The following is a 56261-nucleotide window of genomic DNA, read 5'->3' as shown; positions in this document are numbered from 1 at the left end:
CTCGGCAGACCAGTGAGCCAGACGGTGGCTCCGGTCGTCACGTGTTCTCGCTCCTCAGTCCGGTCGGTCGTCATCCGTGCAGCCCGCATTCGGTCTTGCCCCGCCCGGCCCAGCGGCCGGCCCGCGCGTCCTCGCCCTGAAGCACCCGCCGGGTGCACGGGGCGCAGCCCACGGAGGCGTAGCCGTCCATCAGCAACGGGTTGGTCAGCACGCCGTGTTCGGCGACGTAGGCGTCCACGTCGTCCTGGGTCCAGCGGGCGATGGGGGAGACCTTGACCTTGCGGCGCCGGGCGTCCCAGCCGACGACCGGGGTGCTGGCCCGCGTCGGCGACTCGTCCCGGCGCAGCCCGGTGGCCCACGCCTGGTACTCCGTCAGGCCCGCTTCCAGCGGCTGGACCTTGCGCAGGGCGCAGCACAGGTCGGGGTCGCGGTCGTGCAGCCGGGGCCCGTGCTCCGCGTCCTGCTCGGCCACGGTCCGCTCGGGGGTGAGCGTGACGACGTTGACGTCCATCACGGCGTCGACGGCGTCACGGGTGCCGATGGTCTCCGGGAAGTGGTAGCCGGTGTCGAGGAACACCACGTCCACGCCGGGCCGCACCCGGGCGGCCAGGTGGGCCACCACGGCGTCCTCCATCGAGGAGGTCACGCAGAACCGGTCGCCGAAGGTGTCCACCGCCCAGCGCAGCACCTCCAGCGCGGGCGCGTCCTCCAGCTCACGGCCCGCACGCTCGGCCAGGTCCCGCAACTCGTCCTCGGTGCGCTCTTTCTGAGCGGCCGTCATATCCGGTCGTCCCCTCCGTCGTCGCCCCGCTTCAGACCTCGGGCCAGCAGCCCGAGGAACTTCAGCTGGAAGGCGCGATTGCAGGCTCCGCATTCCCAGGCGCCATGGCCCTCTTCGCTCGGACGCAGGTCCTCGTCACCGCAGTAGGGGCAGTGGAACGGTGCGGCACGCTCGCTCACGACAGTGCCTCCTCGCTGGCCCGCGCGGCCCAGACGGCGAACCGCTCGCCGTCGGTGCGCTCGGCCTCGTAGCGGCGCAGGACGCGCTCGACGTAGTCGGGCAGCTCCCGCGAAGTCACCTTCAGGCCGCGCACCTTGCGGCCGAAGCCGGCCTCCAGGCCGAGCGCGCCGCCCAGGTGCACCTGGTAGCCCTCGACCTGCCGGCCGTCCTCGTCCACCACCAACTGGCCCTTGAGGCCGATGTCCGCCACCTGGATGCGGGCGCAGGCGTTCGGGCAGCCGTTGAGGTTGATGGTGATCGGCTCGTCGAACTCCGGCAGGCGGCGCTCCAGTTCGTCGATGAGGGCGCTGCCGCGCGCCTTGGTCTCGACGATGGCCAGCTTGCAGAACTCGATACCGGTGCAGGCCATCGTGCCCCGCCGGAACGGCGACGGGCTGACCCGGAGGTCCAGCGCCTCGAGACCGGCGACCAGCGAGTCGACCTGGTCCGCCTCGACGTCCAGCACGATCATCTTCTGCTCGGTGGTGGTGCGGACCCGGCCGGAGCCGTGCTCCTCCGCGACACCGGAGATCTTCGCCAGCGTGGCGCCGTCGACCCGGCCGACGCGCGGCGCGAACCCGACGTAGAAACGGCCGTCGCGCTGGCGGTGCACACCGACGTGGTCGCGCCAGCGCTCCACGGGCTGCTCGGGCGCCGGGCCGTCGAGCAGCTTGCGGCCCAGGTACTCGTCCTCCAGCACCTGCCGGAACTTCTCCGCGCCCCAGTCCGCGACCAGGAACTTCAGCCGGGCGCGGTTGCGGAGCCTGCGGTAGCCGTAGTCGCGGAAGATGGAGATGACGCCCTCGTAGACGTCCGGTACCTCCTCCAGCGGCACCCAGGCGTCCAGCCGCACGCCGAGCTTGGGGTTGGTGGACAGGCCGCCGCCCACCCAGAGGTCGAACCCGGGCCCGTGCTCGGGGTGTTCGACGCCGACGAACGCGATGTCGTTGATCTCGTGCGCCACGTCCAGCAGGGGCGAGCCGGAGACCGCGGACTTGAACTTGCGCGGCAGGTTGGAGAAGTCCTTGTTGCCGATGATCCGGCGCTGGATCTCCTCGATGGCCCAGGTGCCGTCGATGATCTCGTCCTCGGCGATGCCCGCGACCGGCGAGCCGAGGATCACACGCGGGACGTCGCCGCACGCCTCGGTGGTGGACAGCCCGACATCCTCGAGGCGCCGCCAGATCTCCGGCACGTCCTCGATCCTGATCCAGTGCAGCTGGATGTTCTGCCGGTCGGTGATGTCGGCGGTGCCGCGCGCGAACTCCTGCGAGATCTCGCCGATGACGCGGAGCTGGGCGGTGGTCAGCCGGCCGCCGTCGATCCGCACCCGCAGCATGAAGTACTTGTCGTCCAGCTCCTCCGGCTCGAGGATCGCGGTCTTGCCGCCGTCGATACCGGGCTTGCGCTGGGTGTACAGACCCCACCAGCGCATGCGGCCGCGCAGGTCGTTGGGGTCGATGGAGTCGAAACCCCGCTTGGAGTAGATCGTCTCAATGCGTGTCCGCACATTGAGACCGTCGTCGTCCTTCTTGAACTGTTCGTTGCCGTTGAGCGGGGTGTGGTGTCCCACCGCCCACTGGCCCTCACCACGGTGACGACTCACCTTGCGGCGGGGCGCGGCGGCAGCGGGGTCCTGGGGACTGGGGGCCATGGTTCTACGTCCTTAGGAACAGGCGGCAAATCAGAAACAGGCGGCAAATCGGCTCTGGCCTGCGCGCATGAGCGCACGCGGGGCACACGTGCGCGGCGTTGCGCTGAACGGGGTGAAGAAAGAGGTCGGCGGTGCTGGAGTGCTCAGCTCGCCCGACACATGGCGCTGGACATGCGGCCGAGGTCGACGTGGCGTCGACTCACCAAGGCGATTCCAGTTCCAGACATGACGGCAGCGTGTCACGCGCCTCTCGGGCCAGTCCACCATTGTCCGCCATCTGGACGGATCTATTCTGAATGGCGAGACGGCTAGGAGGAGCGCCGGTACCGGTCAGTCGCCCAGGAACGCGCCCGGCCACGGTCCGGGCGTCGGCAGCTCCGGCTCCAGCTCCACCTTCGTGTCGAACAGCGTGAAGCCGCGCCGCAGATAGTTGTCCCGCGCGTACGGGCCGTCCTTGCTGCACGTGTGCAGCCACACCCGCTTGACCGGCGCGAGATCCGGCCACCGCGTCGCCAGGTCCCAGGCGCGGGCCGTGCCCACCGACAGCAGATGACCACCGATGCGGCGCCCCCGGAACGCGGGCAGCAGACCGAAGTAGGCGATCTCCACCACGCCCTCGTCCGTCGCCTCCAGCTCGACATACCCGGCGGGCGTGCCCCGCTCGTACGCCACCCAGGTCTCCACGCCCGGCCGCCCCAGGTACTCCCGCCACCGCGCGTGGGTCCAGCCCAGCCGGTCGGTCCAGCGGATGTCGCCGCCGACCGAGGCGTACAGGAAACGGCTGAACTCGGGGGACGGCACCTCGGCCCGCACGATCCGCACCGCGTCGCCCTCGGGTGCCGCGGCGGGCAGGAGGTCGGCCGGCGAGGTCTGTTCCAGGGACCAGGTGGTGACAGGGACGCTGCTCATGGGCTCAGGGAATCATCCCGCCCACCGGACTGTCGATCGTCGTCGGCGAGATCACGGCTCAGTCCAGCGAGCGTTCCAGCGCGGCCAGCGGGACCGAGAACAGCATGCGGTCCGACAGCGACCACACCTCGCCGGTCTCCTGCCAGTACGACAGCGACACCGCCGACTCCGTCCAGCAGTGGTGCGAGCCGTCCGCGCCACAGCGGGCGCCCTTCGCGCCGTCCGCGTCCTGCCGCCACAGCCCGCCCCGGCCGTCCTCGGCGCCGGGCAGCTGACCGGTGTACCAGGAGGCGCCCGCCGCCCCGGCGTGCTGGTACGACAGCACACCCCGCACGCCCCGCGCCTTCGTCCGGAACACCTCGACGGCGTCGGTGTGCCCCGCGGAGTCGGTGGCGAGCAGACCGCCGCGCGCCGGGTCGGCGCTGAACGCGTACCGCCACAGCCGGGCGCGACGCGCGCCGTCCGGAGCGGTGCGCTCGGCCGCGACCAGGCTGTCCGGGGCGGTGCTCCGGTCCAGCGCGAGCGGGCCGGGACACGGCGGCCGGCCGCCCGCGCAGCGGCCCTGGGTGTAGCGGTAGGAGCCCACGGCGGGCAGGACGTACCGGTAACCGGCGGCCGACCAGCCGTGCGGCACCCGGCCGACGGCGGGCTCGCTGGTGGTGGTGCGCTGGATGCGGTCGAGGTCGTAGACGTAGAGCGCCTCGGCGCCGCCGTCGGACGCGGTGACCAGCAGCTTGCCGTGATTCCAGTCCATGCCCGAGATGCCCGAGGTCAGGGCGCGGTAGTCCCGGCCGCCATCGACGGGCACCACCAGCAGGACCCAGCGGTAGACGGGCCGGGCGGGGTCGTCGAGATTCGTGAACGCGACGCGGGTCAGGCCGCGTTCGGCCGCGCTCCCGGTGTCGGTGGCGTGCGTCCAGCCGGTCAGCACCACCCGGTGCCGGCCCCAGACGCCGTCCTCGTCGGCGGCGCCGGAGGTGGTCACGGCGGCGGGCCGCCAGGCGCCATTGGCGGTGTCGGCCGGGTCCCAACAGTAGGAACGGGTGGCCTCGGGAGTGAGAGGCAGGGAGGAGCGGTCGCCGTCCGCGCAGTCGGCGCCCGCGCGCATCCGGCGGTCGGCGTCGCCGAGCACGGCGTCCACGCCGACCGGGCGGCCCATGGACGCGGAGAGCCGGTTCAGGACGGGGGCGGGCTCCAGGCGCTCCTGGAGCCGCAGCGGGGCGGTGTCGGCGGCGGAGGTGAGCGGTTTGAGCGCGCCGGGGTTCCCGGCCACCTCGGCCTGCGAGGTGCTGATCAGCGTGGCCGCCGCGGTGAGCGCCAGCCCGGTCCCGGTGAGGGCCGCGCGCAGGGCCGCGCCCCGTCTGCGCCTGCGGTGTCTGCCGCGTTGCTTCATGTCTCCTCCCGAGGCGGGCCAACTGCGCCCGGCGATCGTCGCGTTGATCACCCGGCACGGGGCGGACCCGCCTCGGATGCTACGGCAGCACGCCTCGCGCCGGGGCCAAGAGCCCGCAAATACGTGAAAGGTGCCCGGTGTGCGGCAGGAGGCGCCCGGCGTGAAAGGGGGCGCTCAGCGCGCCTCCTGTGCCGTACGACGCCGCGCCACCCCCGGTGCCGTCGAACGCGGCAGCAGGTCACGGGGGTTCCCCGGAAGCAGCACCTCGATCTCGGCGTCCTCCCGCAGCCGGTACGGCCGATGCAGGAGGAGCGCCCCGAGATATCGGCGTACCCGGGACATCTCCGCCCGGACGGTGACCGTGCGGGACGGGTCGCCGAACATGTCCTCGGCCAGCCCCGCCGCACTGCGCCCGGCGCGCTGTGCCGTGAGCAGGTACAGCAACTCCGCGTGTCGCTCACTCAGTTCACGCGTCCAGGTGCCGCCCGCGTCGGACACGGTGAGCAGCCGGCGCTCCGGCCGGGACAGGTCGAGCACCAGGCGCCCGGTGCCGCCCGTGCCCGGCGGCTCGGCGGAGGCCCGCAGCAACCAGCCCCCGGCCAGCGGCTCCACCGCGCAGGTGCCCAGGACCGGCAGCCAACGCCTGCCCGGCGAAAGGGGCTTGGGCAGCGCGATGCGGCGTACGTACGGCATCCCCGTCACGGCCGCCGACCAGCCGTCCCGGTCCACCGCGAGCGCCGGCCCGTCCAGCCGCGCCAGCACCGGCGCGGCCACCGAGCGCAGTCGCTCCAGGGAGTCGAGGTGCAGCTCGCGCAGCCGGGCCTCGGCGAGCCGGGCGACCGACTCCACCCAGGCGAGGGTCGCCGGATGCATGGTCTCCAGTGGGCCGCTGATGTCCACCACGCCGATGAGCCGCCCGTCCCTGGGATCGGTGACCGGCGCGCCCGCGCAGGTCCAGGAGGCGTGCGAGCGGGCGAAGTGCTCGGCGGCGAACACCTGGACGGGCCGCCGTACCACCGCCGGAGTGCCCACCCCGTTGGTGCCCACGACCTCCTCGCGCCAGTCCGCGCCGACCTCGAAGCCGAGCCCGTCCGCCCGGCGCAGTACCGAGGGCGAGCCCTCCCGCCACAGCACCCGGCTCTCGGCGTCCGCGACGACCATGATGTGCCGGGCGACGTCCGCGACCGAAAGCAGCCCCTCGCGCAGCACCGGCAGCACATGCCTGAGCGGCGACTCCTCCCGGCGCTGGCGCACCTCCTCGGCGGTCAACAGCCCCGATCTGACATCGCGGTCGGGGTCGATGCCGCCGCGCAGCATCCGCTCCCAGGACTGCCCGATCACCGGCCGGGGCGCCATCGGCGCACGTCGCCCGGCGAGCGTCGCCTCGCGCACCTGCCTGAGCATCCGTGCCGTGCGGGGCGCGTCGACGGCGGCCAGACGCGCCACGTCCATCGGCGGGTTCACCACGGGAGTCCTTCCCTGTCCGGGCAGCGCGCAACGCTCTGTCAAGCCGTCCGGACGGCGGTTTCCGGTCGGCCGACGCCCCCCATACTGCCGCCGGTCCGGGGTCCGCGAACACCCTCCGCGCACTGTCGGCGACAAGTTGCAACCCCCTGCAACCCTGGTGAACCCGGAAGCGCGACGGGAGACTTGAGCCCCGCGCCGCCCGAGGGCGGCGTTCGCGCCCGGTCGCGGGCCCGTGTCGCGGGGGCGGTGCCGAGTCGGCGCGGCACCACCCCCGCGGCGCAGAGCCGTCCGCCCGGCCCCCTGCATACGCGCCCCGCGAGGTGAGGGGCGCGCGGTGCGGCGGATACCGTTAGGACGTGCAGTCAGCAAGCGAATCCCCCCAGCGGCCCCACGGCCGCCTCCACCGGGCCAAGGCCCTCTACCAGAACGTCTCCAAACGGAGGACGGCCTGGCTGCTGCTGACGGACACCGTCAATTCCTGCATGGAGTACCGCATCCTGGGCCTCGCCGCCGAGGCCGCGTTCTTCACGCTGCTGTCCGTGCCCCCGCTGCTGCTCAGCCTCATCGGCCTGCTCGGCTACGTCGACGACTGGACCGGCGCCGACACCATTCACAGCCTGGAGACCAACCTCCTCGAAGCCTCCCGCACCGTCCTGTCCGACAAGGGCGTCAAGGAGATCGCCGAGCCGATCCTGGACGACGTGATGAAGGGCGGCCGGCCCGACGTCATCTCCATCGGCTTCCTGTTCGCCCTCTGGTCGGGCTCGCGCGCGGTGAACGTCTTCATCGACACCATCACCGTCATGTACGGCCTCGACGGCGTCCGGGGCATCGTCAAGACCCGGATCATGGCGTTCCTGCTGTTCGTCGTCGCCCTGCTGATCGGCTCGGTGGCGCTGCCGCTGATGGTGGCCGGGCCGGACGCGGTGGTCGGGGTGCTGCCCTGGTCGGAGACGGTCGTCCAGGTGCTGTACTGGCCGGTCGTCATCGTGCTGTCCATCGTCTTCCTGACGACGCTCTACCACGTCTCCGTCCCGGTCCGCTCCCCGTGGATCGAGGACGTGCCCGGCGCGCTGGTCGCCCTCGCCATGTGGGTCCTCGGCAGCCTGCTGCTGCGCGTCTACCTCACCCACACCATCGAGGGCGCCACCATCTACGGCTCCCTCGCCGCCGCCGTCGCCGTGCTGCTGTGGATCGGTGTGTCCGCGTTCGCCGTGCTGGTCGGCGCCGCCGTCAACGCCGCCATCGACCGGGTCTGGCCCGCCGCCGCGACGGCCGCCGCCCGCGAGGCCAACGAACGCCAGCGCGAGGCCCAGGTCGCCGAGTACGTCGCCTGGGCGGCCGGGCTGCGCGAGTCCGACCCGGACGACCCCGACATGCCGTCGGAGTTCCCCGAGCGCTGGTCCCGCTTCCTGCCCCCGGAGGACATCACCGGCCGGCTGCGCGGCCACACCAGGAACGGCCACCAGCCGCCCAAGGGCTCCCAGGACGGCTGACCGTACGGACGGTCGGTGCGCCGGAATACATCCGCTCGGCGCGGCGCTGCGACAGACAGATGTGGTGCGCGCCGCCACGGCGGTCGCACCGGCGACGAAGGACTGGTGGGCGATGACGGCGGACCAGGCGGGCCCGGTGGCCCGGACCCCCCACGGCGCGGTGCGCGGCCGGTACGAGCACGGGATCGCGGTGTTCCGCGGCATCCCGTACGCGGCACCCCCGTTCGGCCCCCGCCGCTTCCGTGCCCCCGAACCGCCCGAGCCCTGGGAGGGCGTGCGGGACGCCGGTGCCTTCGGGCCCACCCCGCCGAAACCGCCGTACTCCGAGGCGTTCGCCCAGTACCTCTCCGACCCCTCGATCCCCGGCGACGACTGTCTGAACCTCAACGTCTGGACCCCCGAGCCGGGCCCCGGCGCCCGCCTCCCGGTGCTGGTCTGGCTGCATGGCGGCGCGCTGACCAGGGGTTCCTCGGCGGTTCCGGTGTACGACGGCCGGGCCTTCGCCCGCGATGGCGTCGTCCTCGTCTCGGTCAACTACCGGCTCGGAGTCGAGGGCTACGGACTGTTCCCGGACGCCCCCGCCAACCTGGGCCTGCGCGACCAGCTCGCCGCGCTGCGCTGGGTGCACGAGTCCATCGCGGCCTTCGGCGGCGACCCCGGCAACGTCACCCTGGCCGGGCAGTCGGCCGGCGCGATCAGCACCGGCGTCCTGATCGCGGCCCCGCAGGCGCGCGGACTGGTCCGCCGGGCGGTGCTCCAGAGCGGGGCGCCGGAGGTCTCGGACCGGGAGAAGGTGCGGCGCATGGTGCGCCGGATGGCCACCCGGCTGAAGGTCCCCGCGACCGCCGCCGCCTTCGCGGCCGTCGACCGCGACCTGCTGCTCCGCACCCAGGCCGAGGTGAGCCGGCGCAGCAGCCCCCTCCTGGGCGGCCCCGGCTTCGGGATCGTCGTCGACGGCGACCTCGTACCCGCCGACCCGCTGCGCGCCCTCGTCGGCGGCGACGCGGCGCCCGGCATCGACCTGCTGATGGGCTGGACACGCGACGAGTACCGGCTGTGGCTGGTGCCCGGCGGCCTGGTCGAGCACGTCGACCGCCTCGGCGCGGTCGCGCTGGCCGGGGCGATGGCCCGCTGCCACGCCGGCTCCGAGGTGCCGCGCGGCTACCGCGCCCTGCACCCGTCGGCGGGCGCCGCCGAACTGGTCGGCCAGCTGGTCACCGACCACATGCTCCGCCTCCCCCTGCACCGCCTGGCCGATGCCCGCCCGTCGCATTCCCATGTGTACGAGTTCGCCTGGCCCTCCCTGCGCCCCGGCCTGGGCGCCTGCCACTCCCTGGAACTCGGCTTCGTCTTCGACACGGGGGAGGTCGAGGAAGCGGTGAAACTCGCGGGCCACGGCGGCCCCCAGTCCCTGGCCGACACCATGCACGCCTCCTGGGTCGACTTCGCCACCACCGGAGACCCAGGCTGGCCGTCCTGGACCGCCACCCACCCCACCCGCGTCTTCGACACCACCGGCCCCCACCTGGCCCAAGGCCCCCGAGACGCGGAACTCGCCCTCTGGCCCACCCGCCCCCTCCTCCCCTCCCAGCCCCCGTCCCCGCCGGCGGACCGGCTTGCGGCGGTACGGCGACTGCGGAGGTCGGCGGTGCTGCGGCGGCGTTGAGCTGGCGGTCAGACGCGGCCCAGTGACCGTGCGATCGCGGTGATCGTTTCCGGGCCCACGCGGCAGCAGCCGCCCACGAGGCGGGCGCCCGTCGCCGACCAGGTGGGGGTCAGGGTGGGGGTGTTGTCCCAGGTGCGAGTGGCCGCGTTCCAGGTCTCGCCGCTGTTCGGGTAGGCGACCACCGGCTTGCCCGTCACCCGTGCCGCTGTCTCCACCGCTCGTGGGACGTCCTCCGGGGCGCAGCAGTTCACGCCCACCGCCAGGATCTCGTCGGCGTCCGCCGCCAGGGCGAACGCCTCTTCCAGGGGCTGGCCGGCGCGGGTGTGGTCGCCGTCGATGCTGTAGGAGAGCCAGGCGGGGATGCCCAGGCCGCGTACCGCGTGGAGCAGGGCCGCCGCCTCGTCGGTGTCCGGGATCGTCTCCAGGGCCAGGATGTCGGGGGACGCCTCGGCCAGGATCTCCAGGCGGGGGCGGTGGAAGCGTTCCAGTTCGGTCCGGGTCAGGCCGTAGCGGCCCCGGTACTCGGAGCCGTCCGCGAGCATCGCGCCGTACGGGCCCGCCGAGGCCGCCACCCACAGGGGGCGGGTGACCCCGGCCCGCCGTGCGGCCTCGCGGGCCAGCTCCACGCCGGACCTCATCAGGCGTGCGGCTTCCGCCCGGTCGATGCCACGCCTGGCGAAGCCCTCGAAGGTGGCCTGGTAGCTGGCGGTGATCGCCACATCGGCACCGGCCGTGTAGTAGGCGAGGTGGGCCTCGGTGATCGCCTCCGGCGCCTCCGCGAGCAGCCGCGCCGACCACAGCTCGTCGCTCAGGTCGTGCCCGGCCGCCGCCAGCTGGTTGGAGAGGCCGCCGTCCAGTACGAGCGGCGGGCCCTCGGTGAGGGCGGTGGCCAGGTCGGTGCTCATCCCGCGACGCTAATCGACGTAAGGGCCTCGGTGAGCCGGTCCGCGAACTCCACCGGGTGCTCCAGGGTGCCCAGGTGGCCGCCGGGGAGTTCCAGCAGAGGCCCGTCAGCGAGGAAATTGGCTGTGAGATAGGGGAGTTGGCCGCGTGACTCCGCTCCTGCGGCCGGCGTCAGCCGATCCAGCCGGGACGTGGGGACGTACTCGGTGAACGGACGCAGGACGTGGGCGAGGAAGACGCCCATCGGGGTCGCCTCCGGCCCCTCGGCGGGTGGCCGCTCGGGCCCGTCCAGCGCGGCGATCAGCTCCCGCCGCCGCTCGGCCCCGTCCGGCAGCACCAGCGCGCAGGGCGGCTCGTGCGCGACCACGTGCGCCAGCCGCTCCGGATGCCGCGCGGCCAGCGCGAGCGCCGCGATCCCGCCCGAGCTGGTCCCGAAGACGTACCCCCGCTCACCGGGCGGCAGCACCGCCGCCAGTACCCGGTCCGCGCCGTCGGCCCAGTCCTCCGGCCGCTGGTCCGGCACCGGCTGCCCGAGGCGGCCGTGCGCCAGGCCCAGCGGGTCGTACGTCACCACGGTGAACCGGCGTGCCAGCCGCGAGGTCAGCGGACCCAGGCCCATGGGGTGCCCGGCGCCGCCCGGCATGAGCAGCAGGACGGGCCCGGTACCGGTGACGTCGAAGTCGGGTGTCATGCCTGGGCCTCCCTCGGCCAGTGCTCGAGCGCCCGGTGCAGCGCCTCGACCCCCTTGCCCCAGGAGGCGTCCACAGCGCGGTCGGCGCCGAAGCCGCCCGCCGACTCCAGTACGCAGTAGCCGTGGAAGGTGCTGCGCAGCAGGCGTACCGCGTCCGTGAGGTCGGGCTCCGAGAGGCCGTAGGCGCGCAGCATCCCGTAGGTGATCTCGGCGGTGCGGCGCAGGGCGGGGGAGTCCGCGATCAGGGACTGGTCGATACGGATCTGGGTGGCCGCGTACCGGCCGGGGTGCTCGCGGGCGTAGGCGCGGTAGGCGTCCGCGAACGCGGTCAGCGCGTCCCGGCCCGCGCGTCCGGCGACCGCCGCCGCGATGCGGTCGATCAGCTCGCCGCCCGCGTACAGCGCCAGCCGGGCGCGCAGGTCGGCCAGATTCCGGACATGCGAGTACAGGCTCGCGTCCTTCACCCCGAAGCGCCGGGCCAGGGCGGAGAGGGTGACGTGTTCGAAGCCGGCCTCGTCCGCGAGTTCGGCTGCGGCCGCGACCAGCCGGTCGGCCGTGATCCCCGCACGCGCCATGGACCCACCTCCTTGGATGCCCCTTGGGTGTCCAGCTCGTATCCTAGAGGCTCTAGGAAAGGATCTCCCGCACGAATTCATTGGCGAACTTGCCCGTAGGGTCCAGCTCGGCCGCCAGCGCCCGGAAGTCGGCCAGCCTCGGGAATCGCTCCCGCACCACCGCCGACGGCATCTCGAACACCTTCCCCCAGTGCGGCCGGGCGTCCAGCGCGCCGAGCGCCGCCTCCACCGCGCGCACGGCGGGCAGTACCGCCGCCGCGTCCTCGATCCAGGTGAAGTGCAGCGCCACCGAGTCCCGCCCATAGGCGGGGCTGAGCCACTGCGCGTCGGCCGCGACCGTCCGCACCTCGCAGGTCAGCACCACCCCGGCGAGCGTCGTCCGGATCGCGTCCAGAGCGTGCAGCGCGGCCATCGCGTCCGCCCTCGGCAGCAGATACTCGGACTGGAGCTCCGACCCGCTGCTGGGTGTGAACTCGGCCCGGAAATGCGGCAGTCGCTCATGCCAGGGGCCGGGTACCCCGCCCTGCTCGGTGCAGTTGACCGCGGGCATCCCCGGCACCGGATGCATCGCCCCGGCCGCCGGCCGAGCCCACGGGAAGTCCACCGGCGCCTGATCGGTACGCCGCTTCAGCCACACCTGCCGGAACCCCGGCGCCCGCCAGTCGGTGAACAGACTCACGCTGTACGCCGAGGCCGCGACCGTCTCGTACTCCAGTCCGTCCAGCGGCAGTTCGGCGAAGACATGCTGCTCGACCTCGTAGGACGGCTCCAGGTCGAGGGTGAGCGCGGTAACCACACCGAGCGCGCCCAGCGAGGTCACCGCGCCGTCGAAACGGGCGTCCCCGCGGGCGATCCGCAGCGTGCCGCCGTCCGCCGTGATCAGCTCCACCTCGCGCACCGCCGATGCCAGCGGGCCGTTGCCGACACCTGAGCCATGGGTGCCCGTAGCCACCGACCCGGCGACCGAAATGTGCGGCAGGGACGCCATGTTGGCCAGCGCCAGCCCATGCGCGTGGACCGTACGGGCCAGCTCCGCGTACCGGACCCCGCCCCCGACGCGCACCGTCCGGGCCGTCGTGTCCACGTCGATCACCGGGGGCAGCCCGGCCACCGACAGCAGCACGCCCCCGGCGCCGGGGTCCGCGATCCGGTTGAAGGAGTGCCCGCTGCCCAGCACCCGCACCCGCGCGCTGTCCGCCACCAGGGCCCGCAGGGCGTCCGGCGAGGCGGGCCGGTGGAACTCCTCGGCCGTGTAGGTGATGTTCCGCGCCCAGTTGGTGACCGCCCGCGCCGACTTGGTCATCCTTGCCGTCCCTCCCCGAGAGTGCCTGAGCCCAGACCCTCTCACCACTCGCGTGACCTGGGGAGACCCAGGCCGTGGAAGATCGCCCGGCGGCAACACGTCGCGCGGCTCACAGCCCCCCGGGAGGGCTTGCCGGGAAGTGGGGGCATACGGTGAGAGATGTACATGTGAGCCGGGAGGAGACAGGGATGGGCAGCCGCACCGCGCTGGTCGAAGATCTGATGGAGCGGTTCCCGCATGTGCCACGGGAAGCCGTTTTCAAGGAGGACCTGCTCCGGGGCGGAGTCGCCTTCGACCCCTCGGCGCTCAGCGACAACGAGGACGGCGAGGTCAAGCCGAAGTCGTACTTCATCTTCTCCTTCGACCACGGCACCCTGCCCGAGCTGGGTGAGGCCGCGCTGCGCAGGCCCCCGGAGGAGATCATCCTCACCGGCGGCCCGTACGACCTGCGCCGTACGGTCGTCTCCGTACGGGTGAACCCCGCCTCCCCCTACCGGGTCGCCGCCGACGAGCACGGCCAGCTCGGCCTCTACCTCGACGGCAAGCGGATCTCCGACGTCGGCGTGCCGCCGATGCCGGAGTACTACCGGCACAAGCTCTCCAACGGGAAGTCGGTCATGGAGGTGGCCCCGACCATCCAGTGGGGCTACCTGATCTATCTGACCGCGTTCCGCGTCTGCCAGTACTTCGGCGCCAAGGAGGAGTGCCAGTACTGCGACATCAACCACAACTGGCGCCAGCACAAGGCGGCGGGCCGACCGTACACAGGTGTGAAGGACGTCGACGAGGTCCTCGAGGCGCTGGAGATCATCGACAAGTACGACACCGCCAAGATCTCCACCGCGTACACGCTCACGGGCGGCGCGATCACGACGAAGGTCCAGGGACTGGACGAGGCCGACTTCTACGGGCGGTACGCCAAGGCCATCGAGGAGCACTTCCCGGGCCGCTGGATCGGCAAGGTCGTCGCCCAGGCGCTGCCCAAGGCGGACGTGCAGCGCTTCAAGGACTACGGCGTGCAGATCTACCACCCCAACTTCGAGGTGTGGGACGAGTACCTGTTCAAGATGTTCTGCCCCGGCAAGGAGCGGTACGTCGGCCGCGACGAGTGGCACAAGCGCATCCTGGAATCCGCCGACGTGTTCGGCGCGCGCAATGTGATCCCCAACTTCGTGGCGGGCGTGGAGATGGCCGAGCCCTTCGGCTTCACCAGCGTCGACGAGGCCATCGCCTCCACCACCGAGGGCCTGCGCTTCTTCATGTCGCACGGCATCACGCCCCGCTTCACCACCTGGTGCCCCGAGCCCACCACCCCGCTCGGCAAGGCCAACCCGCAGGGCGCGCCGCTGGAGTACCACATCCGGCTGCTGGAGGCGTACCGCAACACCATGGACGACTTCGGCCTCTCCTACCCGCCCGGCTACGGCCCGCCCGGCCCCGGCAACGCGGTCTTCTCCGTCAGCTCCTTCATGGACAGCCTCTCCGCGGAGGAGCGGGTGGAGGTCTGAACCGGCCCGTGTCACCGACGTATTGAACCGGTGGGCGCCCGCTGCCGTACCCCTGGACGGAGTGGCGGGCGCGCGGCGGTTCGACGCATGGTCATGCCGGGCGGCGAGTGGCTCACCCGATCCGCCTGACCCGCTTGTCAGCCCGGCGGCGGCGTGAAAGGCTCCTGCCCCCGCGAGGCCCCCAACTCCATCACTGTTTCGATGAGTTGCCCCTCGCTCGTGGACGCTGGAGACCGATGCCCGATCTGTCGCCCCCTCAGGACGCCGCCGAGGCCGCGTTGTTCGCAGAGTGCTGGGACGCAGTCCTCTCCTACGCGGACCTGTGCACGGCGGGAGCGGGAACGGCACACCAACTGGCCGACGAAGCCTTCACGTTGGGGATGCGTGAACTGAGGGCCGCGCGGAGCGCCGTACGCGGCCGCACCACCCGGCTGCCGGTCATCCCCCAACTCCTCACCGCCGTACGGGACACGGTGGCCGGCTGGGAGAGCGCGGGCAAGGGCCACAAGCTCGACCCCTACCTCCGCCTCTGGCTCAACTCCGAGGCCGCCGCCCGCTACACCGGCCCACCGCTGGGCCGCCCTGTCGCGCTGCGCGGCCTGAGGGACATGCCGGAGGCCGACGCCACGCTGCTCTGGCTCGCCGAGGTGGAGGCGCTCCCGCTGCCCACCGTCGCCCGCCGCCTCGGCCTGGACCCGCTGACCACGGCCGCCGAACTCGACCAGGTCCGCGCCCTGTTCCACGACCGCTGCCACCGCGCCCACCGCGACACCCCGCTGGACGCCGAGTGCCGCAGCTACGCCCGCCTGCTGGACGCCGTCACCCGCTCGCCCGGCGCCGAGACCCCCGAGGACCTCTCCCGTCACCTCGCCACCTGCGTCCCCTGCGCCGAGGCCGCGGCCTGCCTCCGCCTGCACGGCGGCGGAATCCCCGCCGCGCTCGCCGGGGGCGTCATCGGCTGGGGCGCCCTCGCCTACCTGGAACGCCGCCGCCGCGCCGCCGAGGTCCGCCTCGGCGTGGGCACGGCCTCAGGACCGGGGACGCGAGTGGACGACGAAGCGAGCCGCGGCCGCGTACTGCGCCGCAGCCTCCTGGCGGCGGCCGGCCTGCTGTCGGCGGTCGCCCTGGGCGTCTCCCTGATGCCGTTCGGCACCTCGGACGACGGCGACGTGTCCGCCCGCGACGACCAGAAGCCGATCGCCGCCCCCGACACCCCCCACCCCACCCCGGCCCCCTCCCGCTCGGCGGCCCCGGCCACCACCCGCACCCTCCCGGTCCCCGCACCCCCGAAGCCGAGCCCCACCTGGCGGAAGTCCCAGCACCCCTCCCGCAAGCCCTCCGCGACCCCCTCCCAAGCCCCCGCCACCGCCCCGAGCGCTCCCCCCACCTGCCAGGTCTCCTACCACCTGGACGACGAGTGGAGCGACGGCTTCCAGGCCAGCCTCCACATCACCACCGACGAGCCCCTGTCCGGCTGGCAGCTCGCCTGGACCTTCCCCGACGGCCAGCACATCGGCCAGACCTGGGACGCCACCCCGCACCAGAGAGGCGCGGAGGTCACGGCGGAGGCCAAGAGCTACAACCGCGAGGTCGCCGCCCACGGGACGATCGCGTTCGGGTTCGTGGGGACGCGGGACGGGGGGAACGGGACGCCGAGGGGGTTCCGGCTCAACGGGGAGGCGTGCGCGAGCGGTTGACCGAAGCCGGCCACCGGCCGTGAGGGATGATGGCCGACATGACGGGTGACCATGGTGAACTGCATGAACTGCTCCACGGCGCCGGCCTGGAGAAGGTCGGGGACGGCAGGGTCTCCGACGTGCGTCACTCGCGGGCTGCCTGGCGCCCCGTGATCGCGGCGAGTACGGAGCCCACGCTCACGGTGCCGGACGACCACCCCGACCTGGTCGCCGAGCTGAACCGGCAGTGGTACCGGCTCGCCGTCGAGCGCGGCGTGGTGAACGGGGACGGGGAGTTCCTGATCAACGTCGCCGATCAAGGCTGTACTTGCTGGACCAGGGTGCGGCTGGGGGAGCAGTGGGATCTGGCCGGTCTCCCCGGCCCCAGAGCGGGTCAGCCGGAATTCGTGACGATGTCCCTGGACGGGGAGAGCGTCCTGGGCGCCACCTGTGAGGAGTACGAGGTCTGGATCGTCGCCATAGCGCCGTTCACCGACTGGCTGGAGGCGTCGGCACGGGAGCATGCGGTGGAGATGCCGGGAAAGCGGGAGGCCGGCTGGGACTTCGTCCTGCGACGGACGGCCCCCTCGGCCCGGCTGCGGGGCGCATGGCGCGAGGGGCTGGCCGCGAACCCTGCCGCCTCCGCGGCCGTGCTGTGCCGTCTCCTCGACGTCGGTCCCGAGGAGCGGCTCTCGTCCCGGCTCCGTTATCGGGAACTGCCCGAGGACATGATCACGGCCTGGGTCGGGCATCCCGAGTGGCGGGTACGCCGGGAGTTGGCGGAGCGGCCGCTCAAACCCGAACAGAGCGCCGCACTCTTCCGCGATCCCGATCCGCGCCACCGGTGGGGGCTGCTCACCAGCGTGGTGTACCAGCACCCGGCGTTCACCGCGGAGACCTTCGCCCAGCTCGCCGCCGACCCCAGCCCGCACGTGCGTGCCGAACTGGTCGCTCATCGCGACCTGCCGGTGCGGCACCTCACCGCGCTCGCCGCCGACCTGGACCCCGTGGTACGCAAGGCGGCCGCCCCGCGCGCCTGGACTCACCTGACTCCTCCGGCGCGGACGGCCCTGCGCGCGGACCCGGACCCCGGGGTGCGAGCCGAAGCCGTGCTGCTGCACCACTGTTCCACCCCGCTCGCAGAGGTCGACTTCGCCGCACTCCCCGGTGATGCCCAGCGGGAACGCGCGGCGCGTACCTGTGTCCTCACCCGTGAGCTGGCCGAGGAGCTGGTCCACGGGGGCGAGACAGCCCTGCGCAGCGCCGCAGCCCAGAATCTTCATCTGGACACCGACCTCGTGGCCCTGCTGGGCCAGGACCCGGACCCCGGCGTCCGCTGGCTGGTGTCCATCCGCCCGGACCTCACGGAGGCGGAACGTGTACGCGTGGCCGTCGAGTTCGATCCCAGCGCCCGCTGCCACCCGCTCCCGTGGGTCCGGGACCTGGAGGACGACGAGGAGGCCATGCGGCGCTGTGCCACCTCCGCGCACGTCATGCTCCGCCGCAGCACCGCGTGCGCGTCCAACCTGCCGCCCGACGTGGTCGACCTGTTGGCACACGACGAGGACTGGGTCGTCCGGCTCTTCCTGGCCGAACACTGCGACCAGGCCCCGGCGGACCTCCTGCTGGAGATGGTGCGGACCTGGAACGGCTACTCGGCCGCAAGAATGATCGAGCACCCCAACTTCCCCCGGCAGGGGACCCTCCGCTTCGCGGACGACCCCGACCCCCGCACCCGCAAGCTCGCCCTCCTCGATCCGCGGGCGACCACCGAGCTGGTGGAACGGTTCAGCCGGGACGCGGACTCGGGCGTCCGCTGGTGCGCCCTGCGCGACCGGCGCCTGTCCATCGCGTCCGTGATCCGCATGCTCGACGACCCCCACCACGCCATACGGGACCAGGCCGCCGCCGACCCGCGCCTCCCCACCCGCGTCCTGACCACCCTCCTGCACGACGCCACGACCGCGCTCGCCTCCGCCGCCAACCCCGCGATCCCCGAGACCGTCATGCACCATCTGCTGGACCGGTAGCCACGACGCGTTGTCGGTGCCCACGGCTATGGTCGGCCTGTCCGAGGTCGTGCCGCGGCCGTCCGGCATCTCACCAGCGAAGAGGCAGTCGCGTGAACAATCCGTCCGAGCTCCTGCGGCGCGTGCGTGACCGTGCCGAGCAGCAGACAGGGGGCCTTGCCCCGTGCCTCGGCGAACAGGACGTCGCCGACGCCGAGCAGGTGCTCGGCTTCAGCCTGCCGCCGCTGCTCCGCCTTCTGTACCTCCAGGTCGCCAACGGCGGCTTCGGCCCCGACTGCACGCTGCTGCCGCTTGTCGGCGACGGGCGGACCGCCGTGGCAGAGTACGGGCCGCTCCGCGACTCTCGCCCGGCATACTGGCCGCGGGGCGTGCTGCCGATCCTGGACTGGGGCTGCGGCATGTACGCCGCTGTCGACTGCCTCGCCCCCGACGCTCCCGTCCTCCTCTTCGAGCCCAACGCCGGCCCCGACGACTGGGCCGACGCGTGGTTCCTGGACTCCCCGTCCGTGGCCCGGTGGCTGACCTCCTGGCTCGACGGGACCGGCTGGTGGGAGGAGGAGGTCATGATGGACGAGGACGGGCCGGAACCCACGCCCTGGCCCGACGCCGCCCGCCGCCTCGCAGCGGGTGCCGGCCGGTGACGACCACACAACTGCGGCTGTTCGCGGACTACTTCCAGTTGCACGTGATGGACGAGGACGCCGAGGACGATCTGGGGGAGGCGTGGACGCAGGAGGCGGTGTCGGACGGACTCGCCGTATCGCGGCGGACGCTCGGCATCGGCACCGCGGTCGACATGGACGTCACGGTGACGGTCGAACTGCTCGACCGTCCGCCGGGTGACGACAGTGACGCCTTCGACCACGTGGTGGAAGCGAGCATCGAGGTGCCTACCGGCCGCGTCGCGGTTCTGGGCTGCACGGACTACCTACCGGACGCCGCGCGCTTCGAAGTCCCCGAGGGCTTCGTACGGGTCCGTGCGTCGCGGACGAACCTTGCGAACGTCCGCCTGCCGGACGAGGAGGGGTACGACGACCCCGAGGGCATGGAGCAGGTACACCTCCGGATCTGGCCGGCCCCCCACAGCGCCCCCGCCGTGATCAAGCGATGGACGGCGACCGGCACGGCGGGTCGAGCGGGGGATTAATTCGTTGGTGCCCGCTGCCCGTTGCCTCTAGTGTCGTCCGTGTTCGCGCGGCGGCTCGTCGAGTTGTCGTGGTGGTTCGGTGTGATCCAGGAGGTGTGACCGATGGCTGTCTCTGTGGTGGGTGCTGTGCGCATCCGGACGTTCATCCTTGTCACCTCCGTGGCTTCCGGCTGACCTCTCTCCTTCCGCGCCGACGCGCGTGTGCCGGGGCCACCCTTCGAAGGGTCACCCCTTGTCTCTCTCCACCCCCATGAGTCCGTCGTCCTCCTCGCATCCGCTCGTGCCGTACGGCTGGGATGCCGACTGGGAGACGGCGTTCGCCCCCTATGCCGACCAGGGCCTCGTAGCCGGCCGCGTCGTACGCGTCGACCGCGGCCTGTGCGATGTCGTGACGCCGGGCGGCACTGTCCGTGCCGACACCGAGTTCGTCGTCCCGCGTGACCCGATGAAGGTCGTGTGCACGGGCGACTGGGCCGCCGTCGACCCCGAGGGGGCCAGCCCCCGGTACGTCCGCGCCTACCTGCCCCGCCGGACCGCGTTCGTACGGTCCACCTCGTCCAAGCGGTCCGACGGGCAGATTCTCGCCGCCAACGTCGATCACGCCGTCGTCGCCGTGTCGCTCGCCGTCGAACTCGACCTCGGGCGGGCCGAACGGTTTCTGGCGCTGGCGTGGGAGTCCGGGGCGCAGCCGGTGGTGGTGCTGTCCAAGGCCGACCTGGTGCCCGATCCGGCGACGCTCGCGCACCTCGTGCAGGACGTCGGGACCGCCGCGCCCGGTGTGCCCGTGCTGACCGTCAGCGCGCTGCACGGCGACGGGCTGGACGTGCTCCGGGCCCTGATCGGTACGGGTACCGCCGTGCTGCTCGGGCAGTCCGGTGCGGGCAAGTCCACGCTGGCCAACGCGCTCGTCGGCGCGGACGTGATGGACGTCCGGGCCGCGCGGGACGTGGACGGCAAGGGCCGGCACACCACGACCACCCGCAACCTGCTGCCGCTGACCGGCGGGGGCGTGCTCATCGACACCCCCGGACTGCGCGGCGTCGGCCTGTACGACGCCGAGAGCGGGGTCGGGCAGGTGTTCTCCGAGATCGAGGAGCTGGCGGCGCGCTGCCGGTTCCACGACTGCTCCCACGAGTCCGAGCCCGGCTGCGCGGTCGCCGCCGCCGTGGCCTTGGGCGAGCTGCCCGTCCGACGGCTGGAGAGCTACCGCAAGCTGGTCCGCGAGAACCAGTGGATCGTCGCCAAGACCGACGCCCGCCTGCGCGCCGAGATCCGCAAGGACTGGAAGCGCAAGGGAGCCGAGGGCCGGGCCGCGATGCAGGCCAAGCGGGGTCGCTGGGCCTGACCAGAAGAGGGGGCCGGGCTGCATGTCCGTTTTCCGCTGGCCCGGCCCCCCTCCGACGTCCGACACTGGACGCATGACGGACGATGACAGCAGGTACGAGGCGGTGCGCAGCCGCGACGGGCGGTTCGACGGCGTCTTCTTCTTCGCCGTCCGGACCACCGGCATCTACTGCCGCCCCAGCTGCCCCGCGGTGACCCCGAAGCGGTGCAACGTACGGTTCTTCCGCACGGCCGCCGCCGCCCAGGGCTCCGGCTTCCGGGCCTGCCGCCGCTGCCGGCCGGACGCCGTGCCGGGCTCGGCCGAGTGGAACGTCCGCGCGGACGTCGTCGGCCGGGCCATGCGGCTGATCGCGGACGGCGTCGTCGACCGGGAGGGCGTCACCGGCCTCGCCGCCCGCCTCGGCTACAGCCCCCGGCAGGTGCAGCGCCAGCTCACCGGCGAGGTCGGCGCCGGACCCGTGGCGCTCGCCCGCGCCCAGCGCGCCCACACCGCGCGGACCCTGCTGCGGACCACCGAACTCCCGGTCACCGAGATCGCGTTCGCGTCCGGTTTCCGCAGCATCCGGCAGTTCAACGACACCATCCGCGAGGTGTACGCCCACACCCCGACCGAGGTGCGCGACGCCGCCCCGCGCTCCCGCCGGAGCGCCCCCGGCACCGGCATCCCGCTGCGGCTCGCCCACCGTGGCCCCTACCAGACCGGCGCCGTCTTCGACCTGCTCGCGCGCGAGGCCGTACCCGGCGTCGAGGAGGTGACCGGCACCCCTGGCGCCCGCGTCCACCGGCGCACCCTGCGGCTGCCGTACGGCACCGGCGTCGCCGCCGTCCACGAGCGCGCCCACACCCCCGAGCCGCGCGGCGGCACCCGGCCCGGTGGCTGGCTCGACGCCCGTCTGCTGCCCACCGACCCCCGCGACCTCACCACCGCCGTGCACCGGCTGCGCCGGCTGTACGACCTCGACGCCGACCCCTACGCCGTCGACGCCCGCCTCGCCGCCGACCCCCGGCTCGCCCCGCTGGTCGCCGCCCGGCCCGGACTGCGCTCACCCGGCGCCGTCGACCCGCTGGAGATCGCCGCCCGCGTCCTGACCGGCGCGCCCGAGGCGGTGGAACGGCTCGTACGCCGGTACGGCAAGGCGCTCGACGCGCCCAGCGGCAGCCTCACGCACCTCTTCCCCGAGCCCGCCGTCCTCGCCGAGGCGGAGGCCGGGACCCCGCTCGGCACGCTCGCCGCCGCCCTCGCGGACGGCCATCTGCGCCTCGACCCCGGCGCCGACCGGGACGAGGCCCGGCGCGCCCTGAGCGAGCTGCCCGGCGTCACCCCGGCCGCCGTCGCCGCCCTGAGGGCGCGCGTGCTCGGCGACCCGGACGTCACCCCACCCGGTACGGACCTGCCCGAAGCCTGGCGGCCCTGGCGGTCCTACGCCGTACAACACCTACGGGTCGCCGAGGAGCTGACCGAGTAATGGCGATCATGGACAACCCCTACTGGACCGAACTGGCCTCCCCGGTCGGCCCCCTGCTGCTCACCGCCGACGCGGACGGCGCGCTGACCTCGGTATCCGTGCCCGGCCAGAAGGGCGGCCGTACCGTCCAGGAAGGCTGGCGGCACGACGCCGGACCCTTCCGGGAAGCCACCCAGCAGCTCACCGCCTACTTCGCCGGAGACCTCGAGGAGTTCGACCTGCCCACCCGCGTAAGGGGCACCGAGTTCCGCGAGCGCGTATGGGCCGCCCTGGACGCCGTCCCCTACGGGGCCACCACCACCTACGGCGCGATCGCGGCCGAGGTCGGCGCCCCGCGCGCCGCGATCCGCGCGGTCGGCGGCGCGCTGGGCGCCAACCCCCTGCTGGTCGTCCGCGCCTGCCACCGGGTCATCGGGGCCAACGGCACCATGACCGGGTACGCGGGCGGACTGGAACGGAAGATGTGGCTGCTGCGCCTGGAGGGGGTGCTGGGCAGCGCGTAGCCGGCTGGGCCGAGCGGGTGGGCCTCCGGTGAGGGCGCCCCGCCCCCGGCCGCCGCGTGTGGCACCGTCGCCTCCGGCGGCCCGGACACGCGGACGGGCCCGTGGGAAAGGGGCGGACATGGGCTACGTCGCACGGTTCGGCCACGTCGTACGGTTCCTCGCGGCCCTCCTCCTCGTACTGACCCCGGCCCCCGCCTGGGCCGCCGCGGGGCACCAGCCCTGGACCGGCACCTGGGAGGCCGCCCCCTCCGGCACCGCCCCCGCCCTGCCCGGCGCCGCGATCCGCAACGTCGTCCACCTCAGCGTCGGCGGGCACGAACTGCGCGTACGCATCACCAACCGGCTCGGCACCGCCCCGCTCCACCTCGGCGCGGTCACCGTCGCCCTCCGGCACGGCAAGGGCCCGGACGCCGCACCCGGCACCCTGCGCACCGCCACCTTCCACCACGCGCCGACCGCCACCGTCCCGCCCGGCCGTGACCTTCTCACCGACCCCGTCCGGCTCACCGTCCCGGCCGCCGCCGACCTCCTGGTCACCGTCCTCACCCCGGACGACTCCGGCCCCGCCACCCAGCACGGCACCGCCCTCCAGACCAGCTGGGTCGCCCTCGTCGGCGCCGGTCACGCGGCCGACGAGGACGGTTCCGCGTACCGCACCCCGATCAGCAACTGGTACTACGTCGCCGGCGTCGACGTACGCGGCTCCGCCACCGGCAGCGTCGTCGCCTTCGGCGACTCGCTCACCGACGGCACGGGCTCCACCCACGACGCCAACCACCGCTGGCCCGACCTGCTCGCCGAACGCCACCGCCGCCTCGGCGTCCTCAACGCGGGCATCGGCGGCAACCGCCTCCTGCGCGACCGCACCGGCCCGAGCGCCCTCGCCCGCCTGGACCCCGACGCACTGGACCGCGCCGGAGCCCGCGTCCTCGTCGTGTTCGAGGGCGTCAACGACATCAACGGCAGCCCCACCGCCGCCGACGTGAGCGCCTACGCCGACGCCTACCGCACCCTCGTCGCCCGCGCCCACGCCCGGCACATCCGGGTCGTGGGCGTCACCCTCACCCCGTACGGCGGCCACCCGGCGCACACGGCGGCCCGCGAGGCCGTACGGCAGGGGGTCAACGACTTCATCCGCACCGGCGGCGCCTTCGACGCGGTCGCCGACGCGGACGCCGCGCTGCGCGACCCCGCCGACCCCGTACGCCTGCTGCCGCGCTACGACCCCGGCGACCATCTGCACTTCAACGACGCGGGGATGCGGGCGGTCGCCGACCGCGTCAGCCGCGTCCTGCGGTGAGCGGTCAGCCCCACAGCACCGCGCTCAGCCACCCGGCCGCGCTCAGCCCCACAGCACCGCGCTCAGCCACCCGGCCGCGATCAGCAGACAGGCGAACAGCTCCGTGAACACGCTGGAGCCGCCCGAGCGCATCGCCGTGCGCAGCGCGGCCATCGCCTCGCCGTGCCGGCCGAGCCGCAGCCGCTCGGCCAGGTAGATCCCGCCCATGAAGCCGGGCAGCGCGCCCACCACCGGCAGCAGTACGAACCCGAGAACCGCGCCGGCACCCGCGTACACCGCCATCCGGGGTGTCGCGCCGCTCGCCCGAAGCTGGCGCGCGGGCAGTGCCCAGCGCACGACCTGCGCCAGCAGCAGGACCACGGTGGCGCCGACCAGGACCGCCCAGGTGAGGCCGGCCGGGTTCGTCAGCGCCCACCACAGGACCCCGGCCCACACCAGCCACGCCCCCGGCACACCGGGCACCAGCACTCCGCAGAGGCCGAGCGCGATCACCAGGCCGACCAGCAGGAGTTCCCACGCTCCCATCTGCCCAGCGTGCCCGAGCCCGGACGGAACCGCAGATCTCGTACGGCCGTTCGCCCTGTCCCCCGATGCGCTGTGCGAGGCGGGCGAGGGAGCCCGATTTTCCCGATGCCCCGTTTCCGCGCCGCCCGCGTGGTGACAATTACCGGCATGAGTCAGCAGGGGGGCGGGCCCACTCGCCGGGACGACGACTGGTGGGGGCAGCTCTACGACGAAGCGGCCGACGACACGGGCCCCACACCGGCCCCGGATTCCCTGGACGACCGCTACGCCTCGGCGAAGCGGGCGACGGTGACCGGGCAGGGGAGCGGGCAGGCGGGTCAACCGGAGGGAAGCCCCGGCGGGCCGCCCGAGCGGGAGACACCCGAGCCCCCGCCTTCCAGAGCCGAGCCGGGTCCGCTGCCGCTCCCGGCCCAGCGAGCCGGTGACCAGGTCCGGGACACGCCGCCCTTCCCCGCCCAGCGGGCAGGTGAGCAGACGCCCACCGACGCCCCGGACACCCCGGCCGCGCGCCCGCCTGCCGTCCCGCCCATGCCGGGCTGGCCCGCGCCCCCACCTGAACCGGCGCAGAGCCCCGCCGACGGCACTCCGCGAGGCCCCGTCGTCACCGGCGTCGCCCACTTCACGCCGACCACGCCTCCCACCCCCGACTGGGTCGGCCCCCGGCCCCCCACCTACGCCCCCGAACCGACCGCGCTGCCAGCCGCCGACCCCGATCAGCTCGGCGAGCTGGTGTCCGACACCGTGCTGGAGGGCGCCCGGTACGGAGCGAGCACCCTGCGGGCCGTCTCGCTGCGCGGGGACTCCGCGCGCTACCGGGGCGAGGCACGGCGGGACGCCCTGCTCACCGCACGCTTCGGCGCGGGCGAACAGGCCCTCGTCCTCGTGGCCATGGCCACCGGCGCACGGGCCGCCCCCGGCGCGCACCGGATGGCCGCCGAGGCGTGCCGGTGGATCGGACAGGCGGTGGGGCGCAGCCACGAACGGCTGGTCGAGGATCTGCGGGCGGGCCGGCGCGGCGACCTCAAGTCCGGGCTGAACCGTCTCACCGACCGCACCCTCGGCAAGCTCCGCGCCGACGCCGCCGAACGGGACCTAGGCCCCGAGGAGCACACCGCGAGCCTGCGCTGCCTGCTGCTGCCCGCCGACCCCGACTGCCGCACCCGCGTGTTCTTCGGCGCGGGGGAGGGCGGGCTGTTCCGGCTGCGGGACGGGGAGTGGCTGGACATCGAACCGGGCGGACCGGGCGACGGCCCCGCCCCGCCCGGCGCCCTTCCCGCCGAGACCCCGGACGGCGACCGCCTCACCCTGGACCTCGGCATCCCGGTCCCGCCGAGCCCGTACGAGCCCGTCGTCGCACCCGCGGAGCCGCCGCAGGTGCCGTTCCGGTTCCGGGCCGCCATAGCCCGGCCGGGTGACGTGCTGATGATGTGCACCTCCGGCCTCGCGGACCCGCTGCGCGGGGAGGCGGCCCTGCGCGCGTTCCTCGGCCGCCGCTGGTCGCGTGCCGCCGCGCCCGGCCTCGCCGCGTTCCTCGGGGACACCCAGACACGGGTGAAGGGGTACGCCGACGACCGTACGGCCGCCGCCGTTTGGGAGGCGTAACCGGGCCCCCTGTGACTTGATGGGACGGCAGGGGCGTATTTCCGGGACCGCGAAGGGGCGGACGACCGTCATGGCCAAACAGAACGTCGCCGAGCAGTTCGTCGACATCCTCGCCCGCGCCGGGGTGCGCCGTATGTACGGCGTCGTCGGGGACAGCCTCAACCCGGTCGTGGACGCCGTGCGCCGCAACGCCGCGATCGACTGGGTGCATGTGCGCCACGAGGAGGTCGCCGCCTTCGCGGCCGGCGCCGAGGCGCAGATCACCGGCAAGCTGACCGCCTGCGCGGGCTCCTGCGGCCCCGGCAACCTGCACCTCATCAACGGCCTCTACGACGCCCACCGCTCCATGGCGCCCGTGCTGGCCCTGGCCTCCCACATCCCGTCCAGCGAGATCGGCCTCTCCTACTTCCAGGAGACGCACCCGGAGCGGCTGTTCCAGGAGTGCAGCCACTACAGCGAGATGATCTCCAACCCGAAGCAGATGCCCCGGCTGCTCCAGACCGCCATCCAGCACGCGATCGGGCAGCGCGGGGTCAGCGTCGTCACCCTGCCCGGTGACGTGGCCGACCAGCCCGCGCCGGACCAGTCCTTCGAGAGCGCCCTGGTCACCTCCCGGCCCACGATCCGCCCCGGCGACGCCGAGATCGACCGCCTGGTGGAGATGATCGACCAGGCCGACAAGGTCACGCTGTTCTGCGGCGCGGGCACGGCGGGCGCCCACGCCGAGGTGATGGAGTTCGCCGGACGCGTCAAGTCCCCGGTGGGGCACGCCCTGCGCGGCAAGGAATGGATTCAGTACGACAATCCGTACGACGTCGGCATGAGCGGGCTGCTCGGCTACGGCGCCGCCTACGAGGCCACCCACGAGTGCGAGCTGCTGATCCTGGTCGGCACCGACTTCCCGTACAACGCGTTCCTGCCCGACGACGTGAAGATCGCGCAGATCGACGTACGGCCCGAGGTCATCGGCCGGCGCTCCCGGCTGGACCTCGCGGTGTGGGGCGATGTCCGCGAGACGCTGCGCTGTCTGATTCCCCGGGTCCGGGAGAAGACGGACCGCCGCTTCCTGGACAAGATGCTGAAGAAGCACGCCGACGCGCTGGAGGGCGTGGTCAAGGCGTACACCCGCAAGGTGGACAAGCACGTTCCCATCCACCCCGAGTACGTGGCGTCCGTGCTGGACGAGATCGCCGATGACGACGCGATCTTCACCATCGACACCGGGATGAACAACGTCTGGGGCGCGCGCTACATCTCGCCCAACGGCCGCCGCCGCATCATCGGTTCGTTCTCGCACGGCTCGATGGCGAACGCGATGCCCATGGCGATCGGCGCCCAGTTCACCGACCGCGACCGGCAGGTCATCGCCATGGCCGGTGACGGCGGATTCACCATGCTGATGGGCGACTTCCTGACGCTGGTGCAGCAGGACCTGCCGGTGAAGATCGTGCTGTTCAACAACTCCGCACTCGGCATGGTGGAGTTGGAGATGCTGGTCGCGGGCCTGCCCTCGTACGGCACCACCGACGTCAACCCCGACTTCGCCGAAGTCGCCCGCGCCTGCGGTGCCTTCGGGGTGCGGGTGGAGAAGCCGAAGCAACTGGCCGGGGCGCTCAGGGACGCCTTCAGGCACAAGGGTCCCGCCCTGGTGGACGTCGTCACCGACCCCAACGCCCTGTCGATCCCGCCGAAGATCAAGGCCGACATGGTCACCGGGTTCGCGCTGTCCGCGTCGAAGATCGTGCTGGACGGCGGCGTCGGCCGGATGCTCCAGATGGCCCGCTCCAACCTCCGCAACGTGCCCCGACCCTGAAGTCGCCCTGAGGAACGGTGATTTCCGGTCAGTTTCACCGCGTGTGACCGATTGGGGGCACTGGGTGTCCGAATGGGTCCGCAGGAGCCGTCAGATGGCTCCTGCGGCGTTTTTCGGCCGCCACGGCGCTTTCGGTACGGGTGCCGGGACTCCCGGTGGGCGGCCCGTGTGCCCGCCGTGCGTGGCCGAACATCCGGCGGTCGGACGGCGGTCATGACTGGCCCCGGGTCCGCTGGGCAACCATCCGTCGTGGACGCGGTCGACCAGGAGAGGGAGGGCCGGCGACGTGTGGGCGGGGGTCATGACGAGGCAGGCGCGAAGAGGCGGTCCCATGGCAGTGGGGGCTTCCCCGGCGGACACGGGAGACGCGGGAGACACGGGAGACGGCGACACGGGCGGCACGCGTGAGGCGCACCGGCTCAGACGCGAACTGACGCGCGCCGACCTCGCGGCGGTGCCCGAGGCGCGGCGTGAACTGCGCGCCCTGCTGCGGCACTGGGACCGGCCCGACCGGTCCGGCATAGCCGAACTGCTCACCAGCGAACTCGTCACCAACGCCCTGGTGCACACCGACGACGACGCGGTCCTCACCGCCGTCGTCTCCCCGCGCGGACTCCGCGTGGAGGTACGGGACTTCGTGGCCCGCGGACCGCGGATGCGCGCCGCGGACCCCGACGAGGACACCAACGGCCGGGGCCTGGTCCTGGTGCAGTCCCTCGCGGACGCCTGGGGGGTACGGGCGCACGAGGTGGGCAAGTCGGTGTGGTTCGAGCTGGGCGCCGAGGCCGCGTAGGCGGATACGGCGACGGGGCGGGGGCACGGTCCACCAGAACCGTGCCCCCGCCCCGTCGCCGCCGCTGTGCTCAACCGAACTGCTGCTCAAGGTCCTTCAGCTTGCGCTCCAGCGAGTCGAGCCGGGGCAGGGCCATCGTGTCGTCCTCCGCGGTGAGGTCGACGGTGACCGGTTCGCTGCCCTTGCGGACCGATTGCAGGGAGGGCCGCGAACGGGCGGTCAGCTTGTCCGCCGCCGCTATGGCGGGCTCCCCGGTCGCCGGGGCGGGGGCGCGGTCCATCTGCACCTCCACCGTCCGCGCGGGTGTCCGTCCCACGATGCCTCGGGCGCCTCGGGTGAGCGCCTTCAACTGGGCACGCTCCACGCGCTGCTGGTCGCGCCGGCGCTGCCGGGTCTCGATCTTCTCCCGCTTGTCGTCGCGCACCTCCTCGACCGCCTCGTCCAGGCTGCGCACGCCCTCCAGGAGCATGAGCGACCAGGCCCCGTAGGTCTCGCGGGGCGCCCGCACCCAGCGGACGATGCGGATCTGGGGCAGCGGACGCGGCACCAGACCCTGTTCACGCAGGGCCGCCCGGCGGGTCTGCTTCAGCGCCCGGTCGAACAGCACCGCCGCCGACAGGGACATGCCGGAGAAGAACTGCGGCGCCCCGTCGTGGCCGATCCCCCTGGGCGCGTGCACCCAGTTGAACCAGGCCGCGGCCGCGGCGAACATCCACACCAGCATCCGGGAACCCAGGGCGGCGTCGCCGTGGCTGGCCTCGCGCACGGCGAGGACCGAGCAGAACATGGCCGCGCCGTCCAGGCCGAACGGCACCAGGTACTGCCAGCCGTCGGTGAGCCCGAGGTTCTGCTCGCCGAATCCGACCAGGCCGTGGAAGGAGAGGGCCGCCGCGACCGCCGCACAGCAGAACAGCAGGACGTACGAGGCGGTTCCGTAGACGGCTTCCTTGCGCCTGCGGCGCTCCTCGCTGCGTTCCCAGGAGTCGTCGGAGCCCGCCTTCTCCCCGGAGGAGCGCTTGCCGCGCGCGAGCACCGCGATCGCCGCCGGCACGCCCAGGAGCAGCACGGCGCCCGGAAGCAGCCAGTTCAGCGATATGTCGGTCATTCGCATCAGGGGTCCCTTGCCTTGGGATAGGGCGTATCGCCCGTCATAGTGACCCATTCCCGGCGCCCGGCCGGGGATTTCGAGGCAACGGTCCGCCAAAGGGGCGCGAGGGCGGAGCGGTGGCGCTGTTTTGCTCGAACTGTCTGCTGCGAAGGGGTTGTTGAGTTCGATTAACGTCGCTCGAACGAGTGGTTCCGGCGGGCTCAGGCGGCCACGGCGGCGGTCAGCTTGGCGATCCGGTCGCTGTCGCAGGTGCGCGGGCAGGTGGCGCAGGTGTCCTCGGGGCGCAGCGTGTAGAACATGCAGCAGCTGACCCGGTCGCGGGTGGACAGCGGCTCGCCGGCCGGACCGGTCAGCTCACGGAAGGCGGCCGAGCCCGCGTACGGCCGGGTCGCGCCCGGCAGCAGCAGCTCCAGCTCGCGCATCGCGCGGTGCTCCTCGCCCTCGCCGAAGAGGGAGGCGAGGTACCACAGGCCCTCGACGATCTCGTCCGTCGCCATGCCCCACAGCGCGCGGCCGCGCCGCCGCATGCGCGGACCGAAGCCGCCCAGCACCGGTTCCAGGTGCTCGGCGACGGCCGCGCGCACCTCGGCCCGCAGCGCCTCCTCGTCGGCCATGACGACCGCCTCGGGCAGCCCGGCCGCCGGGTCGTCCGGCAGGCAGGCGAAGGTTCCCGGCCGTACGGTCATCCGGCCCTCGGTGCGGTGGTAGGCGACGTGGGCCGCGGGCAGCCGGGGTACGCGGCGGTGCAGGAACCAGGGGACGGTGATGAGCAGGCAGGCGGGCCAGGCGTAGCGGTGCAGCCCGAAGCTTGCGATGACGTCCGGGCGGGCGTGCTGACCGTAGTCCCGCAGCACCTGGGCGTCGTCCCACGCGAGGAAGGAGTCGAGCTGGGCGCCGCCCGCGGCGAGCCCGTCGGCGGTCACCCAGCCGTCGCCCGCGGGCAGGGTGTGCGCCGTGTCCTCCAGGACCGTCACGCTCAGTCCCGGATAGACCTCGCCGAGCCGGGCGTACGCTGCGGTGAGCGGCGAGGCCGTAGCGAGCATGACGGGACCACCGATCCTTCGAACACGGGGGCGGGCGTAGAGGTAAGGCTTACCTTACCCGTCTTTCCGGGAATTTGAACTGCCGCCTCCTGCGCCTAAGGTGCTTGACGGACATGTGACGGTCCGTCGTCCGTGTCAGGGGCCCGGCCCCAGGGCGGGGCGCCCCGAAGCCCCGGCCGCCGACCAGCCCGAGGAGGACCCGTGAAGCAGGGCCTGCACGACGTCTCCGGGACGGGGCTGCCCTGGCACGCCGCGCGGCCCGCCGCCACGCGGGTACCGGCCCAGTCCGGAGCCGCCGAGACCCGCGAGCGGGCCGACGGCACCTCCGGCGTACGGGGTGAGCACACGCACAGCGAGCCGCCGCTGCCCCGGCCGCGCGCGCTCGTGCAGCGGGCCTCGGTGCGCGGGCAGATCCTCGACGCGCTGCGCTCCGCGCTGACGACCGGCGAACTGTGCCCCGGCGAGGTCTATTCGGCACCGGTGCTCGGCGACCGCTTCGGGGTCTCGGCCACGCCGGTCCGTGAGGCCATGCAGCAGCTCGCGCTGGAGGGCGCCGTCGAGGTCGTCCCCAACCGGGGCTTCCGGGTGGTGCGGCGCGGCGCCCGCGAGCTGGCCGAGCTGGCCGAGGTGCGGGCGCTGCTCGAAGTCCCCGTCCTGCTGCGGCTGGCGCGTACCGTCCCGGCCGCCCGCTTCGCCGAGCTGCGCCCGCTCGCCGAGGACACGGCCCGCGCGGCCGCCTCCGGCTGTCCCGCCCGCTACGCCGAGGCCGACCGCGCCTTCCACCGCGCCCTCCTCGCCCTCGCGGGCAACGAACAACTCCTCCGCATCGCGGAAGACCTCCACCGCCGCGCCCAGTGGCCCCTGGTGGGCACCCCGCCCCGCCAGCACCGAGCCGTCCTGCTCCGGGACGCCGCCCAACACACCGCCCTGCTGGACGCGTTGGCCTCCGGCGAGCTGGATGTGGTGGCGGGACTCGTGGCGGAACATTTCGCGCAGCGGGACTGAGAACCGCCCTCAGGCCGTCGCCGCCCCCGGCGTTGGCGGGGTCAGGTGTTCCGCGAGCCAGGTGGGGACTCCGCCCAGGAGGCGGAAGAGGCGGCGGGCTTCTTCGCGGAGGCGGGAGGCTTCCGGTTCGGGTTCGGTCTCCGCGAGGGAGAACAGGGCGGGGGCCGTGCCCACCAGGTAGCCCAGTTCCTCGCGCAGGCGGAGGGACTCGGTGAAGCCGTGCCGGGCCTCGGCCAACTCGCCCTCGCGCAGGGCCAGTCCGGCGAGGTGACGCCAGGTGAAGGAGAGCAGGAGCGGGTCTGCCTGCGCGGTGGCGCCCGCGTGGGCCCGGCGGTAGGCCGCGCGGGCGGCCTGCGGGGAGTGGGTCAGGTTCTCGGCGAGCAGGCCCCGGCGGAAGTCCAGCAGGGCCCGCCCCGGCGCCCCCGGCGCGATCAGCGCCGCCGCCCGGCCCAGCGCGGCCCGCGCCTCGTCCGCCCGGTCCCGTACGCCGTGCAGCGTTGCGGCGTAGGCGAGCTGGCCGCGCTCGCAGGCGGCCGCCCCGCGCTCCTCGTCGCTGAGCGCCCGCGCCTCGGCGGTGCGCAGCGCGCCCTCGGCCGCCTCCCAGCCCCGCTCGGTGTACAGGCACCGCTCCACCAGCAGCGTGGCCCGCTGGAGCGTCGCCCTCGGGGTGTCCGTGGGCAGGAGGGCCGCCGCGTCGGCCCAGCAGGCCCGCGAGCGCAGCCGCCACACCGCGGTCTGGAGCGGATCGTCATCGGCGGTCGTTCCGTTACCAGACATGGCGGGATGCGCCACGTTGCCCTCCCCGAGCACGCCGTCGAGCTGTTGAGTGGTGGCGTGCATTCCAGCACCGATCACCGGGCCAGGCCAAGAGGGTGGGTGAAACTTTTCACAAAGTTGCGGAGGGGTGGCCGATTGGCCGCCGGGTGGCGCCGGAAGATCGAATTCGGTCCCCGGCACCGACCGCCGCTGATCACGGGCGTGGGGGTGTGCTCAGCCCACCCTCAGCCCACCCTCAGCTCATCCTCAGGGCGAGGAAGAAGTCGAGCTTGTCCTCCAGGCGGGAGAGGTCGCGGCCCGTCAACTGCTCGATGCGGCCCACCCGGTAGCGCAGGGTGTTGACGTGCAGATGGAGCCGGCCCGCGCACCGGGTCCAGGAGCCGTCGCAGTCGAGGAACGCCTCCAGCGTCGGGATCAGCTCGGCCCGGTGGCGGCGGTCGTACTCCGTGAGCGGGTCCAGCAGCCGGGCGGTGAAGGCGCGGCGCACGTCGTCCGGGACGAACGGCAGCAGCAGCACGTGCGACGCCAGTTCCTGGTGCCCGGCGGCGCACACCCGGCCGGGACGGGCCGCGGCGACCCGGCGGGCGTGCCGGGCCTCCTCCAGCGCCCCGCGCAGCCCCTCCGCCGAGTGCACCGCGGCGCTGACGCCCAGGGTGAGCCGTCCGTCGCCCTCCAGCCCCGCCGACAGCGCCTCGCGCACCGAGCGCAGCAGCGCGTCGGCGTGCAGGCCGGCCTCGGAGCCGTCGTGCTCGGCGGAGACGGCGGGCAGCGGCACCAGCGCCACGGCCTCGTCCCCGGTGTGCGCGACGGCGACCCGGTCGGCCGGCTCCGGGCCGGTGGCCAGCGGGTCGACGAGGACCTCCTCCAGCAGCGACTGGGCGACCGGCCCGCCCGCGACGGCGCCGTCCTCCCACTCGACACGGGCCACGACCACCTGCCAGTGCGGGGCCGCCCCGAGCCCCGGCAGCAACACGGGCGCGGCGACCCTCAGGCGCGCCGCGATCTCGGCGGGCGCCGCGCCGCTCTGCACCAGCTCCAGCACCTCCTGGGCGAGCCGGCGGCGCACCGTGCGGGCGGCGTCGCGCCGGTCCCGCTCGACGGCGATCAGCTGGGTGACGCCCTGGAGCAGGTCGAGCCGCTCCTCGGGCCACTCGGCGGCGTCCGCGTCGACGGCCAGCAGCCAGTCCGACAGCACCGTCTCGCGTACGTCCCGTACGGCCTGCGGGGCGCGGCCGGAGGAGCGGACCGGGAACAGGGAGTACGTGGTGCCCTCCAGCTGCACCCGGTGCGGTCCGCGCCGCCCGGTGCGTACGGCGGCGAGGTGCTCGGCGGCGAGCCGTGCGCAGGTGTCGGGGGGCAGCGCCGGGCCCGCGACCTTGGACCCGGCTATCAGGCGTCCGGTGGGGGAGAGCACCCAGGCGCGCAGGTCGAGGTCGCTGCCGAGCAGGTCGAGGACCACGTCCGGGCCGCCGCCCGCCGGGCCGGAGGTCATCATGCGCCGGTGCCGGTCCACCACGGCGGCCAGGTCACCGGCCCGCTCGCCGGAGACCTGGCGCACGACGTGCTCGGTGATGGTGGCGAAGGCCACCGACTCGTGCACGGCGAACAGCGGCATCCGGTGCTGGGCGCAGGCCAGCACCAGGTCCTCCGGCACGTCGCCCAGCTCGGCCTCCCCGGCCGCCAGGGCGGTGACCCCGGCCTGCACCAGGAGGCGGACGAACGGCTCGGAGTCGGCGGCGTCCCGGCGCCAGGCCAGGCCGGTGAGGACCAGTTCGCCGCCGGAGAGATAGCGGCTCGGGTCGCGCAGGTCGGTCGTCATGACCCCGCGGACCGTACGGTCCAGCTCGTCCTCGCCGCCGAGCAGCCGCAGCCCCAGCGCGTCGGTGTCCAGCAGTGCGCGCAGCCGCATCTCGTCGCCGCCGTTCTGTGTCGAAACTTCGCTTGATCCTGATGGGTGACGGAGGCGGAGCCGGTGCGGGGCGCGCGGGCCGTGCCCCGCACCTGCGGTGTCTCCTGTGTTTCACGGGGAAAACAGAGAGGTTGCCGATGGCCTTCGTTCATACGAATCTACAAGATGACCGCCGTGGCCAGCCAACTCCTTCGGGTTTTCGGTGACTGACCCCGTTGGAAGAACACCGGTGTACTGACTCCACGACCCCCGTGTCACGAGACGGAAGAAGAGAGCCGGCCATGGACTTCCTTCGCCCCGCCGGCTGGGAGGAGGCGCTCGCCGCGAAGGCCGAGCACCCCACCGCCGTGCCGATCGCCGGGGGCACCGATGTGATGGTGGAGATCAACTTCGACCACCGCCGCCCCACCCACCTCCTCGACCTCACCCGCATCGGCGAACTGGCCGAGTGGGAGACCGGCGCGGACACCGTACGGCTGGGCGCCTCCGTCCCGTACGCCCGGATCATGCGTCATCTGCGCGCCGAGCTGCCCGGTCTCGCGCTCGCCGCGCACACCGTCGCCTCCCCGCAGATCCGCAACCGGGGCGGCGTCGGCGGCAACCTCGGCACCGCCTCGCCCGCCGGTGACGCCCACCCGGCACTGCTCGCGGCCGGGGCCGAGGTCGAGGTGGAGTCGGCGGCGCGCGGCACCCGGCTCATCCCCATCGACGCCTTCTACACCGGGGTCAAGCGCAACGCCCTCCAGCCCGACGAACTGATCCGCGCCGTCCGGATCGCCAAGGCGGACGGCCCCCAGCAGTACTCCAAGGTCGGCACCCGCAACGCCATGGTCATCGCCGTCTGCGCCTTCGGCCTCGCCCTGCACCCCGAGACCCGTACCGTCCGCACCGGTATCGGCTCCGCCGCGCCCACCCCGATCCGGGCGGAGGTGGCCGAACAGTTCCTCGACTCGGCCTTGGAGGAAGGCGGGTTCTGGGAGAACGGGCAAGTCATCGCCCCCTCCGCCGTGAAGCAGTTCGCCGCCCTGTGCGCCGCCGCCTGCAACCCCATCGACGATGTGCGCGGTACCGCCGACTACCGCCGCCACGCGATCGGCGTGCTGGCCCGCCGCACGCTGATGTGGGCCTGGGAGTCGTACCGGGGAGAGCGCCGAGCCACCGAAGGAGCCGCGTGATGCGCGTCAGTCTGACCGTCAACGGACGCCCGCAGCAGGCCGACGACGTCTGGGAGGGCGAGTCCCTGCTCTACGTGCTGCGCGAACGCCTCGGCCTGCCCGGCGCCAAGAACGCCTGCGAACAGGGCGAGTGCGGGTCCTGCACCGTCCGCCTGGACGGCGAGCTGGTCTGCTCCTGTCTGGTCGCGGCGGGCCAGGCCGAGGGCCGCGACGTCGTCACCGTCGAGGGCCTGGCCGACCACGCGGAACGGCGCCGGACCGCCGCACCCGGCGTGGGCCTGGACGAGGCCCGCCGCTGGCAGCCGGTGCCGGGAGAGGGCGCCCAACTCGCGCCCATCCAGCAGGCGTTCATCGACGCGGGCGCCGTCCAGTGCGGCTTCTGCACCCCTGGTCTGCTGGTCGCCGCCGACGAACTCCTGGAGCAGAACCCGGAGCCCGCCGACGCTGACATCCGCGAAGCGCTCTCCGGCAACCTCTGCCGCTGCACCGGCTACGAGAAGATCATGGACGCGGTCCGCCTGGCGGCCGCCCGGCAGGCCGAGGAGGTCTGACATGCCCCGAACCGGACCGGCCGGCGTCCCCACGAAACTCACCCAGGGCACCGGGACCGCAGGCGGCATCGGCGAGTCCACGCTGCGCCCCGACGGCATCCTCAAGGTCACCGGCGAGTTCGCCTACTCCTCCGATCTGTGGCACGAGGACATGCTCTGGGGCCATCTGCTGCGCTCCACCGTCGCCCACGCCGAGATCGTGTCCATCGACACCTCCGAGGCCCTGGCCCTGCCCGGCGTGCACGCCGTCCTGACCTACGACGACCTGCCCGCCGACGTGCGCACCTACGGCCTGGAGATCCAGGACACCCCGGTCCTCGCCCACGGCAAGGTCCGCCACCACGGCGAACCCGTCGCCGTCGTCGCCGCCGACCACCCCGAGACCGCCCGCCGGGCAGCCGCCAAGATCCGCGTCGAGTACCGCGAACTGCCGGTCATCACCGACGAGTCGTCCGCCACGGCCCCCGACGCGGTCCTGGTCCACGAGGGCCGCACGGACCACCACGCCCCCTACGTGTCCCACCCCAACATCCTGCACCGCCAGCCCATCGTGCGCGGCGACGCGGCCGCGGCCGCCGCGCGGGCCGATGTGATCGTGCGCGGCGAGTACACCTTCGGCATGCAGGACCAGGCGTTCCTCGGCCCCGAGTCCGGGCTCGCCGTCCCCGAGGAGGACGGCGGGGTCCACCTCTACATCGCCACCCAGTGGCTCCACTCCGACCTGCGCCAGATCGCCCCCGTCCTGGGCCTGCCCGAGGACAAGGTGCGGATGACGCTCGCCGGGGTCGGCGGCGCGTTCGGCGGCCGCGAGGACCTGTCGATGCAGATCCACGCCTGCCTGCTGGCCCTGCGCACCGGCAGGCCGGTGAAGATCGTCTACGACCGCTTCGAGTCCTTCTTCGGCCATGTCCACCGCCACCCGGCCAAGCTGACCTACGAGCACGGCGCGACCAGGGACGGCCTGCTCACCCATGTGAAGTGCCGGATCGTCCTGGACGGCGGCGCCTACGCCTCCGCCTCCCCGGCCGTGGTCGGCAACGCCGCCTCCCTCGGCATCGGGCCGTACAACGTGGACCACGTCGACATCGAGGCCCTCGCGCTCTACACCAACAACCCGCCCTGCGGGGCCATGCGCGGCTTCGGCGCGGTCCAGGCGTGCTTCGCCTACGAGGCCCAGATGGACAAGCTGGCCAGGGAACTCGGCCTGGACCCGGTGGAGTTCAGGCAGCGCAACGCGATGGAACAGGGCAGCACCCTCCCCACCGGGCAGGTGGTCGACTCGCCCGCGCCGGTCGCCGAACTCCTGCGCCGCGTCAAGGCGATGCCGCTGCCGCCCGAGCGCCAGTGGGAGTCCAGTGAGGGCGCCGACGTACGGCAGTTGCCCGGCGGCCTCTCCAACACCACGCACGGCGAAGGCGTCGTCCGCGGGATCGGCTACGCGGTCGGCATCAAGAACGTCGGCTTCTCCGAGGGGTTCGACGACTACTCCACCGCCAGGGTCCGCATGGAGGTCGTAGCCGGGGAACCGGTCGCCGTCGTGCACACCGCGATGGCGGAGGTCGGCCAGGGCGGAGTCACCGTGCACGCCCAGATCGCCCGCACCGAACTCGGCGTGGAGAAGGTCACCATCCAGCCCGCCGACACCCGTGTGGGCAGCGCCGGTTCGACCTCCGCCTCCCGGCAGACGTACGTCACCGGCGGCGCCGTCCGTAACGCCTGCGCGCTGGTGCGGGAACGGGTGCTGGAGATCGGGCGCCGCAAGTTCGGTACGTACCACCCGGCTTGGGCCACGGCCGAACTCCTGCTGGAGCGCGGCAAGGTGGTCACCGACGGCGGTGAAGTCCTCGCCGGTCTCGCCGATGTGCTGGAGGGCGAGAGCGTCGAGATCGAGCGGGAGTGGCGGCACCGCCCGACCCAGCCCTTCGACCGGCACACCGGCCAGGGCGACGGACACGTGCAGTACTCCTTCGCCGCGCACCGAGCCGTGGTCGAGGTCGACACCGAACTGGGCCTCGTCAAGGTGGTCGAGCTGGCCTGCGCCCAGGACGTCGGCAAGGCCCTCAACCCGCTCTCCGTGCTCGGCCAGATCCAGGGCGGCACCGTGCAGGGCCTCGGCGTCGCGGTGATGGAGGAGATCCTCGTGGACCCGGTGACGGCGAAAGTACGCAACCCGTCCTTCACCGACTATCTGATCCCGACCATCCTCGACACCCCGACCATCCCGGTCGACGTCCTCGAACTCGCCGACCACCACGCCCCCTACGGACTGCGGGGCGTCGGCGAGGCCCCCACCCTGTCGTCCACCCCGGCCGTGCTCGCCGCCATCCGCGCGGCGACCGGACTCGAGCTGAACCGCACCCCGGTACGGCCCGAGCACCTCACCGGCACGGCATGAGACCGGCTCGCGCGATCCGTCAGGAGGCCACCGGATGCTGGACATCGCCGGCGAACTGAACGAATGGGCCGCGCAGGGCCGTGACTTCGCGGTCGCCACCGTGGTCGCCGTCAGCGGCAGCGCCCCGCGCCGACCCGGCGCCGCCCTCGCGGTCGACGCCGAGGGCACAGCCGTCGGCTCGGTCTCCGGCGGCTGCGTGGAGGGCGCGGTGTACGAGCTGTGCCAACAGGCACTGGCGGACGGCCGGCCCGTGCTGGAGCGCTTCGGGTACGACGACGAGGACGGCCTCGGCACCGGGCTGACCTGCGGCGGAACCATCGACGTGCTGGTGGTGCCGGTCCGCGCCGACAGTCAGGACCGGCCGGTGCTCGCCACCGCGCTGGCCGCCGCCGCGAGCGGCGGGGCGGTGGCGCTCGCCCGGATCGTGACGGGCCCGCCCGGCCTCCTCGGCGGCGCCCTGCTCGTCCACGGCGACGGCACCCGGCACGGCGGCTTCGGCGGCCACCCCGAACTGGACCGTACGATCGCCGCCGAGGCCGCCGCCTTCCTGGACGCGGGCCGCACCGGCACCGTGGAGGTGGGCGAACGCGGCGCGCGCTGCGGCTCCCCGGTCACCGTCCTGATCGAGTCTGCCGTTCCCCCGCCCCGGATGATCGTGTTCGGCGCCGTCGACTTCGCGGCCGCGCTGGTCCGCGTCGGCAAGTTCCTCGGCCACCACGTCACGGTGTGCGACGCCCGGCCGGTGTTCACCACCCGCGCCCGGTTCCCCGAGGCCGACGAGGTCGTGGTCGACTGGCCGCACCGCTACCTGGAGCGCACCGCGACCGACGCCCGCACGGTGCTGTGCGTCCTCACCCACGACCCCAAGTTCGACGTACCGCTGCTGTGCCTCGCCCTGCGCCTGCCGGTGGCCTACGTCGGCGCGATGGGCTCCCGCCGCACCCACCTCGACCGGCTGGAGCGGCTGCGCGAGGCGGGCGTCACGGACCGCCAACTGGCCGGGCTGCGCTCGCCGATCGGGCTCGACCTCGGCGCCCGCACCCCGGAGGAGACGGCACTGTCCATCGCGGCGGAGATCGTCGCCGCCCGGCGCGGCGGCACCGGCATCTCCCTGACCGGCGCGCACACCCCGATCCACCACGACGTGCCCGTACGGGTGGGGTCACCGGCCTGAGAGCACGCGGAAAACCGGTTACGGCCCGTGCGGCGGGCGTGCTTGCATGACGGCATGCTCCCCGCCGACCGGCTTCTGGCCTTCGCCGCGCTGTCCCTGCTGCTGATCGTGGTGCCCGGCCCGAGCGTCCTGTTCGTCATCGGCCGGGCGCTCGCCCACGGCCGCCGGGCGGCCCTCACCACCGTCGTCGGGAACACGCTGGGCGCCTATGTGCTCGTCGCGGCCGTGGCGCTCGGCGTCGGGTCGGTCGTGGAGCGCTCGGTCCTCGCCTTCACCGCGCTCAAGCTCGCGGGCGCCGCCTACCTGGTGTACCTCGGGGTCACGGCGTGGCGCGGGCGCGGCTCGCTGCGGGCCGCGTTCACCGGGGACGCCCCGGCGCACAGCGGGCCGCGCACCCTGTGGGACGGGTTCGCGGTCGGGGTGGCCAACCCCAAGACGATCGTGTTCTTCGCCGCCGTCCTGCCCCAGTTCACCGACCCCGCCCAGGGCCGGGTGCCGCTCCAGATGCTGCTGCTCGGGCTGGTGTTCAACGTCATCGCGCTCGCCTGCGACAGCGCGTGGGGGCTGGCCGCCTCGGCCGCTCGGGAGTGGTTCGCCCGCTCACCGGGCCGCCTGGCCGCGGTCGGCGGCGCGGGCGGGCTCGCCATGATCGGGCTCGGGGTGACGGTCGCGGTCACCGGCCGTACGGACTGAGGCGCCGGCTCACTCGCGCCTGAGCAGCCCGTTCACCGCGCGCCCGAACATGGACTGGGCGGCGCCCGTCACCACACCGTCGAAGGCGCGCGGCAGGAACGACACGCGCAGTTCCTCCCGCCACAGCACGCGGGTCCGCCCGCCGGGCCCCGGCCGTACCTCGATCTCCGCCCAGCCGAGGACCACCCGGCCACGCTTCTCCAGTCGGCACAGCCCCGGTTCGTCGTCCAGCGGCGGACACCACACGGTGACCTCCATCGGATCGTCGACGACCAGCGGGCCCACGCCCGAACGGGCCAGGATGCGGGTGCCCACATGGGTCGGCGGGGGCGTGGTCACCGTCATCCGGGTGAGCGGCACCACGTCGCCGTGCCGGGGCCAGTCGGTGAGTCGGCGCCAGGTCTCGTCGAGCGAGAGCGGGACCGTGCGTTCGAGCGTGAAGAGAGACACGCCACGATCGTAGGTAATCGCCGTCCGCCACCTGGGGGTTCACCCCGGCGGGTCACCTGCCCGGCGGATGGACCGGAGTGCCACCGGCGCGCGCGGGGCCGCGCACGCCCACCGGCGCGCCCCCGGGAGCGCCCCTTACGGGCATTGGATAGGGAGGCGCTGCGGGCCGCTCGTGGTGGCTCGCAGCGCCCCCCTGGTCATGCACCCGAGCGTGCTCGGGAAATCTTCCGGGTCACGAGTTGACCTGTGCGGTCACCAGGCTGGAGAAGGTGGTCAGCCGGGTGTAGACCCCCGGGTAACCGGCCTCCGCGCAGCCCTCGCCCCAGGAAGTGATCCCTGCCAGGACGCCCCCGATGATCAGGGGACCGCCGCTGTCGCCCTGGCAGGTGTCGACGCCACCGGAGGTGAGTCCGGCGCAGACCATGTCGGACTGGACGAAGTCCGAACCGTAGGAGGTACGGCAGCTGGAGTCGGACACCGTCGGAACGGTCGCGGTCCGCAGCTGGTTGGAGGAGCTGCCGTTCTCCGAGGTGGTGCCCCAGCCGAGAATGCGGGCCGTGGTGCCGGCCGCGTAGACGCTGGTCTGGGAGGAGGAGACGTAGGACACCGGGGTGTACGGCATCGACGTCGACAGGGTCAGCACGGCCACGTCGTCGCCGCGGGTGGCGTCCGTGTAGTCCGGGTTGATCCAGATCTTGCTGACGCGGCTCACCGTGCCGTTGGTGCCGTTCAGATAGGTGCGGCCACCGACCACCCGGACGCTGCTCGTCGACTCGCCGACCATGCAGTGCGCCGCCGTGACCACCTTCTTGGCGGACACCAGGGTGCCGCCGCAGAACTGGCTGCCGGACGCGTCCGTGATCTGCATGACGTACGGGTACGCGGTCGTGGTGGTGGTCGTGCCGCCCACGATGGGCTGGGGCGCGGCGCTCGCCGCGGGGGCGGCCACGAGCGCGGTCGCCGCGGCGGCGGCGGTGGCCAGCACGGTCGCGGCGGTCTTTCTGGCACGTCTGAGCCCGAACATGAGTCTCCTCAGTGGGGGTTGCCGGTGGGGGTCGCGCGGGTGTGGGGGTGGTGCACGGGGACGGGGCACCCCCGACTCCGGTGGAGCGGAGAGCGGAAGGAACCCGAACCCGTGTGCCCGGCGAGCGGCACGCCCCTCACGCTAGGACCCGGAACTCCCGCCTCCCAATGAGGGAACCCCCTAGGGGGTCAGGGGAGGGAAAACCCTCGGTCCGGCTCAGTTAACCGGGGGCGCCGTCACTTCGCGCGGCGACCTGCGGCCAATCGGACGATGTCCACCCGTGAGCGGATACCCAGCTTCCGGTAGACCCGTGTCAGGGTCGCCTCCACCGTCTTCACGCTCACGAACAGCCGTGCGGCTATCTCCCGGTTGGTGGCGCCCTCCATCACCAGCGCGGCCACCTGACGCTCCATCGCGGCCAGCCCCGCCAGCGCGTCCAGCGCCTCCGGGGCGTCCGGCACCAGCACCGGCGGCGCGGGCTCGGGCGCGGTACGGGCCTCGTCCACCTGGCGCAGCCACGGCAGCGCCCGGCAGCGCCGGAACAGCCGGGTCGCCTCGTCGTACGCCGTGCCCCTCTTGCGGGCCCCCTCGGGGGAGCGGGCGCGCAGCTGGGCCAGGGCGAACGCGGCGCGGGCCGCCTCAAGACCGTAGCCCAGCTCAGTGAGCCGGTCCTGAGCGGACGTCAGCCGGGTCAGGGCCCCCTCCCGGTCGCCGCGGGCCGCCCGCACCACGGCCTCCGCCCGGTCCAGGACGGCGAGCACGCTCGCCCGGCCGAGCCGCTCGGCATGCTCGCGGCTGGTGTCGATGAGGTCCTGCGCCTCGGCCGGTTCACCGATCCGGACCAGCGCCTCCGCGAGATCGCCGTGCCAGCGGCCGCGCGCCGGGTCGGTGATGCCGAGGTCCTGCTCCAGACGGCGTACCCGGCGCAGCGAACGGACCGTGCCCGCCGCGTCCCCGGCCACCAACTGGGCGTACCCGAGCGCGGCGAGCGCCCGCGACAGATACATCTGGTCGCCGTCCTGCTCGGCGTGCTGCACCGCCTCGCGGGCCAGCGCCAGCGCCCGTTCCACGTCCCCGCCGGACGCCTCGGCCAGCGAGGTCAGCATCGCGGAGGCGGTCTCCCCGATCCCCGAGTCCCGCGCCAGCCGCAGGCCCTCGCGGGCCAGTTCCAGGGCGCGGCCGCAGTGCCCGGCGTGCAGCTCGGTCTCCGCGAGTCCGCGCAGGAAGTGCACCTCGCTCTCCACCGAGCCGCGCCGCCGCACCTCGCCCAGCAGCGCGGTCACCGTGCCGCGCGCCTCGGTCAGCCGGTCGCCCATGATCAGCCAGCGGAACCGGGCGCTGCCCGCACCGTTGTGATGGCACGCCACCGAGGCGTCCTGCGGCTCGCGCAGGGCCCGCTTGATGGTGTGGGGCGCCTCCGGATGGCCCATCAGGGTCTCCGTCTGCGCCTGGAAGGCGAGGGCGAGCAGCTCGGTGCGCCGGTCGCCGCCGTGCGCGGCCAGCGCCGCCGCGTGCGCGGCGGCCGTACGGGCCTCGGTGAAGTCGCCCTGCACGATGAGCGCGCGCCAGGCCAGCTGGTAGTTGACCAGGGCCAGCAGCCGGGGGTCCTGCCCGGCGTCGGCCAGCGCCTGCGGGAAGACGGCGTCGACCTCGGCCATGGTGTGGCCGGCGGTGTCGATGACGACGATCCAGGCCCGCACCCGTTCGGCGGGCACGGCGGTACGGCTCAGCACCTCGCGGGCGATGTCACGGGCCAGGTCGACCTCGCCCGCCGTGATCGCGTCCTCGGCGGCCGTGAGCCGCCGCTCCTCCGGGCCGGGCACGCCGTCGGCGGGGGTGCGGCGCGCGGCCAGCAGGCCGAGCTGGGCGGCGACGGAGGGCGCGCCCCGGTCGCGGGCCAGCGTCGCGGCCCCGGCGAGCCTCGCCGCCACCTCCGGGTCGGCGCCGGTGGTGGCGAGCGCCAGGTGCCGGGCGCGCTCGATCGGGTCGGAGGCGGCGGTGGACAGCGCGGCGTGCGCGGCCCGCCGCTCCGGCGCCGGCGCCTCCGCGTACAGGGCGGCGGAGATGAGGGGGTGCGCGAACCGTACGGCCGGGGCCTCCGGCTCGGTGGCGAGCAGGCCGAGTTCGGCGGCCTGGGCGCACTCCGCCTCGGCGTTCTCCCGGCCGGCCGCGTGCAGCAGGGCCGGGGTGGGGCGGGCGCCCGCGCTGGCCACCAGCAGGGTGCGGCGGGCCTCCACCGAGAGCATGTCCAGCCGGCTGAGCACCAGGGCGCGCAGCGAGGTCGGCACCGGCAGCGGCTCGCCGGGCCGGGGCGGGGTCGGGCTGTCGGCGAGCGCGCGGCTCAGCTCCAGCGCGAACAGCGGGTTGCCGCCGCTGGTGCGGTGGATCTCGCGGACCGTGGACCGGGGCAGCGCGCCGTGCCCCCGGTGGTCGAGCAGCCGGGCCACCTGGGCGCGGTTGAGCGGGCCCAGCCGGACGGCGGCCGTGTCCGGCGGACAGGCGCGCAGCTGGCGGTCGTACTCCTGGCTCTCCGGGCCCTCGGTGCGTACCGCGCACAGCAGTTGCACCGGGGTGCCCTCCAGACGGCGGGCGGCGAAGCCGAGCAGTTCGGCGCTGGCCGGGTCCAGCCACTGGAGGTCGTCGGCGACGACCAGGACCGGGCCGCGGGCGGCGAGGGCGCGCAGCGCGGAGAGCACCGCCAGACGCAGCGCGAGGCCGTCGCGCTGGAGGCTGGACTCGCCCCGGCCGGTGAGCGCCGACTCCAGCGCGGTCAGCTGGGCCGAGGGGAGGTGCGGCGCGATCTCGTCCAGGACCAGCCCGAGGAGGTCGGCCAGGGCGAGGAAGGGCAGATGCGATTCGGACTCGGTCGCCGAGCAGCGCAACACGGTGTGCGCGGTGGCGCCGTATTCCTCGGCCAATGCCCGCAGGAAGGTCGATTTCCCTATTCCGGCCGGGCCGTGCACCAGCACACTGCCGCCCGAGGCGAGCTGTTCCTTCGCGTCGGCGAACAGTTCCTCGCGGCCGATGAGCAGGTCGGGGCGGCATCGGGCAGGCTCCTGGAAGTCCCGTCGCACGGTTCGCCCGCTCCCCTCGTGTGTCGTGTCCGGGCCAAATTCTAGGCAACGGAGCCCGGAATTCGGTGAGAAGTCGTGGTGAGGGAAATAACAGCCCGTCAAGCATCGGGAAATTCAAAGCGGGCCTATGTGAATGGCATGTTTCGGCGGCGGTTGCCAGAGCCGGCCGGAGCGGCCGGCGGCGGCCCCTAGGGGAGGACCCCGGCCCGGCGAGCCGCCGTCACCGCCTCCCCCCGGGTGTGCGCGCCCAGCTTCCGCATCGCCGCGCGCAGATAGCCCTTCACCGTCTCCGGGCGCAGGCCCAGCCGGTCGGCGACGGCCGCGTTGGTCGCGCCGGTCGCCACCCACGTCAGCACGTCCAGCTCGCGCGGGGCCAGCGCCGGGCTGCCACCCGTAGGGGGCGCGGTCAGCAGGTCGCAGGCCGCCAGCAGTTCGGCGCGCAGCTCAGGGTCCGCGATGCGCGGGGCCAGCGCCCGCAACGCCGCGTGCGCCTCCCGTACGTGCTCCTGCCCGGCCCCCGGCTCCGGTACGGCTGCCGCAGTGGGCCGGAGCGCGGCCAGCAGTCCCCGCGCCTCGCCCCGTACCGCGAGCGCCCGCTCGACCTCCCGCGCCGCCGCCACCGCCCCGTCCAGCACCCGGTCGCCCAGCGGCTGAGCGGTGCGCAGCGCGCCGTACAGCACCCCGCGCACCCGGTGCCGCACCACCAGCGGCACCGCGAGCACCGAGCGCAGGCCCTCGGCGGCCACCGGGGCGTCGTACTCGTGGCTGATCCGCCGGGAGCCGGCGTAGTCCGGCACCGCGCACGCCCGGCCCAGCGCCACCGCCCTGCCGCCGAGCCCGGTGCCGGAGGTCACCACCAGCGAGCGCAGCGCCCCGGTCTCGGTGCCGCTCAGTTCGCTGATCCGGATCTGCGCCGCGCCGGGGCCGACCGCTCCGCCGAACGCGACCGGCAGTCCCGTCGCCCGCCGCAGCCCGGCCAGCGCACCCCGAATCTCCGCCGTCGCCACGGCATCTGCTGCCACCTTCTCGCTCCTTCGTGCCGCCACCCCCGTTCGGGGGTGGTGAGACCCGCATCACGGATTAGACGATGGGGGAGAGCCGCCCGGCAATGGTCCGGGACGCGGGAGTGCACCCGGTGGTGGACGACCGCGGCAGCGAGGAGGAGACGGATGACGACCCCGACGGAGCTGTTCCGCAGCGCCCGCGATTTCCTGCTGGAGCACCGGGAGGACTACCCAGCCGCCTACGAGGGCTTCCGCTGGCCCGAGTTCGAGCACTTCAACTGGGCGCTGGACTGGTTCGACGTGATCGCGGACGGCAACGACCGCACCGCCCTGCACATCGTCGAGGAGGACGGCACCGAGACCCGGCTCTCCTTCGCCGAACTGGCCGACCGCTCGGCACGGGTGGCCAACCACCTGCGCGCGAGGGGCGTCGGCGCCGGGGACCGCATCCTCGTCATGCTCGGCAACCAGGCCGAGCTGTGGGAGACCATGCTCGCCGCGATGAAGCTGCGCGCCGTGGTCATCCCGGCCACCCCGCTGCTCGGCCCCGCCGACCTGCGCGACCGGGTCGAGCGCGGCGAGGTCGGTCATGTCATCGCGCGCGCCGAGGACACCGCCAAGTTCGCCGAGGTCCCCGGCACCTACACCCGGATCTCGGTCGGCGGCCTGCCCGAGGAGGCGTGGGAGCCGTACGAGGACGCCTACGCGGTCCCCGCCGGGTTCCTCCCCGACGGGCCGACCCTCGCCGACGACCCGCTGATGCTGTACTTCACCTCCGGGACGACCGCCCGCCCCAAGCTGGTCGAGCACACCCACACCTCGTACCCGGTCGGCCATCTCGCCACCCTGTACTGGATCGGGCTCAAGCCCGGCGACGTGCACCTCAACATCTCCTCGCCCGGCTGGGCCAAGCACGCCTGGTCCAACCTGTTCGCACCCTGGAACGCCGAGGCGACCGTCTTCGTCGTCAACTACTCCCGCTTCGACGCCGCCCGGCTGATGGCCGAGATGGACCGGGCCCAGGTCACCACCTTCTGCGCGCCGCCCACCGTGTGGCGGATGCTCATCCAGGCCGACCTGACCCAGCTCGCCACCCCGCCCCGCGAGGCCGTCGCCGCCGGGGAACCGCTCAACCCCGAGGTGGTCGAACAGGTCCGCCGGGCCTGGGGCGTCACCGTCCGGGACGGCTTCGGACAGACCGAGACCGCCGTACAGATCTCCAACAGCCCCGGCCAGGAGCTGCGTTCCGGCTCCATGGGGCGGCCCAGCCCCGGCTACCGCATCGAACTCCTCGACCCGGTCACCGGCGCCCCCGGCGCCACCGAGGGCGAGATCGCGCTCGACCTCTCCGCGCGGCCCGTCGGCCTGATGACCGGCTACCACGGCGACCCCGACCGCACCGCCGAGGCGATGGCCGACGGCTACTACCGCACCGGCGACATCGGTTCCCGGGACGCCGACGGATACGTCTATTACACGGGGCGCGGCGACGACGTCTTCAAGGCCAGCGACTACAAGATCAGCCCCTTCGAGCTGGAGAGCGCGCTGCTGGAGCACGAGGCGGTGGCCGAGGCGGCCGTCGTCCCCGCGCCCGACGAACTCCGGCTCGCGGTACCGAAGGCGTACGTCGTGCTCGCCGAGGGCTGGGAGCCCGGACCCGGCACCGCCAAGGCGCTCTTCGAGCACTCCCGCGAGGTGCTCGCGCCCTACAAGCGGCTGCGCAGGCTGGAGTTCGGGCCGCTGCCCAAGACCGTCTCCGGCAAGATCCGCCGCATCGAGCTGCGCGAGGCCACGGCCGCGGGCTCGGCGGACGAGTACCGCGAGGAGGACTTCCGGTGACGCTGTCGTACACGCACGGCACGGGCGCCACCGCTCTGCTCGGTGACACCATCGGCGCCAACCTCGCCCGTACGGTGGCCACTTGGCCGGAGCGAGAGGCCCTGGTCGACGTCCCCGCCGGACGGCGCTGGACCTACGCCGAGTTCGCCGCCGACGTCGAGCGGCTGGCGTGCGCGCTGCTCGCCGCCGGGGTGGCCAAGGGTGACCGGGTGGGCGTCTGGGCGGTCAACCGCGCGGAATGGGTGCTCGTCCAGTACGCCACCGCGCAGGTCGGCGCGATCATGGTCAACGTCAACCCGGCCTACCGCACCCACGAGGTCGAGTACGTCCTCCGACAGGCAGGTGTCACGCTGCTGTTCGCCTCCACCGGGCACAAGGGCAGCGACTACCGGGCGATGGTGGACGAAGTACGCCCCAAGTGCCCGCAGTTGACGAGGACGGTGTACTTCGGCGACCCGAGCTGGGACCAGTTCACCGCACTCGGCGTCGAGGTCCCGGAGGAGGAACTGCGCTCCCGCGAGGCCGAGTTGTCCTGCGATGACCCGATCAACATCCAGTACACCTCGGGCACGACAGGCTTCCCGAAGGGCGCCACCCTCTCCCACCACAACATCCTCAACAACGGCTTTTTCGTGGGGGAGTTGGTCGCCTACACCGAGCAGGACCGGATCTGCGTACCCGTCCCGTTCTACCACTGCTTCGGCATGGTCATGGGCAACCTCGCGGCCACCTCCCACGGCGCCTGCATCGTCATCCCGGCCCCGTCCTTCGAGCCCAAGGCCACCCTGGACGCCGTCCAGCGGGAGCGCTGCACCTCGCTGTACGGGGTGCCCACGATGTTCATCGCGGAGCTGAACCTCCCCGAGTTCGCGGAGTACGACCTCTCCACCCTGCGCACCGGCATCATGGCGGGCTCACCCTGCCCGGTGGAGGTGATGAAACGGGTGGTCGCCGAGATGCACATGGCCGAGGTGTCCATCTGCTACGGCATGACGGAGACCTCACCGGTCTCCCTCCAGACCCGCGTCGAGGACGACCTGGAGCATCGCACCGGCACCGTCGGCCGCGTCCTGCCGCATCTGGAGGTCAAGGTCGTCGACCCGGCCACCGGCATCACCCTGCCCCGAGGCGAGGCCGGCGAGCTGTGCACCCGCGGCTACAGCGTCATGCTCGGCTACTGGGAGGAGCCCGCGAAGACCGCCGAGGCCATCGACACCGGCCGCTGGATGCACACCGGCGACCTCGCCGTCATGCGCGAGGACGGCTACGTGGAGATCGTCGGCCGCATCAAGGACATGATCATCCGGGGTGGCGAGAACATCTACCCGCGCGAGATCGAGGAGTTCCTCTACGCCCACCCCAGGATCCGGGACGTCCAGGTGGTCGGTGTACCGCACGAGCGCGACGGCGAGGAGGTCCTCGCCTGTGTCATCCCGCTCGACCCGGCCGACCCGCTCACGCTGGAGGAACTGCGCGCCTTCTGCCGGGACCGGCTGGCCCACTACAAGATCCCGAGCCGGCTCCAGCTCCTGGACGCCTTCCCCATGACGGTGTCGGGCAAGGTCCGCAAGGTCGAGCTGCGCCGGAGCCACGGTTCCTGACGCGCTCGTGGGGCGCGGCCGCCCCCGTGGCCGTACGGCCGGACCGCGCCCCACGAGTCCCCCGTGCGCAAGACCCGCCACCCCCGTCCCGGCGGGACCTCACACCCTCAATCTGCCCGTGCCCGGAGGCGGTTGAAGCCTTCCGGGTGGTCTTCAGAGGTTGATTTGAGGTTGGCCGGGCGACCGGGGCCTCACAGCTCGTGTTCGGACAGCCCCGGCCAGTCCTCCGGGCCGCCGCCCAGCCAGTCGATCAGGTCGCTCTCCTCGACCTCGATCCGGTCCAGGTCGGCCAGGCGCAGGATCTCGATCACATCGTCCAGATGGGAGGCGAGGCCGAGCGTCACCGGCCCCTCGGTGACCCGACGCGAGCCGTCGAGCGCCGGGGGGTGGACCACGATGTGCGGATACCGCGTCGGATCGGCCATGGCTTCAGCGTCCTGCGGATCGAACGGTGCCGCTACTCGGCGGGGGCGAGGCGGGGGCCTGACGCGGGGGCCGAGGCCGGGGGACCGGGGTGGGGGACCGGGGTGGGGCCTGAGGCGGGGGCGGGAATTCGCCCAGGTTTCACCGGGCGCGGCCCCCGGCCCTCTTCCCACGCACCGGCCGGGCTTCTAGCCTCGCGGCGCCCGATGTCCTCCGATGTTCCTCCGACGTCCTCCGCAGAAAGGCGAATCCGCGCATGCGCCACGCCCTCCTACGCGCCGCGAGACGGCTCGGCACCAGATCGGCCGTCACGGCCGTCACCACCGCGCTCGCACTGGCGGCCCCCTTCCCGGCCCTCGCGGCGAGCGGCCCGGAGCGGCTGTCGTCGCTGGTGGACCCGCTGATCGGCTCCGCGAACGGCGGCAACACCTTCCCCGGCGCCACCCTGCCCCAGGGCATGATCGCCTGGTCGCCCACCAGTACCGCGGGCGACCAGACCAGCACGGGAGCGGCCAACGGGTACGCGTACAACACCACCCGGATACGCGGCCTGAGCCTCACCCACGTCAACGGCGCGGGCTGCCACCCCGGCGCGGCCGGCGACATCCCGGTCATGCCGTTCACCGGCGACATCACGTCCTCACCGTCCGCCGACACCAAGGACGCCGTCTACGCGGCGAACTTCTCCCACGCCGACGAGAAGGCCGTACCCGGCCGCTACACCCTCGGTCTCGCCTCCGGCGCCCTGGCCGACCTCGCGGTGAGCAAGCGGGCCGGGGTCGCCGACTTCACCTTCCCCGCTGGCCGCCCGGCGAGCCTGCTCTTCCGCGTCTCCAATTCCCTCAACGGCAGCGAGGACGCGCACATCGACATCGACGCCGCCCACCGCAAGGTGACCGGCTGGGTGCTGACCGGCGCGTTCTGCGGCCGCCGCGCCAACGGCGGGACCAACAACCGCAAGACCTACTACCGGCTGCACTTCAGCGCCACCTTCGACCGTGCCTTCTCCGCCACCGGCACCTGGCACGACGGCACCCTCTCACCGGGCTCCACCACGGCCTCCGGCGGCGAGGGCTACGCCACGGGCGCCGACCGCGCCGGACGCGGCTCCGGCGGCTGGGTCGGCTTCGACACGGCGGCTGACAACGATGTCCACATGCGGATCGGCATCTCCTACGTCAGCCTCGCGGGCGCCGAGGCCAACCTCCGCCACGAGATCCCCGCCCGGGCGGGAGTCGCCGAGGTGGCCGAGGCGGGGGCGCGGGACTGGGACCGCGAGCTGAGCACCGTACGCGCCGAGGGCGGGAGCACGGCCCGGCGTACCGCGTTCTACACCGCGCTCTACCACTCCCTGATGCAGCCCAACCTGATCAGCGACACCGACGGCCGCTACCGGGGCATGGACCAGGCCGTGCACCGGCTGGCGCGCGGGCAGCGGGCGCAGTACAGCAACTTCTCCGGCTGGGACCAGTACCGGGCGCAGATCCAGCTGCTCGCGCTGCTCCGGCCCACCGTGGCGGGCGACTTCGCGCAGTCGCTGTACAACTTCGCCCGCCAGAACGGCGGGGTCTGGGACCGCTGGGTGCACATCAGCGGCGCCACCCACGTGATGACCGGCGACCCGTCCGCCGCCACCCTGGCCACCTTCTACGCCATGGGGGTACGGAACTTCGACTACCGCGGCGCCTACGCCTCCCTCGTCCGCCAGGCCACCGTCCCCACCCCGGACGGCCTCTCCGACGCGGGCTGCCCCGGCCAGTGCGAGGGCCAACGCCCGGGTCTGGCCCAGTACTTGGTCTCGCACTACGCACCCCAGGACGCCTGCCACTGCTGGGGCGGCGCGGCGGAGACCCTGGAGGACGCGGTCGCGGACTTCTCCCTCGCGCAGTGGGCACGCCTGCTCGGCCAGGACCAGGACGCGGAGGTCTTCACCGGCCGCGCGGCCTACTGGCGCAACGTCTTCAACCCCGCCACCGGCCACATCCAGGCCCGCAAGCTCGACGGCACCTGGGTCACGCCCTTCAGCCCGGCGAGCGACCTCGGGTTCGCGCAGGGAACCAGCGCCACCTACACCTGGATGGTGCCGCACGACGTCCAGGGACTCGCCGACGCGATGGGCGGCCGGAGCGCGGCCGCGGCCCGGCTCGACGGCTTCTTCCACAACCCGGACGGCTCCTGGTCCGTACGCGGCGGCGACCCCCTGCGCTACGACCCCACCAACGAGCCCGGCATCCACGCCCCCTGGCTGTACAACGCGCTCGGCGAGCCCTGGAAGACCCAGGCGACGGTGCGCCAGATCCTCGACACCGTCTACGGCACCGGCCCCGCGGGCCTTCCCGGCAACGACGACCTCGGCACCATGTCCGCCTGGTACGTCTTCTCCGCCCTCGGCATCTACCCGCAGACCCCCGGCAGCGCCACCCTGCTGCTCGGCGCCCCGGTGTTCCCGAAGGCGACCGTGGACCGGCCGGGCCGGGCCGACCTCGTCATCACCGCCCCCGAGGCCGACGACACCCACGTCTACATCGGCGCCGTACGCCGTGACGGCCACGCGCTCACCCGCTCCTGGCTCACCCCGGCCCAGGCGCTCTCCGGCGGCAGCCTGGACTTCACCCTGACCACCGCACCCGACACCGGCTGGGCGACGGGGGACCTGCCCGAGTAACGCCGGCTCGCCCCGCGGGACCCCCTCCCGCGGGGTGCCTCCCGGCCGGGTCCCGAAGGCGTCCACTAAGGTCGTACGACCTAGACCTGGGGGCAGAGTTGAGACTGCGAGTGGAGTTCACCACCGAACCCTTCGACCTGGACGTACCGCCCGCGCACGCCGTGGCGGCCCGCGAGGTCGTCGAGGGCGCCGGGCTGGACACCGTGGACGTCGGGCCCTTCGGCACCATGGCCGAGGGCGGCGCGGACGGGGTGCTCACCGCCGTGGACGCGCTGCTGCGGCGGAGCCTGGAAGCCGGGGCGACCCGGATATCCCTCCAGGTCAACGTGGTCGGGGAGGGCGGTAGGTGACCGCCGAGGAGCCCTTCCTCGCGGCCGTGCGACCCCTCGTCGACGCCATGGGCGGGGAGTTGCTCCCGCCGGGCGAGGCGGGCCCCGACGACGTGGTGCTGGCCTGGGAGGGCGTTGACGTCGTCGCCGTACGGCTGCCGCAGCTCGCGGAGTCCCTCGATCACATCCTCGCCGCGCTGGAGCGCCGGGAGGGGCGGCCGCTGGCCGAGCTGGACCGCAAGGCCAAGCAGGAGGTCGTACGGACGCTGGAGGCGCGGGGCGCCTTCGCGGTGCGGCACGGGGTGGAGACCGTGGCCGGGGCGCTCGGCGTCAGCCGGTTCACCATCTACAACTACCTCAACCGGGAGAAGGGCCGCTGAGGAGAAGGTGCGCCGAGCCCAGGCAGCCGTCCGGAGCAGGTAACCCAGAATTTTCAACAAAGTGTTGACGTGCCGTCGCGGTGAGGCGTTAGCTGACGGCACCCCGTCCGGCACGACGGCCCTCGCGGCCACGGAGGCGCCCGTGACTTCGCCCGCCACCCCCCTGGGTCTGGCCCGGTTCAACGCCCTCGGGGACGAGGCCGCGCTCGCCGTCCTGCACGAGGTGTGCGCCTCCACTGCCTGGGGCCGACTGCTCCTCGTCGCCCGCCCGTACGCGACACCCGATGACCTCTACCTCGCCGCCGACGCGGCCCTGGCCGGACTCGGCGCCGACGACCTGGCCGAGGCGATGGCGGGGCACCCGCCGATCGGCCGGCCGAAGCCCGGTGACCCCGCCTCCACGCGCGAGCAGCGCGGCATGGCGGACGCCTCCGACGCCCTGCGCGCGGAGATGCTCGAACTGAACCTCGCCTACCAGGACCGCTTCGGCCATGTCTTCCTGATCTGCGCCACCGGCCTGAACGGCGAGCAGATGCGCGACGCCCTGAAGGAGCGGCTCGGCAACACGCCGGAGCGGGAACGGGAGACCGCCCGCGCCGAACTGGGCAGGATCAACCGCATCCGCCTGGCCCGACTCGCTGCTTGAGGACGCCTGACCCATGACCACCACCGCCTCCGTGTCCACGCACATCCTGGACACCGCCCTCGGCCGCCCCGCCCAGGGCGTCACCGTCCGCCTCTCGGCCCGCACGGGGCCGGGCGCCGACTGGCAGCCCCTCGGCGAGGGAGCCACCGACACCGACGGCCGCTGCCGGGACCTGCCGGCCCCGCCCGAGGGGACCGCCCAGGTACGGCTCGACTTCGCCGTGGAGCCGTACCTGAGCGGGAACGGCGGCGGGTTCTTCCCGGAGGTGACCGTCACCTTCGCCGTCCGGGCCGGGGAGCACTACCACGTCCCGCTGCTGCTCAGCCCGTTCGGCTACTCCGTATACCGAGGGAGCTAGCTTTCATGGCAGAAACGTCCCGCCCGGCCGGGCCCGCGGTCCTGGCGCAGAACCAGTACGGCAAGGCCGAGAACCGGGTCGTCAGGATCACGCGCGACGGCGCCACCCACCACATCAAGGACCTCAACGTCTCCGTCACCCTCGGCGGCGACATGGACGACGTCCACTACTCCGGCTCCAACGCCCATGTGCTGCCGACCGACACCACCAAGAACACGGTGTACGCGTTCGCCAAGGAGCACGGCATCGAGTCCGCCGAGCAGTTCGGCATCCATCTCGCCCGGCACTTCGTGACCTCCCAGGAGGCGATCCGGACGGCCCGCATCCGGATCGAGGAGTACGCCTGGGAGCGGATCGCGCTGCCCGACGCGGCCGACGGCGGGCACTCCTTCGTGCGCAAGGGCCAGGAGGTCCGGCTCACCCAGGTCTCCTACGACGGCACGTCCTGGCAGGTCGTCTCCGGCCTCAAGGACCTGGTGGTGCTGAACTCCACCGACTCCGAGTTCTGGGGCTACGCCAAGGACGAGTACACCACCCTGCCCGAGGCGTACGACCGCGTCCTGGCCACCGAGGTCAGCGCCCGCTGGCGGTACGGCTGGACCGGCGAGGGCGACGCCCCCGACTGGGACGCCTCCTACACCGAGACCCGGCGCCACCTGCTGGAAGCCTTCGCCGGGACGTACTCGTACTCCCTCCAGCAGACCCTGTACGAAATGGGCGCGCGGGTGGTGGGGGAGCGCGGGGAGGTCGACGAGATCCGGCTCTCCCTGCCGAACAAGCACCACTTCCTGGCCGACCTCACGCCCTTCGGGCTGACCAACGACAACGAGGTGTACCTCGCCGCCGACCGGCCCTACGGCCTGATCGAGGCGACCGTCCTCCGCGAGGGCCGCGAGGCGGCGATTCCGGTGGACCTCACCAACCTCTGAGAACTCTTCGAGAGCGAAGGACGAACCGTGGCAGCAGCCGAGCGCATCGTCATCGAGAACTGCGCGATCGCCACCGTGGACGCCGACGACACCGAGTACGCCACGGGACACCTCGTCATCGCGGACGACCGGATCGAGACGGTCGGCGCGGGCCCGGCCCCCGAGGGGCTCACCGGCGTCACCCGCCGTATCGACGCCATCGGGCACCTGGCCACCCCCGGCCTGGTCAACACCCACCACCACTTCTACCAGTGGCTCACCAGGGGCCTGGCCACCGACCACAACCTCTTCGACTGGCTGGTGGCCCTCTACCCGACGTGGGCGCGCATCGACGAGGACATGGTGTCCGCGGGCGCGCGGGGCTCGCTGGCGATGATGGCCCGAGGCGGCGTCACCACCGCGATGGACCACCACTACGTCTACCCGCGCGGCACCGGCGACCTGTCCGGCGCCATCGTGCGCGCCGCCCGCGACACCGGCGTCCGCTTCACCCTGGCCCGCGGCTCGATGGACCGGGGCGAGTCGGACGGCGGACTGCCGCCGGACTTCGCGGTGGAGAGCCTGGACGACGCGCTGGCCGCCACCGAGGCCACCGTCCGCGAACACCACGACCCCTCCTTCGGCGCGCTGACCCAGGTCGCGGTCGCGCCCTGCTCGCCCTTCTCCGTCTCCACCGAACTGATGCGGCAGGGAGCGGAGTTGGCGCGCAGGCTGGGGGGGCGGCTGCACACCCACGGCTCGGAGACGGTGGAGGAGGAGAAGTTCTGCCACGAGCTGTTCGGCATGGGCCCGACCGAGTACTTCGAGTCCACCGGCTGGCTCGGCGAGGACGTGTGGATGGCGCACTGCGTCCACATGAACGACTCCGACATCGCCGCCTTCGCCCGCACCGGCACCGGCGTCGCCCACTGCCCCTCCTCCAACGCCCGGCTGGCCGCCGGGATC

General features: G+C 73.4%; 51 protein-coding genes (2 of these 51 only partly in view). 29 read left to right on the top strand and 22 right to left on the bottom strand.

Annotation, left to right across the window (positions count from 1 at the left end; all coding sequences use genetic code 11):
- The 8 genes from cysC to ACIGA3_RS08150 all read right to left on the bottom strand — a co-directional run.
- Window positions 1-89 carry the 5' end (the start) of an adenylyl-sulfate kinase gene (gene cysC, locus ACIGA3_RS08185; protein WP_399711695.1) on the bottom strand. Its footprint begins 496 nt before the window's first position, so only the first 89 of its 585 coding nucleotides appear in the window; it begins with the start codon at window positions 87-89; its stop codon lies beyond the left edge, outside the window.
- Window positions 71-781: a phosphoadenylyl-sulfate reductase gene (locus tag ACIGA3_RS08180; RefSeq protein ID WP_399711693.1), complete on the bottom strand. Its 711-nt coding sequence runs from the start codon at window positions 779-781 to the stop codon at window positions 71-73. The genes cysC and ACIGA3_RS08180 overlap by 19 nt, the downstream gene beginning before the upstream one ends.
- The gene (locus ACIGA3_RS08175; RefSeq protein WP_030802517.1) at window positions 778-960 is read right to left on the bottom strand and encodes a hypothetical protein; all 183 of its coding nucleotides are present in this window, start codon (window positions 958-960) and stop codon (window positions 778-780) included. The genes ACIGA3_RS08180 and ACIGA3_RS08175 overlap by 4 nt, the downstream gene beginning before the upstream one ends.
- Window positions 957-2654 (bottom strand): nitrite/sulfite reductase, encoded by a 1698-nt coding sequence (locus ACIGA3_RS08170; protein ID WP_399711692.1) that lies wholly within the window; start codon window positions 2652-2654, stop codon window positions 957-959. Before ACIGA3_RS08170 ends, ACIGA3_RS08175 begins: the two co-directional genes overlap by 4 nt.
- Window positions 2655-2797: 143 nt before the next feature.
- Window positions 2798-2881 (bottom strand): putative leader peptide, encoded by an 84-nt coding sequence (locus ACIGA3_RS08165; RefSeq protein WP_350748019.1) that lies wholly within the window; start codon window positions 2879-2881, stop codon window positions 2798-2800.
- Window positions 2882-2984: 103 nt separating this feature from the next.
- Window positions 2985-3563, bottom strand: a complete 579-nt coding sequence (locus ACIGA3_RS08160) for a GNAT family N-acetyltransferase (protein ID WP_399711691.1) — start codon at window positions 3561-3563, stop codon at window positions 2985-2987.
- A gap of 58 nt (window positions 3564-3621) precedes the next feature.
- Window positions 3622-4956, bottom strand: a complete 1335-nt coding sequence (locus ACIGA3_RS08155; RefSeq protein WP_399711690.1) for a hypothetical protein — start codon at window positions 4954-4956, stop codon at window positions 3622-3624.
- 174 nt (window positions 4957-5130) lie between these two features.
- Window positions 5131-6408, bottom strand: a complete 1278-nt coding sequence (locus ACIGA3_RS08150; protein ID WP_399712509.1) for a GAF domain-containing protein — start codon at window positions 6406-6408, stop codon at window positions 5131-5133.
- A 371-nt stretch (window positions 6409-6779) separates the two neighbouring features.
- Here ACIGA3_RS08150 and ACIGA3_RS08145 point away from each other — a divergent pair, with 371 nt between their 5' ends.
- Window positions 6780-7919 carry a YihY/virulence factor BrkB family protein gene (locus tag ACIGA3_RS08145; protein WP_399711689.1) on the top strand — a complete coding sequence of 380 codons (1140 nt, stop codon included), beginning with the start codon at window positions 6780-6782 and terminating at the stop codon, window positions 7917-7919.
- A 112-nt stretch (window positions 7920-8031) separates the two neighbouring features.
- Entirely contained in the window at window positions 8032-9585 is a 1554-nt protein-coding gene (locus tag ACIGA3_RS08140) for a carboxylesterase/lipase family protein (protein WP_399712507.1), read from the top strand.
- Window positions 9586-9593: 8 nt separating this feature from the next.
- Here the strand turns inward: ACIGA3_RS08140 and mmuM are convergent, their stop codons facing one another.
- From mmuM to ACIGA3_RS08120, 4 genes are read right to left on the bottom strand one after another with little or no spacing between them, the layout of a single operon-like run.
- Window positions 9594-10490, bottom strand: a complete 897-nt coding sequence (gene mmuM, locus ACIGA3_RS08135; RefSeq protein WP_399711687.1) for a homocysteine S-methyltransferase — start codon at window positions 10488-10490, stop codon at window positions 9594-9596.
- A complete protein-coding gene (locus ACIGA3_RS08130; protein WP_399711686.1) occupies window positions 10487-11179 on the bottom strand; it encodes an alpha/beta fold hydrolase in 693 nt (230 codons plus the stop codon). The genes mmuM and ACIGA3_RS08130 overlap by 4 nt, the downstream gene beginning before the upstream one ends.
- Window positions 11176-11754 carry a TetR/AcrR family transcriptional regulator gene (locus ACIGA3_RS08125; RefSeq protein ID WP_399711684.1) on the bottom strand — a complete coding sequence of 193 codons (579 nt, stop codon included), beginning with the start codon at window positions 11752-11754 and terminating at the stop codon, window positions 11176-11178. Before ACIGA3_RS08125 ends, ACIGA3_RS08130 begins: the two co-directional genes overlap by 4 nt.
- Window positions 11755-11806: 52 nt before the next feature.
- Window positions 11807-13057: an FAD-binding protein gene (locus ACIGA3_RS08120; protein ID WP_399711683.1), complete on the bottom strand. Its 1251-nt coding sequence runs from the start codon at window positions 13055-13057 to the stop codon at window positions 11807-11809.
- A gap of 188 nt (window positions 13058-13245) precedes the next feature.
- Between ACIGA3_RS08120 and ACIGA3_RS08115 the strand changes: the two genes are divergently transcribed.
- The 9 genes from ACIGA3_RS08115 to ACIGA3_RS08075 all read left to right on the top strand — a co-directional run bounded on the left by ACIGA3_RS08115 (window position 13246) and on the right by ACIGA3_RS08075 (window position 24031).
- On the top strand, window positions 13246-14565 hold the full coding sequence (locus ACIGA3_RS08115) for a radical SAM protein (protein WP_399711681.1): 1320 nt from the start codon (window positions 13246-13248) through the stop codon (window positions 14563-14565).
- 236 nt (window positions 14566-14801) lie between these two features.
- A complete protein-coding gene (locus ACIGA3_RS08110; RefSeq protein WP_399711679.1) occupies window positions 14802-16262 on the top strand; it encodes a cellulose binding domain-containing protein in 1461 nt (486 codons plus the stop codon).
- Between the two features lie 38 nt (window positions 16263-16300).
- Window positions 16301-18271: a PE-PGRS family protein gene (locus ACIGA3_RS08105; protein WP_399711677.1), complete on the top strand. Its 1971-nt coding sequence runs from the start codon at window positions 16301-16303 to the stop codon at window positions 18269-18271.
- Between the two features lie 92 nt (window positions 18272-18363).
- Entirely contained in the window at window positions 18364-18912 is a 549-nt protein-coding gene (locus ACIGA3_RS08100) for an SMI1/KNR4 family protein (protein WP_399711675.1), read from the top strand.
- The gene (locus ACIGA3_RS08095) at window positions 18909-19418 is read left to right on the top strand and encodes a hypothetical protein (protein ID WP_399711673.1); all 510 of its coding nucleotides are present in this window, start codon (window positions 18909-18911) and stop codon (window positions 19416-19418) included. The genes ACIGA3_RS08100 and ACIGA3_RS08095 overlap by 4 nt, the downstream gene beginning before the upstream one ends.
- Before the next feature lie 250 nt (window positions 19419-19668).
- Entirely contained in the window at window positions 19669-20763 is a 1095-nt protein-coding gene (gene rsgA / locus ACIGA3_RS08090) for a ribosome small subunit-dependent GTPase A (protein WP_399712504.1), read from the top strand.
- A gap of 73 nt (window positions 20764-20836) precedes the next feature.
- The gene (locus ACIGA3_RS08085; RefSeq protein ID WP_399711671.1) at window positions 20837-22228 is read left to right on the top strand and encodes a bifunctional transcriptional activator/DNA repair enzyme AdaA; all 1392 of its coding nucleotides are present in this window, start codon (window positions 20837-20839) and stop codon (window positions 22226-22228) included.
- Between the two features lie 8 nt (window positions 22229-22236).
- Complete coding sequence (locus ACIGA3_RS08080) at window positions 22237-22731, top strand: methylated-DNA--[protein]-cysteine S-methyltransferase (RefSeq protein ID WP_399712502.1); 495 nt, start codon at window positions 22237-22239, stop codon at window positions 22729-22731.
- Between the two features lie 118 nt (window positions 22732-22849).
- Window positions 22850-24031 (top strand): GDSL-type esterase/lipase family protein, encoded by a 1182-nt coding sequence (locus ACIGA3_RS08075; protein ID WP_399711669.1) that lies wholly within the window; start codon window positions 22850-22852, stop codon window positions 24029-24031.
- Window positions 24032-24073: 42 nt separating this feature from the next.
- Here the strand turns inward: ACIGA3_RS08075 and ACIGA3_RS08070 are convergent, their stop codons facing one another.
- On the bottom strand, window positions 24074-24556 hold the full coding sequence (locus tag ACIGA3_RS08070) for a DUF456 domain-containing protein (RefSeq protein WP_399711667.1): 483 nt from the start codon (window positions 24554-24556) through the stop codon (window positions 24074-24076).
- 147 nt (window positions 24557-24703) lie between these two features.
- Here ACIGA3_RS08070 and ACIGA3_RS08065 point away from each other — a divergent pair, with 147 nt between their 5' ends.
- From ACIGA3_RS08065 to ACIGA3_RS08055, 3 genes are all read left to right on the top strand, one after another.
- Complete coding sequence (locus ACIGA3_RS08065; protein WP_399711666.1) at window positions 24704-26158, top strand: protein phosphatase 2C domain-containing protein; 1455 nt, start codon at window positions 24704-24706, stop codon at window positions 26156-26158.
- Between the two features lie 70 nt (window positions 26159-26228).
- Entirely contained in the window at window positions 26229-27971 is a 1743-nt protein-coding gene (locus ACIGA3_RS08060; protein ID WP_399711664.1) for a pyruvate dehydrogenase, read from the top strand.
- Between the two features lie 331 nt (window positions 27972-28302).
- Window positions 28303-28764, top strand: a complete 462-nt coding sequence (locus ACIGA3_RS08055) for an ATP-binding protein (protein WP_399711663.1) — start codon at window positions 28303-28305, stop codon at window positions 28762-28764.
- 70 nt (window positions 28765-28834) lie between these two features.
- Here the strand turns inward: ACIGA3_RS08055 and ACIGA3_RS08050 are convergent, their stop codons facing one another.
- Together ACIGA3_RS08050 and ACIGA3_RS08045 are read right to left on the bottom strand one after the other, a co-directional pair.
- Window positions 28835-29875 (bottom strand): DUF2637 domain-containing protein, encoded by a 1041-nt coding sequence (locus ACIGA3_RS08050; RefSeq protein ID WP_399711661.1) that lies wholly within the window; start codon window positions 29873-29875, stop codon window positions 28835-28837.
- Between the two features lie 197 nt (window positions 29876-30072).
- A complete protein-coding gene (locus ACIGA3_RS08045) occupies window positions 30073-30915 on the bottom strand; it encodes a (2Fe-2S)-binding protein (protein ID WP_399711659.1) in 843 nt (280 codons plus the stop codon).
- 201 nt (window positions 30916-31116) lie between these two features.
- On the opposite strand from ACIGA3_RS08045, the gene ACIGA3_RS08040 reads away from it, so the two are divergent.
- Entirely contained in the window at window positions 31117-31920 is an 804-nt protein-coding gene (locus ACIGA3_RS08040; RefSeq protein ID WP_399711657.1) for a GntR family transcriptional regulator, read from the top strand.
- Window positions 31921-31929: 9 nt separating this feature from the next.
- Here ACIGA3_RS08040 and ACIGA3_RS08035 read toward each other — a convergent pair whose 3' ends face one another.
- Both ACIGA3_RS08035 and ACIGA3_RS08030 read right to left on the bottom strand, forming a co-directional pair.
- Window positions 31930-32697 carry a hypothetical protein gene (locus ACIGA3_RS08035; protein ID WP_399712499.1) on the bottom strand — a complete coding sequence of 256 codons (768 nt, stop codon included), beginning with the start codon at window positions 32695-32697 and terminating at the stop codon, window positions 31930-31932.
- Window positions 32698-32932: 235 nt separating this feature from the next.
- A complete protein-coding gene (locus ACIGA3_RS08030) occupies window positions 32933-34606 on the bottom strand; it encodes a PucR family transcriptional regulator (protein WP_399711655.1) in 1674 nt (557 codons plus the stop codon).
- Window positions 34607-34887: 281 nt separating this feature from the next.
- Between ACIGA3_RS08030 and ACIGA3_RS08025 the strand changes: the two genes are divergently transcribed.
- The 5 genes from ACIGA3_RS08025 to ACIGA3_RS08005 are packed head-to-tail and all read left to right on the top strand — an operon-like array spanning window position 34888 to window position 40594.
- Window positions 34888-35781, top strand: coding sequence for an FAD binding domain-containing protein (locus tag ACIGA3_RS08025; protein ID WP_399711653.1), 894 nt, complete (start codon window positions 34888-34890; stop codon window positions 35779-35781).
- On the top strand, window positions 35781-36332 hold the full coding sequence (locus ACIGA3_RS08020; protein WP_399711651.1) for a (2Fe-2S)-binding protein: 552 nt from the start codon (window positions 35781-35783) through the stop codon (window positions 36330-36332). The genes ACIGA3_RS08025 and ACIGA3_RS08020 overlap by 1 nt, the downstream gene beginning before the upstream one ends.
- A gap of 1 nt (window position 36333) precedes the next feature.
- Complete coding sequence (gene pucD, locus ACIGA3_RS08015; RefSeq protein ID WP_399711649.1) at window positions 36334-38727, top strand: xanthine dehydrogenase subunit D; 2394 nt, start codon at window positions 36334-36336, stop codon at window positions 38725-38727.
- Between the two features lie 34 nt (window positions 38728-38761).
- Window positions 38762-39901, top strand: coding sequence for an XdhC family protein (locus ACIGA3_RS08010; protein WP_399711647.1), 1140 nt, complete (start codon window positions 38762-38764; stop codon window positions 39899-39901).
- A gap of 54 nt (window positions 39902-39955) precedes the next feature.
- Window positions 39956-40594: a LysE family translocator gene (locus ACIGA3_RS08005; RefSeq protein ID WP_399711645.1), complete on the top strand. Its 639-nt coding sequence runs from the start codon at window positions 39956-39958 to the stop codon at window positions 40592-40594.
- 9 nt (window positions 40595-40603) lie between these two features.
- On the opposite strand, the gene ACIGA3_RS08000 is transcribed toward ACIGA3_RS08005, so the two are convergent.
- From ACIGA3_RS08000 to ACIGA3_RS07985, 4 genes are all read right to left on the bottom strand, one after another.
- Complete coding sequence (locus tag ACIGA3_RS08000) at window positions 40604-41044, bottom strand: SRPBCC family protein (RefSeq protein ID WP_399711643.1); 441 nt, start codon at window positions 41042-41044, stop codon at window positions 40604-40606.
- Between the two features lie 232 nt (window positions 41045-41276).
- Window positions 41277-42068: a S1 family peptidase gene (locus ACIGA3_RS07995; RefSeq protein ID WP_399711641.1), complete on the bottom strand. Its 792-nt coding sequence runs from the start codon at window positions 42066-42068 to the stop codon at window positions 41277-41279.
- Window positions 42069-42304: 236 nt separating this feature from the next.
- Window positions 42305-45142, bottom strand: coding sequence for an ATP-binding protein (locus ACIGA3_RS07990; protein WP_399711639.1), 2838 nt, complete (start codon window positions 45140-45142; stop codon window positions 42305-42307).
- Window positions 45143-45330: 188 nt separating this feature from the next.
- Window positions 45331-46164, bottom strand: a complete 834-nt coding sequence (locus ACIGA3_RS07985; protein WP_399711637.1) for a LuxR C-terminal-related transcriptional regulator — start codon at window positions 46162-46164, stop codon at window positions 45331-45333.
- 147 nt (window positions 46165-46311) lie between these two features.
- Here ACIGA3_RS07985 and ACIGA3_RS07980 point away from each other — a divergent pair, with 147 nt between their 5' ends.
- Window positions 46312-47985, top strand: coding sequence for an AMP-binding protein (locus ACIGA3_RS07980; RefSeq protein WP_399711636.1), 1674 nt, complete (start codon window positions 46312-46314; stop codon window positions 47983-47985).
- Window positions 47986-47987: 2 nt separating this feature from the next.
- Entirely contained in the window at window positions 47988-49586 is a 1599-nt protein-coding gene (locus tag ACIGA3_RS07975) for an AMP-binding protein (protein WP_399712497.1), read from the top strand.
- A 191-nt stretch (window positions 49587-49777) separates the two neighbouring features.
- On the opposite strand, the gene ACIGA3_RS07970 is transcribed toward ACIGA3_RS07975, so the two are convergent.
- Window positions 49778-50011, bottom strand: a complete 234-nt coding sequence (locus tag ACIGA3_RS07970; protein WP_399711634.1) for a hypothetical protein — start codon at window positions 50009-50011, stop codon at window positions 49778-49780.
- 254 nt (window positions 50012-50265) lie between these two features.
- On the opposite strand from ACIGA3_RS07970, the gene ACIGA3_RS07965 reads away from it, so the two are divergent.
- The 7 genes from ACIGA3_RS07965 to ACIGA3_RS07935 form a co-directional block, all read left to right on the top strand.
- On the top strand, window positions 50266-52674 hold the full coding sequence (locus ACIGA3_RS07965) for a GH92 family glycosyl hydrolase (protein WP_399711632.1): 2409 nt from the start codon (window positions 50266-50268) through the stop codon (window positions 52672-52674).
- Window positions 52675-52772: 98 nt separating this feature from the next.
- A complete protein-coding gene (locus tag ACIGA3_RS07960; protein WP_399711630.1) occupies window positions 52773-53024 on the top strand; it encodes a hypothetical protein in 252 nt (83 codons plus the stop codon).
- 47 nt (window positions 53025-53071) lie between these two features.
- Window positions 53072-53383, top strand: coding sequence for a helix-turn-helix domain-containing protein (locus ACIGA3_RS07955; RefSeq protein WP_399712494.1), 312 nt, complete (start codon window positions 53072-53074; stop codon window positions 53381-53383).
- 142 nt (window positions 53384-53525) lie between these two features.
- Window positions 53526-54029 (top strand): 2-oxo-4-hydroxy-4-carboxy-5-ureidoimidazoline decarboxylase, encoded by a 504-nt coding sequence (uraD, locus tag ACIGA3_RS07950; RefSeq protein ID WP_399711628.1) that lies wholly within the window; start codon window positions 53526-53528, stop codon window positions 54027-54029.
- Window positions 54030-54042: 13 nt separating this feature from the next.
- Window positions 54043-54387, top strand: coding sequence for a hydroxyisourate hydrolase (gene uraH, locus ACIGA3_RS07945; protein WP_399711626.1), 345 nt, complete (start codon window positions 54043-54045; stop codon window positions 54385-54387).
- Window positions 54388-54392: 5 nt separating this feature from the next.
- Complete coding sequence (gene pucL / locus ACIGA3_RS07940) at window positions 54393-55316, top strand: factor-independent urate hydroxylase (RefSeq protein ID WP_399711624.1); 924 nt, start codon at window positions 54393-54395, stop codon at window positions 55314-55316.
- 27 nt (window positions 55317-55343) lie between these two features.
- A protein-coding gene (locus ACIGA3_RS07935; RefSeq protein WP_399711622.1) for an 8-oxoguanine deaminase crosses the window boundary here: on the top strand, window positions 55344-56261 show its 5' portion. 450 nt of this gene lie beyond the right edge of the window; only the first 918 of its 1368 coding nucleotides appear in the window; the start codon lies at window positions 55344-55346; the stop codon falls past the right edge of the window.

This window comes from Streptomyces sp. NPDC085596 (assembly GCF_044541565.1).
GTDB lineage: Bacteria > Actinomycetota > Actinomycetes > Streptomycetales > Streptomycetaceae > Streptomyces.
This window is presented reverse-complemented; position numbering and strand designations above follow the sequence as displayed.

Excerpts from the sequence above, each read along its gene's own strand:
- ACIGA3_RS08070 (WP_399711667.1), bottom strand. The coding sequence starts at position 24,556 with ATGGGAGCGTGGGAACTCCTGCTGGTCGGCCTGGTGATCGCGCTCGGC.
- ACIGA3_RS08025 (WP_399711653.1), top strand. The coding sequence starts at position 34,888 with ATGGACTTCCTTCGCCCCGCCGGCTGGGAGGAGGCGCTCGCCGCGAAG.
- ACIGA3_RS07980 (WP_399711636.1), top strand. The coding sequence starts at position 46,312 with ATGACGACCCCGACGGAGCTGTTCCGCAGCGCCCGCGATTTCCTGCTG.
- ACIGA3_RS08010 (WP_399711647.1), top strand. The coding sequence starts at position 38,762 with ATGCTGGACATCGCCGGCGAACTGAACGAATGGGCCGCGCAGGGCCGT.
- ACIGA3_RS08045 (WP_399711659.1), bottom strand. The coding sequence starts at position 30,915 with ATGCTCGCTACGGCCTCGCCGCTCACCGCAGCGTACGCCCGGCTCGGC.
- ACIGA3_RS08065 (WP_399711666.1), top strand. The coding sequence starts at position 24,704 with ATGAGTCAGCAGGGGGGCGGGCCCACTCGCCGGGACGACGACTGGTGG.
- ACIGA3_RS08160 (WP_399711691.1), bottom strand. The coding sequence starts at position 3,563 with ATGAGCAGCGTCCCTGTCACCACCTGGTCCCTGGAACAGACCTCGCCG.
- ACIGA3_RS07995 (WP_399711641.1), bottom strand. The coding sequence starts at position 42,068 with ATGTTCGGGCTCAGACGTGCCAGAAAGACCGCCGCGACCGTGCTGGCC.
- ACIGA3_RS07955 (WP_399712494.1), top strand. The coding sequence starts at position 53,072 with ATGGGCGGGGAGTTGCTCCCGCCGGGCGAGGCGGGCCCCGACGACGTG.
- ACIGA3_RS08150 (WP_399712509.1), bottom strand. The coding sequence starts at position 6,408 with ATGGACGTGGCGCGTCTGGCCGCCGTCGACGCGCCCCGCACGGCACGG.
- ACIGA3_RS08120 (WP_399711683.1), bottom strand. The coding sequence starts at position 13,057 with ATGACCAAGTCGGCGCGGGCGGTCACCAACTGGGCGCGGAACATCACC.
- ACIGA3_RS08060 (WP_399711664.1), top strand. The coding sequence starts at position 26,229 with ATGGCCAAACAGAACGTCGCCGAGCAGTTCGTCGACATCCTCGCCCGC.
- ACIGA3_RS08105 (WP_399711677.1), top strand. The coding sequence starts at position 16,301 with ATGACGGGTGACCATGGTGAACTGCATGAACTGCTCCACGGCGCCGGC.
- ACIGA3_RS08050 (WP_399711661.1), bottom strand. The coding sequence starts at position 29,875 with ATGCGAATGACCGACATATCGCTGAACTGGCTGCTTCCGGGCGCCGTG.
- ACIGA3_RS08075 (WP_399711669.1), top strand. The coding sequence starts at position 22,850 with ATGGGCTACGTCGCACGGTTCGGCCACGTCGTACGGTTCCTCGCGGCC.
- pucL (WP_399711624.1), top strand. The coding sequence starts at position 54,393 with ATGGCAGAAACGTCCCGCCCGGCCGGGCCCGCGGTCCTGGCGCAGAAC.
- ACIGA3_RS08140 (WP_399712507.1), top strand. The coding sequence starts at position 8,032 with ATGACGGCGGACCAGGCGGGCCCGGTGGCCCGGACCCCCCACGGCGCG.
- ACIGA3_RS08125 (WP_399711684.1), bottom strand. The coding sequence starts at position 11,754 with ATGGCGCGTGCGGGGATCACGGCCGACCGGCTGGTCGCGGCCGCAGCC.
- mmuM (WP_399711687.1), bottom strand. The coding sequence starts at position 10,490 with ATGAGCACCGACCTGGCCACCGCCCTCACCGAGGGCCCGCCGCTCGTA.
- ACIGA3_RS08155 (WP_399711690.1), bottom strand. The coding sequence starts at position 4,956 with ATGAAGCAACGCGGCAGACACCGCAGGCGCAGACGGGGCGCGGCCCTG.
- ACIGA3_RS08180 (WP_399711693.1), bottom strand. The coding sequence starts at position 781 with ATGACGGCCGCTCAGAAAGAGCGCACCGAGGACGAGTTGCGGGACCTG.
- ACIGA3_RS08110 (WP_399711679.1), top strand. The coding sequence starts at position 14,802 with ATGCCCGATCTGTCGCCCCCTCAGGACGCCGCCGAGGCCGCGTTGTTC.
- rsgA (WP_399712504.1), top strand. The coding sequence starts at position 19,669 with ATGAGTCCGTCGTCCTCCTCGCATCCGCTCGTGCCGTACGGCTGGGAT.
- ACIGA3_RS08080 (WP_399712502.1), top strand. The coding sequence starts at position 22,237 with ATGGACAACCCCTACTGGACCGAACTGGCCTCCCCGGTCGGCCCCCTG.
- ACIGA3_RS08020 (WP_399711651.1), top strand. The coding sequence starts at position 35,781 with ATGCGCGTCAGTCTGACCGTCAACGGACGCCCGCAGCAGGCCGACGAC.
- ACIGA3_RS08085 (WP_399711671.1), top strand. The coding sequence starts at position 20,837 with ATGACGGACGATGACAGCAGGTACGAGGCGGTGCGCAGCCGCGACGGG.
- ACIGA3_RS08130 (WP_399711686.1), bottom strand. The coding sequence starts at position 11,179 with ATGACACCCGACTTCGACGTCACCGGTACCGGGCCCGTCCTGCTGCTC.
- ACIGA3_RS07965 (WP_399711632.1), top strand. The coding sequence starts at position 50,266 with ATGCGCCACGCCCTCCTACGCGCCGCGAGACGGCTCGGCACCAGATCG.
- ACIGA3_RS07970 (WP_399711634.1), bottom strand. The coding sequence starts at position 50,011 with ATGGCCGATCCGACGCGGTATCCGCACATCGTGGTCCACCCCCCGGCG.
- ACIGA3_RS08115 (WP_399711681.1), top strand. The coding sequence starts at position 13,246 with ATGGGCAGCCGCACCGCGCTGGTCGAAGATCTGATGGAGCGGTTCCCG.
- uraH (WP_399711626.1), top strand. The coding sequence starts at position 54,043 with ATGACCACCACCGCCTCCGTGTCCACGCACATCCTGGACACCGCCCTC.
- pucD (WP_399711649.1), top strand. The coding sequence starts at position 36,334 with ATGCCCCGAACCGGACCGGCCGGCGTCCCCACGAAACTCACCCAGGGC.
- ACIGA3_RS08035 (WP_399712499.1), bottom strand. The coding sequence starts at position 32,697 with ATGTCTGGTAACGGAACGACCGCCGATGACGATCCGCTCCAGACCGCG.
- ACIGA3_RS08170 (WP_399711692.1), bottom strand. The coding sequence starts at position 2,654 with ATGGCCCCCAGTCCCCAGGACCCCGCTGCCGCCGCGCCCCGCCGCAAG.
- ACIGA3_RS08165 (WP_350748019.1), bottom strand. The coding sequence starts at position 2,881 with ATGTCTGGAACTGGAATCGCCTTGGTGAGTCGACGCCACGTCGACCTC.
- ACIGA3_RS08005 (WP_399711645.1), top strand. The coding sequence starts at position 39,956 with ATGCTCCCCGCCGACCGGCTTCTGGCCTTCGCCGCGCTGTCCCTGCTG.
- ACIGA3_RS08055 (WP_399711663.1), top strand. The coding sequence starts at position 28,303 with ATGGCAGTGGGGGCTTCCCCGGCGGACACGGGAGACGCGGGAGACACG.
- ACIGA3_RS08030 (WP_399711655.1), bottom strand. The coding sequence starts at position 34,606 with ATGCGGCTGCGCGCACTGCTGGACACCGACGCGCTGGGGCTGCGGCTG.